58 protein-coding genes (2 of these 58 cut by a window edge) are annotated in these 57,671 nt (G+C 34.8%); 12 read left to right on the top strand and 46 right to left on the bottom strand.

The features are described 5' to 3' along the window. Together ABYK18_RS05850 and ABYK18_RS05855 are read right to left on the bottom strand one after the other, a co-directional pair. A protein-coding gene (locus ABYK18_RS05850) for a DNA-binding protein (protein ID WP_373035713.1) crosses the window boundary here: on the bottom strand, positions 1–601 show its 5' portion. The gene continues 56 nt to the left of window position 1, outside the view; the window shows 601 of its 657 coding nt (coding positions 1–601); its start codon is at positions 599–601; its stop codon lies off the left edge, out of view. A 13-nt stretch (positions 602–614) separates the two neighbouring features. Beyond that, complete coding sequence (locus ABYK18_RS05855) at positions 615–1,112, bottom strand: YajQ family cyclic di-GMP-binding protein (protein WP_373035714.1); 498 nt, start codon at positions 1,110–1,112, stop codon at positions 615–617. Between the two features lie 73 nt (positions 1,113–1,185). Here ABYK18_RS05855 and ABYK18_RS05860 point away from each other — a divergent pair, with 73 nt between their 5' ends. Next, positions 1,186–2,661, top strand: a complete 1,476-nt coding sequence (locus tag ABYK18_RS05860) for a diguanylate cyclase domain-containing protein (protein ID WP_373035715.1) — start codon at positions 1,186–1,188, stop codon at positions 2,659–2,661. On the opposite strand, the gene ABYK18_RS05865 is transcribed toward ABYK18_RS05860, so the two are convergent. From ABYK18_RS05865 to ABYK18_RS05910, 10 genes are all read right to left on the bottom strand, one after another. Then, the gene (locus ABYK18_RS05865) at positions 2,658–3,395 is read right to left on the bottom strand and encodes a succinate dehydrogenase/fumarate reductase iron-sulfur subunit (RefSeq protein WP_373035716.1); all 738 of its coding nucleotides are present in this window, start codon (positions 3,393–3,395) and stop codon (positions 2,658–2,660) included. The two genes, ABYK18_RS05860 and ABYK18_RS05865, sit on opposite strands and share 4 nt — an antisense overlap. A 3-nt stretch (positions 3,396–3,398) precedes the next feature. Continuing rightward, a complete protein-coding gene (locus tag ABYK18_RS05870) occupies positions 3,399–5,018 on the bottom strand; it encodes an FAD-dependent oxidoreductase (RefSeq protein ID WP_373035717.1) in 1,620 nt (539 codons plus the stop codon). Positions 5,019–5,062: 44 nt separating this feature from the next. Continuing rightward, a complete protein-coding gene (locus tag ABYK18_RS05875; protein ID WP_373035718.1) occupies positions 5,063–7,657 on the bottom strand; it encodes an ABC transporter substrate-binding protein in 2,595 nt (864 codons plus the stop codon). An 8-nt stretch (positions 7,658–7,665) separates the two neighbouring features. After that, positions 7,666–8,037: a YqaA family protein gene (locus tag ABYK18_RS05880; RefSeq protein WP_373035719.1), complete on the bottom strand. Its 372-nt coding sequence runs from the start codon at positions 8,035–8,037 to the stop codon at positions 7,666–7,668. Between the two features lie 64 nt (positions 8,038–8,101). Then, on the bottom strand, positions 8,102–9,028 hold the full coding sequence (locus ABYK18_RS05885) for a D-2-hydroxyacid dehydrogenase (protein ID WP_373035720.1): 927 nt from the start codon (positions 9,026–9,028) through the stop codon (positions 8,102–8,104). Next, complete coding sequence (gene purT / locus ABYK18_RS05890; RefSeq protein WP_373035721.1) at positions 9,029–10,192, bottom strand: formate-dependent phosphoribosylglycinamide formyltransferase; 1,164 nt, start codon at positions 10,190–10,192, stop codon at positions 9,029–9,031. It abuts the gene before it with no gap. Positions 10,193–10,244: 52 nt separating this feature from the next. Then, positions 10,245–12,359 (bottom strand): flagellar hook protein FlgE, encoded by a 2,115-nt coding sequence (flgE, locus tag ABYK18_RS05895; RefSeq protein ID WP_373035722.1) that lies wholly within the window; start codon positions 12,357–12,359, stop codon positions 10,245–10,247. A 223-nt stretch (positions 12,360–12,582) separates the two neighbouring features. After that, complete coding sequence (locus ABYK18_RS05900; RefSeq protein WP_373035723.1) at positions 12,583–13,845, bottom strand: flagellar hook-basal body complex protein; 1,263 nt, start codon at positions 13,843–13,845, stop codon at positions 12,583–12,585. Positions 13,846–13,883: 38 nt separating this feature from the next. Next, entirely contained in the window at positions 13,884–14,549 is a 666-nt protein-coding gene (locus tag ABYK18_RS05905) for a flagellar hook capping FlgD N-terminal domain-containing protein (RefSeq protein WP_373035724.1), read from the bottom strand. A 78-nt stretch (positions 14,550–14,627) separates the two neighbouring features. Further along, complete coding sequence (locus tag ABYK18_RS05910) at positions 14,628–16,037, bottom strand: flagellar hook-length control protein FliK (protein ID WP_373035725.1); 1,410 nt, start codon at positions 16,035–16,037, stop codon at positions 14,628–14,630. A gap of 115 nt (positions 16,038–16,152) precedes the next feature. Between ABYK18_RS05910 and ABYK18_RS05915 the strand changes: the two genes are divergently transcribed. Next, entirely contained in the window at positions 16,153–16,398 is a 246-nt protein-coding gene (locus tag ABYK18_RS05915) for a hypothetical protein (protein WP_373035726.1), read from the top strand. A gap of 6 nt (positions 16,399–16,404) precedes the next feature. Here ABYK18_RS05915 and ABYK18_RS05920 read toward each other — a convergent pair whose 3' ends face one another. The 5 genes from ABYK18_RS05920 to ABYK18_RS05940 all read right to left on the bottom strand — a co-directional run bounded on the left by ABYK18_RS05920 (position 16,405) and on the right by ABYK18_RS05940 (position 20,146). Further along, the gene (locus ABYK18_RS05920) at positions 16,405–16,815 is read right to left on the bottom strand and encodes a hypothetical protein (RefSeq protein ID WP_373035727.1); all 411 of its coding nucleotides are present in this window, start codon (positions 16,813–16,815) and stop codon (positions 16,405–16,407) included. A 106-nt stretch (positions 16,816–16,921) separates the two neighbouring features. Beyond that, a complete protein-coding gene (locus ABYK18_RS05925) occupies positions 16,922–17,899 on the bottom strand; it encodes an argininosuccinate synthase domain-containing protein (protein ID WP_373035728.1) in 978 nt (325 codons plus the stop codon). 93 nt (positions 17,900–17,992) lie between these two features. Next, positions 17,993–19,651, bottom strand: coding sequence for a DNA primase (gene dnaG / locus ABYK18_RS05930; protein WP_373035729.1), 1,659 nt, complete (start codon positions 19,649–19,651; stop codon positions 17,993–17,995). A 24-nt stretch (positions 19,652–19,675) separates the two neighbouring features. Beyond that, positions 19,676–19,822, bottom strand: a complete 147-nt coding sequence (locus ABYK18_RS05935; protein WP_373035730.1) for a hypothetical protein — start codon at positions 19,820–19,822, stop codon at positions 19,676–19,678. A gap of 192 nt (positions 19,823–20,014) precedes the next feature. After that, on the bottom strand, positions 20,015–20,146 hold the full coding sequence (locus ABYK18_RS05940; protein WP_373035731.1) for a hypothetical protein: 132 nt from the start codon (positions 20,144–20,146) through the stop codon (positions 20,015–20,017). 227 nt (positions 20,147–20,373) lie between these two features. Between ABYK18_RS05940 and rpsU the strand changes: the two genes are divergently transcribed. Continuing rightward, on the top strand, positions 20,374–20,586 hold the full coding sequence (gene rpsU, locus ABYK18_RS05945; protein ID WP_008340937.1) for a 30S ribosomal protein S21: 213 nt from the start codon (positions 20,374–20,376) through the stop codon (positions 20,584–20,586). Positions 20,587–20,705: 119 nt separating this feature from the next. Beyond that, on the top strand, positions 20,706–21,839 hold the full coding sequence (locus tag ABYK18_RS05950) for a methyl-accepting chemotaxis protein (protein ID WP_373035732.1): 1,134 nt from the start codon (positions 20,706–20,708) through the stop codon (positions 21,837–21,839). 52 nt (positions 21,840–21,891) lie between these two features. Here the strand turns inward: ABYK18_RS05950 and ABYK18_RS05955 are convergent, their stop codons facing one another. Together ABYK18_RS05955 and ABYK18_RS05960 are read right to left on the bottom strand one after the other, a co-directional pair. Further along, positions 21,892–22,989: a deoxyguanosinetriphosphate triphosphohydrolase family protein gene (locus ABYK18_RS05955; protein ID WP_373035733.1), complete on the bottom strand. Its 1,098-nt coding sequence runs from the start codon at positions 22,987–22,989 to the stop codon at positions 21,892–21,894. A 46-nt stretch (positions 22,990–23,035) separates the two neighbouring features. Continuing rightward, positions 23,036–23,590: a PhnA domain-containing protein gene (locus tag ABYK18_RS05960; RefSeq protein WP_373035734.1), complete on the bottom strand. Its 555-nt coding sequence runs from the start codon at positions 23,588–23,590 to the stop codon at positions 23,036–23,038. Positions 23,591–23,710: 120 nt separating this feature from the next. Between ABYK18_RS05960 and ABYK18_RS05965 the strand changes: the two genes are divergently transcribed. Continuing rightward, positions 23,711–24,841 (top strand): multiheme c-type cytochrome, encoded by a 1,131-nt coding sequence (locus ABYK18_RS05965; RefSeq protein ID WP_373035735.1) that lies wholly within the window; start codon positions 23,711–23,713, stop codon positions 24,839–24,841. Here ABYK18_RS05965 and ABYK18_RS05970 read toward each other — a convergent pair. From ABYK18_RS05970 to ABYK18_RS06015, 10 genes are all read right to left on the bottom strand, one after another. Beyond that, a complete protein-coding gene (locus tag ABYK18_RS05970; protein ID WP_373035736.1) occupies positions 24,838–26,001 on the bottom strand; it encodes a diguanylate cyclase in 1,164 nt (387 codons plus the stop codon). The two genes, ABYK18_RS05965 and ABYK18_RS05970, sit on opposite strands and share 4 nt — an antisense overlap. Positions 26,002–26,003: 2 nt before the next feature. Continuing rightward, a complete protein-coding gene (locus tag ABYK18_RS05975) occupies positions 26,004–26,219 on the bottom strand; it encodes a hypothetical protein (RefSeq protein WP_373035737.1) in 216 nt (71 codons plus the stop codon). A gap of 2 nt (positions 26,220–26,221) precedes the next feature. Further along, positions 26,222–27,049 carry an FAD-dependent thymidylate synthase gene (locus ABYK18_RS05980; protein WP_373035738.1) on the bottom strand — a complete coding sequence of 276 codons (828 nt, stop codon included), beginning with the start codon at positions 27,047–27,049 and terminating at the stop codon, positions 26,222–26,224. Positions 27,050–27,138: 89 nt separating this feature from the next. Then, on the bottom strand, positions 27,139–28,893 hold the full coding sequence (locus ABYK18_RS05985; RefSeq protein WP_373035799.1) for a cation:proton antiporter: 1,755 nt from the start codon (positions 28,891–28,893) through the stop codon (positions 27,139–27,141). A 33-nt stretch (positions 28,894–28,926) separates the two neighbouring features. Beyond that, complete coding sequence (locus tag ABYK18_RS05990; RefSeq protein ID WP_373035739.1) at positions 28,927–29,664, bottom strand: hypothetical protein; 738 nt, start codon at positions 29,662–29,664, stop codon at positions 28,927–28,929. Positions 29,665–29,691: 27 nt separating this feature from the next. Continuing rightward, on the bottom strand, positions 29,692–30,330 hold the full coding sequence (locus ABYK18_RS05995; protein ID WP_373035740.1) for a protein-L-isoaspartate(D-aspartate) O-methyltransferase: 639 nt from the start codon (positions 30,328–30,330) through the stop codon (positions 29,692–29,694). Next, entirely contained in the window at positions 30,331–31,095 is a 765-nt protein-coding gene (locus tag ABYK18_RS06000) for a carbon-nitrogen hydrolase family protein (RefSeq protein WP_373035741.1), read from the bottom strand. 32 nt (positions 31,096–31,127) lie between these two features. Next, on the bottom strand, positions 31,128–31,931 hold the full coding sequence (locus ABYK18_RS06005; protein WP_373035742.1) for a peptide deformylase: 804 nt from the start codon (positions 31,929–31,931) through the stop codon (positions 31,128–31,130). A 21-nt stretch (positions 31,932–31,952) separates the two neighbouring features. Further along, positions 31,953–32,399 carry a DsrE family protein gene (locus ABYK18_RS06010; RefSeq protein WP_373035743.1) on the bottom strand — a complete coding sequence of 149 codons (447 nt, stop codon included), beginning with the start codon at positions 32,397–32,399 and terminating at the stop codon, positions 31,953–31,955. Between the two features lie 3 nt (positions 32,400–32,402). Then, positions 32,403–32,933 carry a carboxymuconolactone decarboxylase family protein gene (locus ABYK18_RS06015; protein ID WP_373035744.1) on the bottom strand — a complete coding sequence of 177 codons (531 nt, stop codon included), beginning with the start codon at positions 32,931–32,933 and terminating at the stop codon, positions 32,403–32,405. 108 nt (positions 32,934–33,041) lie between these two features. Here ABYK18_RS06015 and ABYK18_RS06020 point away from each other — a divergent pair, with 108 nt between their 5' ends. Beyond that, positions 33,042–33,725, top strand: a complete 684-nt coding sequence (locus ABYK18_RS06020; RefSeq protein ID WP_373035745.1) for a MerR family transcriptional regulator — start codon at positions 33,042–33,044, stop codon at positions 33,723–33,725. On the opposite strand, the gene ABYK18_RS06025 is transcribed toward ABYK18_RS06020, so the two are convergent. Beyond that, entirely contained in the window at positions 33,722–34,744 is a 1,023-nt protein-coding gene (locus ABYK18_RS06025; RefSeq protein ID WP_373035800.1) for a ribonucleotide-diphosphate reductase subunit beta, read from the bottom strand. The two genes, ABYK18_RS06020 and ABYK18_RS06025, sit on opposite strands and share 4 nt — an antisense overlap. 251 nt (positions 34,745–34,995) lie before the next feature. Between ABYK18_RS06025 and ABYK18_RS06030 the strand changes: the two genes are divergently transcribed. Further along, on the top strand, positions 34,996–35,847 hold the full coding sequence (locus ABYK18_RS06030; RefSeq protein ID WP_373035801.1) for a bifunctional methionine sulfoxide reductase B/A protein: 852 nt from the start codon (positions 34,996–34,998) through the stop codon (positions 35,845–35,847). 1 nt (position 35,848) lies between these two features. Here ABYK18_RS06030 and ABYK18_RS06035 read toward each other — a convergent pair whose 3' ends face one another. Beyond that, complete coding sequence (locus tag ABYK18_RS06035; protein ID WP_373035746.1) at positions 35,849–36,190, bottom strand: DsrE family protein; 342 nt, start codon at positions 36,188–36,190, stop codon at positions 35,849–35,851. Between the two features lie 206 nt (positions 36,191–36,396). On the opposite strand from ABYK18_RS06035, the gene ABYK18_RS06040 reads away from it, so the two are divergent. Continuing rightward, on the top strand, positions 36,397–37,491 hold the full coding sequence (locus ABYK18_RS06040; protein ID WP_373035747.1) for a methyl-accepting chemotaxis protein: 1,095 nt from the start codon (positions 36,397–36,399) through the stop codon (positions 37,489–37,491). 41 nt (positions 37,492–37,532) lie between these two features. Here the strand turns inward: ABYK18_RS06040 and ABYK18_RS06045 are convergent, their stop codons facing one another. Then, positions 37,533–37,781 (bottom strand): hypothetical protein, encoded by a 249-nt coding sequence (locus ABYK18_RS06045; protein ID WP_373035748.1) that lies wholly within the window; start codon positions 37,779–37,781, stop codon positions 37,533–37,535. Between the two features lie 123 nt (positions 37,782–37,904). Next, positions 37,905–39,713, bottom strand: a complete 1,809-nt coding sequence (gene typA, locus ABYK18_RS06050) for a translational GTPase TypA (RefSeq protein WP_373035749.1) — start codon at positions 39,711–39,713, stop codon at positions 37,905–37,907. Positions 39,714–39,932: 219 nt separating this feature from the next. On the opposite strand from typA, the gene ABYK18_RS06055 reads away from it, so the two are divergent. Beyond that, complete coding sequence (locus ABYK18_RS06055) at positions 39,933–41,180, top strand: CCA tRNA nucleotidyltransferase (protein ID WP_373035750.1); 1,248 nt, start codon at positions 39,933–39,935, stop codon at positions 41,178–41,180. Here ABYK18_RS06055 and ABYK18_RS06060 read toward each other — a convergent pair. The 6 genes from ABYK18_RS06060 to dnaA all read right to left on the bottom strand — a co-directional run bounded on the left by ABYK18_RS06060 (position 41,167) and on the right by dnaA (position 48,508). After that, positions 41,167–41,640: a hypothetical protein gene (locus ABYK18_RS06060; protein ID WP_373035751.1), complete on the bottom strand. Its 474-nt coding sequence runs from the start codon at positions 41,638–41,640 to the stop codon at positions 41,167–41,169. The genes ABYK18_RS06055 and ABYK18_RS06060 overlap by 14 nt on opposite strands. Before the next feature lie 38 nt (positions 41,641–41,678). After that, positions 41,679–42,056: a preQ(1) synthase gene (gene queF, locus ABYK18_RS06065; RefSeq protein ID WP_373035752.1), complete on the bottom strand. Its 378-nt coding sequence runs from the start codon at positions 42,054–42,056 to the stop codon at positions 41,679–41,681. Positions 42,057–42,071: 15 nt separating this feature from the next. Continuing rightward, entirely contained in the window at positions 42,072–43,481 is a 1,410-nt protein-coding gene (locus ABYK18_RS06070) for a GGDEF domain-containing protein (RefSeq protein ID WP_373035753.1), read from the bottom strand. Positions 43,482–43,508: 27 nt separating this feature from the next. Continuing rightward, a complete protein-coding gene (gyrB, locus tag ABYK18_RS06075) occupies positions 43,509–45,821 on the bottom strand; it encodes a DNA topoisomerase (ATP-hydrolyzing) subunit B (protein ID WP_373035754.1) in 2,313 nt (770 codons plus the stop codon). Between the two features lie 136 nt (positions 45,822–45,957). After that, positions 45,958–47,025 carry a DNA polymerase III subunit beta gene (dnaN, locus tag ABYK18_RS06080; protein WP_373035755.1) on the bottom strand — a complete coding sequence of 356 codons (1,068 nt, stop codon included), beginning with the start codon at positions 47,023–47,025 and terminating at the stop codon, positions 45,958–45,960. A gap of 178 nt (positions 47,026–47,203) precedes the next feature. Beyond that, entirely contained in the window at positions 47,204–48,508 is a 1,305-nt protein-coding gene (dnaA, locus tag ABYK18_RS06085) for a chromosomal replication initiator protein DnaA (RefSeq protein WP_373035756.1), read from the bottom strand. A gap of 258 nt (positions 48,509–48,766) precedes the next feature. On the opposite strand from dnaA, the gene ruvC reads away from it, so the two are divergent. From ruvC to ABYK18_RS06100, 3 genes are all read left to right on the top strand, one after another. Continuing rightward, positions 48,767–49,243, top strand: coding sequence for a crossover junction endodeoxyribonuclease RuvC (gene ruvC, locus ABYK18_RS06090; protein WP_373035757.1), 477 nt, complete (start codon positions 48,767–48,769; stop codon positions 49,241–49,243). 88 nt (positions 49,244–49,331) lie between these two features. Further along, positions 49,332–50,297: a DUF438 domain-containing protein gene (locus tag ABYK18_RS06095; RefSeq protein ID WP_373035758.1), complete on the top strand. Its 966-nt coding sequence runs from the start codon at positions 49,332–49,334 to the stop codon at positions 50,295–50,297. A 42-nt stretch (positions 50,298–50,339) separates the two neighbouring features. After that, the gene (locus tag ABYK18_RS06100; protein ID WP_373035759.1) at positions 50,340–50,654 is read left to right on the top strand and encodes a pyrimidine/purine nucleoside phosphorylase; all 315 of its coding nucleotides are present in this window, start codon (positions 50,340–50,342) and stop codon (positions 50,652–50,654) included. Between the two features lie 69 nt (positions 50,655–50,723). Here ABYK18_RS06100 and ABYK18_RS06105 read toward each other — a convergent pair whose 3' ends face one another. The 7 genes from ABYK18_RS06105 to purB form a co-directional block, all read right to left on the bottom strand. Next, complete coding sequence (locus tag ABYK18_RS06105; protein ID WP_373035760.1) at positions 50,724–52,004, bottom strand: citrate synthase; 1,281 nt, start codon at positions 52,002–52,004, stop codon at positions 50,724–50,726. A gap of 34 nt (positions 52,005–52,038) precedes the next feature. Further along, positions 52,039–52,461 carry a thioredoxin TrxC gene (gene trxC / locus ABYK18_RS06110; RefSeq protein ID WP_373035761.1) on the bottom strand — a complete coding sequence of 141 codons (423 nt, stop codon included), beginning with the start codon at positions 52,459–52,461 and terminating at the stop codon, positions 52,039–52,041. 9 nt (positions 52,462–52,470) lie between these two features. Further along, entirely contained in the window at positions 52,471–53,826 is a 1,356-nt protein-coding gene (locus ABYK18_RS06115) for a trypsin-like peptidase domain-containing protein (RefSeq protein WP_373035762.1), read from the bottom strand. 65 nt (positions 53,827–53,891) lie between these two features. After that, positions 53,892–54,278 (bottom strand): flagellar assembly protein FliW, encoded by a 387-nt coding sequence (gene fliW, locus ABYK18_RS06120; protein ID WP_373035763.1) that lies wholly within the window; start codon positions 54,276–54,278, stop codon positions 53,892–53,894. Positions 54,279–54,289: 11 nt separating this feature from the next. Continuing rightward, entirely contained in the window at positions 54,290–54,655 is a 366-nt protein-coding gene (locus tag ABYK18_RS06125) for a hypothetical protein (protein ID WP_373035764.1), read from the bottom strand. 1 nt (position 54,656) lies between these two features. Further along, the gene (locus tag ABYK18_RS06130; RefSeq protein ID WP_373035765.1) at positions 54,657–57,023 is read right to left on the bottom strand and encodes a ribonucleoside-diphosphate reductase subunit alpha; all 2,367 of its coding nucleotides are present in this window, start codon (positions 57,021–57,023) and stop codon (positions 54,657–54,659) included. 117 nt (positions 57,024–57,140) lie between these two features. Next, on the bottom strand, positions 57,141–57,671 hold the end of the coding sequence (gene purB, locus ABYK18_RS06135; RefSeq protein ID WP_373035766.1) for an adenylosuccinate lyase. The gene runs 798 nt beyond the window's last position; only the last 531 of its 1,329 coding nucleotides appear in the window; its start codon lies off the right edge, out of view; it ends in the stop codon at positions 57,141–57,143.

Raw genomic sequence — 57,671 nt, forward strand, 5'->3', positions numbered from 1 at the left:
TACCTACCGTGATAATCCTGCTGTCTTTTTTTGCTGCTTTTTTGAATCTCTCTTTTATCTTTTGAGCTTTTTTTTCTGAGTAATTTTCATCTTTTAAATACTTTTTCAAAGAGATAAGCTCATTTGGAGCTTTTTCTTCGGCATCTATTTCTGCTTCAACAAGCTCTTCGCTCTCTATAACCAGCTCTTCATCTGGAGCATTTAACATAAACTTCGAAGATATGGCATTTAGTATATTTTTTAACTGTTCATCTTTATCTTTATATATCTGCTCTATTTTATTTCTCTCTGTAACCAGCATCTCTTCTTTTTGCTCTCTAAGCGTTCTTGTTTCACTTTCAAGTTTTTCAACTTTAAGTTGCAGTTTTTCATTTTGCTCTTCTAAAAGTTTATAATATTTAGAATCTGTTTGGGATGACACTTTAGTGTTAGTTCGTTTTGTAGTTTGTTTGTTTGCCACCGATGAACCTTGCGGCAGAAGAACATACTTAATACCATCTTCCATAACACTCTGCAATGAGCCTCTTCTTATACGATTATGTATCGCCTCTTTTGAGACTCCCAGTTTCAATGCTGCATCTGCTATACTTACTTTAGACATTTTTCTAACTCCCTTATCTCATATTTTCAAAAACTAAAGGAGCTTCCCACTCACCTGAACGAATCTCTTTCATAACTTTTTGCAGATCATCGAGATTTTTCCCTTTGACTCTTATGGCATCACCCTCTATCTGAGCATTTACCTTAAGTTTCATTTTCTTTATCTCTGCTGTTATTTTTTTAGCCTCTTTTGATTCTATGTAATCAACGACTTTAAACGTCATCTTTCGATTGTTACCCGAAGAATCTTCTACTTTTAGTTCATCCAACACCTTGGACGAAAGACCTTGTTTTAAAAACTTTGAGACTACTATGTCTTTTAAGGCATCTAACTTATTGTCACTTGAAGCAATCAAAACTAAAAGTTTTTCTTTTTCCTTATAAGAGACTTCATAAGTAGTTCCTTTAAAATCATAACGATTAGCTACTTCTTTATCTACCATATTTATAGCATTTTTGAAGTTTTGCATATCTATCTTCGCAGTAATATCAAACGAGTGTTCTTTTGCCATATTAAAACCTTTTAAAATAATAACAACGATTATAACATATTTATAAGCTTGTTATTATGCTATACTTTTCTTAATGAATATAACAAACACAAATAATTTGAAAAGAAAATACCTGCTTCTTCTGGGTATTATTTTTTTTATTGCTTTTATTGTTAGAGTCTATTACGATATACAACATCATGAGTTTATGATAAACACTAAAATGAGTAGACTTCACAAAAATGCCCTCTTACATTATGAAAATATTATCACTAGTTTAGAAGACAAGTACGTATCTGTGAGTGCTCAATTTACAAATATGCACGAGACTTATGATTTGATAAAAAACAGAGATAGACAAAAACTTTATAACTACCTACTTAGTGACTACAAAAAACTTGTAGAATATAATCCAAATCTCTATGTAATGCATTTTTTTGACACCAAAAACACTACAATATTACGTATGCATAAACCAACAAGTTATGATGATGACTTAACCGTCATCCGTCCGATAGTATCAAAAGCAAATAAAAGTAAAACAGCTTATTTTGGGTTTGAAACAGGCAAAAACGGTATGACATATCGTATTACTGCTCCATTTATAAGCAGAAAAAACGAACACTTAGGTCTTCTAGAATTTGGAATCAAACCTCAATATTTTGCAGATAAACTTGATAATCTTCTTCACGTAAAATCGGAGATATTGGTAAAAACATCCACCATAAAGAACTTATCACATAAAACAGATTTTGAAAACATCGGAGATTTTTCCGTAATTTCAAAAGATCCTATCTATACTGAGATTATAAATAAAATAGATCTAAATAAAAAAGAGCAAATCATACAAAACAAAGATAAGACATATATTTTGTTTAACGATTTATGTCTAAGAGATCATACGGGTAAGACTGTCGGTAAGGTTATAATAGCTAAAGACATAACAAAAGCCGTACTTGAGAACAGAAACTCTCTTTTAGTTCTAAACATTGCAAGCTTTATTATCTTGCTAATATGTTATGTCCTGCTTTATATCATATTTACGCGCTACTCGAACGATCTAATAAATGCGCATCAAAACATACATCAACTTAAAAAAGAAGTTGACACAGATGCTCTTACAGGCATTAATAACAGAAGTTCCTTAAACAGTTATTTGCAAAATAGTGTTGAAAATGAGAATGAATATGCAGTTTTATTTTTTGATATAGATAATTTTAAAAACATCAATGACTCATACGGACATGACGTCGGTGATATTATTTTAAAAGAGTTTACAAAAGTTGTAACCAACTCAATAAGGACTGATGATTTTTTTGCAAGATGGGGTGGAGAAGAGTTTATAATAGTTTTAAAAATCAGCTCTCTTCAAAAGGCTCTCAAACTAACGCAAAAAATAAGGGAGAATATAAACTCCAACCTATTTCATAGCAGTATAAAAGTTACATGTAGTTTTGGTGTAACGATGATTGATTTACCAAATGATTTTGACTCAGTTATTAAACGAGCAGATAAACTGCTCTACGAAGCAAAAAATGCAGGTAAAAACTGCATAAAAGCCGGCTCTTAAAAACTCGGACTTCCATCAAACATAGTTCCGCCAAATCCACCGCCGAACATATTAGCAAAGTTAGGATCACTGTATCCGTTCATTGCAGATTTAGAACGCAGCTTTTCTATGTCTGACTTGCTGGAAATGCTTTGTGGACAAACAAGAGTACACTCATTGCACAAAGTACAATCCCAAATACCGTTAGTCTGAATAGAGTCTATTTTATCACTAGGGTCTTTTTCTCTGGCATCACTTACATATCTCCAGACTCTAGTTAGCGAAAACGGTCCTAAAAACTCTTCATTTACCGCGTAAACAGGACATGCACTGTAACATGACCCACAAAGAATGCAATCACTCTGAATCTCATTAACTTTCTCATTTTCTTGAGTCAGGCTTACTGATGAAGCGGGGGATTTTTGCCAAGCTTTTGCTTTTGCGTTAAATGCATAGGCCCTATCCATATCAACCACCAAGTCACGAATAACAGGAGAGTTCTTCATAGGTTCTACCAAGTCACCGTTTTGTGCTTTGTATGCACATGCCAAAACTTCCCGTCCGTTTACTCTCACTGAGCAGCTTCCGCAAACACTGCTTCTGCATCCGCTGGCATATGTTACTGAAGGGTCTTGTTTGGTTTTTATCTCATTTAGCATTTCAAGAAGTGTTGCATCTTTCATCTCTGCTTCATACTCCAAAACAGTTTCTGTAACTTCTGGTTCTGTTGTATATCTTGCTACTTTAATTTTCATCTTTTACTCCATAAAGTCCGAAAAAAGAAGACTTTCCTCTTTCCAAGTTATAGTATGGGCTTTGTATGCCGTATCATTTTCTTTTGGCATATCACTTCTAAAGTGGGCACCTCTGCTCTCATTTCTGCTTATTGCACAAACTAAAATAATTTCACTTAGCTCTAACATATTCCCAAATTCTATGAACTCTACCAAGTTCGTGTTATATATTTTTGACTTATCTTTTAAACCCATAAGAGAGACTTCTCTTTGAATCTGACGAATATCTTCTAAAACACTTTGAAGTCCACTCTCATCTCTTGAAATACCTACGTTGTTATAAAAAATATCTCCTATGAACGAGCGTTTTTCATAAAAGTCTATCTCATTTGTAAAGTCTTTTACTCCTGCAATAAAATCCTGAGCTTTTTTAGTTTGCTTGGATGCATCTATGGTTTTATCAAAATTTTTAGCATAAAGAGCAGCATTTTTGCCTGCTTCACGCCCAAAGACTACCAGTTCCAAAAGAGAGTTCCCGCCAAGGCGGTTTGCTCCGTGAACTTTGTGATTAGCACACTCACCGACGCCATAGAGACCTTTTATCTTTGTCATAGAATTTTCATCTACCTCTATTCCTCCCATCGTATAATGAGCGACCGGCTTGATAGGGATAAGTTCATGTGCTGGGTCTACATTTTCATAAAGCTTTGCGAGTTTCCTTTCTTGAGGAAGTTCTTCATCTATAAACTCTTCACCCAAGTGGCGAATATCCAAAAAGATATTTTCACCCTTTTGAATCTCATCGTTTATGGCGCGGGCGACTTCATCACGCGGAGCCAACTCATTTGTGAATCTCTCACTTTTTGAGTTTAAGAGATGCCCACCTGCTCCTCTGGCACTCTCAGAGATCAAAATAGATGAGTTTTTAAGTGCCGTCGGATGAAACTGTACAAACTCCATATCACTGAGTCTTGCACCTGCTCTCATCGCTGCGGCTATGCCATCACCTGTTGAAGCGGTTGAGTTAGTCGAGTGTTTGTCATAGATGCGTGCATAACCGCCTGTCGCGACTATAACAGCCGGAGCTTCATAACTCTCTACTTCTCCTGTGCGTATATTTAAAACCGTAGCACCGCCGATGTATACATCTGTTTTGTCAGTTTCTTGCGTTATAAAATCTAAAAGACACCTCTCGTTTAGTATCTCGATGCCAAGGCTGAGGCATCTGTCATATAGAGTATGAAGGATTTTAAGACCGGTGTAGTCTTGAGCATAACATGCACGCGGTGCAGATGCGCCGCCCAAAGTTCTTTGAGCTATTTTTGCATCTTTGGTGCGAGAGAAACATACGCCTATAGTGTCTAGCCACTCTACCGCATCCGGTGCGCTCTCACATAAAAGTTTTACCGCTTTTTCATCTGCGATTCCGTGCGCAGACTTCAAAGTGTTTTTTATATGTGCTTCTACACTATCTTCACTCACATTGCCAAAAGCCGCATTTATACCGCCTTGAGCCATGCTTGTCTGGCTTCTTGTAGGATATTCTTTTGTTATTAATCTAACTTTAGCACCGCTCTCATTAGCATTTATGGCAGCAACCAAACCTGCACCGCCTGCTCCAATAATTAAAACATCACTTCTCATTCATGCACACCATTTAAAAAATTTCCAAATTCTACTCTAAAGTATTAATTTTCTTCTATATTCTCTGACTTAATCTTTATTGTAAAGACTGCTCCATCATTATCATTTTTAGCAGATATCCTACCATCATGATAGTCTTCTATAATATTTTTCGACATATAAAGACCTAATCCTGTACCGTTTTTCTCTAATTTGGTAGAAAAATAAGGGTCAAACACATTATCTATGATATCTTCACTGATTCCGCCTGCATTATCACTTATCTCCAAAACAGCATATTCATCTTCATCATAACTTTTAATCTTAATCTTTGCATTTACTATATTTTTATTTATTAACTGCTCTTTTGCATTACTTAATATATTTAAAATAACCTGCATAAACTCATTTTCATGCAGTTTTACAAAAAGCTCTGAATGCAAATCCAAATCTAAAATAATATAGTGAAAATCAATATTGTCTTCTATAAGATTACATGCTTTTATTATTACATTATCTAAAGGCATAATTTCTGATTTTTTATTTGGCTTATAAAAATCACTGAAATCTGAGATTATTTGACTCAAGTTTTGAGTGTTTGCTCCTATCTTATCTAATTTTTGATGTAAAAATTCTAAAAAATCTTCCCTGCCTTTTTCATTGCCCAGATCATACTTTTCAAGCTCTATCGCCATTCTTATAGCTATTTGCATTGCGGAAATCGAACTAAGCGGCTGCTTCCACTGGTGGGCTATCATGCTGAGCATCTCACCCATCTGCGCCAATCGTGACTGATGCACAAGATAAGCATCTTTTTTTACAATTTCACTCACTGCATCCGCAACTTTAGATTCCAGAGATTTGTTCAAATCCAAAAGCTCAATCTGTAATTTTTCAAGCTCTTTGTTTTTTTTATTTAAAATATATTGCCTATATAAAAAAATAGCTGCCAGCACAAGCATAAAAGCAAAAACTCTTTTTATATACCCAAAATCACTATTATTTACATAGTTTATGGATACCCACTCGTTTAAAACTTCTTGTATATCTTTAGGCTTTAGGCTTAGTGCTATTTTTTCAAATATACCAAAAAGGATCTCATCGTCATTCCTGACACCGAAATTTACTTTTACATTATCTTCAAACTGTCCTGAGATTTTGAGATCCATCCCGGAGTAGCGTTGCATATAGTATGCCGCAGCCATCATAATATCTATATGACCATAATATTTACCACTTCGCACACCTAAAAACCCTTCTTTACGAGAAGAGACGATTTTTAGTTTTATCTCAGGGTATTTTTTCTGAAGAGTCTCTATGTATGAGTTTCCTGCGACTACTGAAAATGTTTTATCTAAGACTGTATTGATATCCAATATATAATTTTTTGATTTATCTGTTATTACAACCATCGGTTCATCATAATATGATGTTGTAAATTTAAAGTACTTTTGCCTTGAAGGTGTTGCTTCAACTATCGGAAGAACATCACATTCTCTTTTTATAGCCTTATCTATGGACTCCTTCCAAGAACTTGTCTCTACAAGTTTAAATGGTGTTGATATATGCTCACTGACGATGTTCAGTATGCCCGCACCAATCCCGACAAACTTACCGTTTTCTATTCCGCTGTATGGAAGAGACGCTGGAGGTACACATATTTTTATCTCTTTTTTAGATCTTAAATAATTTTGTTCTTCTGTTGTTATTAGACTTGAATAACTGTCAAAAACAAGCTCTTGAATATCTAAATTATGTTTTGATATCCCCATGATTTTATATACATCAAATATTCTGAGTATCTTTTTTTCATCAATATTTCCTAATTTAATGTCATCTACATAAGCCAGTTTTTTTAACTCTTTTGCCTCATAAGTCAGAGCTTCTATAGTTTTGTTTTGGGAATTGTATTTTTCATATATAATTTTGACGGCTTCATCTATATTGTCAAATGCATATTTCCAACCTTTTAGTGAAGCTTTTTTAAAATCCTCTACTCTTGATGGTTTTTTTTGGACTTCTTTTTGGGAAGTAAATAATATATCACTGTAAAAGTCAAAACCCTCATCCTTTGGAGAAAAAATCTTGTAAGAGAGTCCTCTTTTTTCTAAAATATATGGCTCATTTGATGTGTATCCGGCATAGAGATCAATTCTTCCGTCCAAAAGCTCTTTAAAGTTAAAATTATGTTCTTTATATATTATCTTATTTTCATCAACCCCGTTTGACATAATCATGGCACGGATAGATGCTGATTCAACTGCGTCTTGTGTTAGCATCAGCTTTTTATTGACAAAATCCTTTACACTGTTGATATTTGAAGATGCCAGACCAATTAGAACGAAAGGAGAGGATTGAAAAATAGCAGAGAGCAAAACCACTTTTTTGCCCTCTGAATGCGATTTTATAAGACCTGATCTACCTACGCCAAAAGTAGCTCTGCCACTGGTCACTTCTTCAACAGTATTCATCTTATATTTAAACTTTTTTATCTCTACATCCAAACCTGAATCTTTATAAAATCCTTTCTCTTTTGCCATGTAGTAACCGGCAAACTGAAATTGATCCAGCCACATAAGTTGCAGGGATACTTTATCTAGAGGTTTTTGAGATGCAACAAGGGTAGATAAAAAAATCAGCAATAAAAAAAGCGTTTTCATGATATCTATTATACCACAAGACCAAGGAAGTAATACCTCGCGACCCTAAGAGTGCCGGCGACTATAACAAACCAAACAAACTTAAGTCTTAAAACACCTGCAACTAGCGTTAGCGGATCACCTATGACTGGCAGCCAGGTAAAGAGAAGTATAAAGTAGCCGTGTTTATGTCCATATTCTAAACTTTTGATTCCGCTTTTGGAACGTCCTAGTTTTGTCTTTGTTTTTTCGTACAGCCAATATCCTAGCCAGTAATTTAATATTATGGCTAAAACATTTCCGCAGGATGCAAAAATCATTGCATTTAAAAAAGACATATCATTTTTAAGAGCAGCGACAAATGCTACCTCAGATGAAAAAGGCAAGATTGTAGCTGCCAAAAAGGCAGAAAAGAAGAGAGTAAATTCTATATCATCTCCTTTTTAAAAATAGACTCTTATGTAATTAAGAGTTCAAAGACTTTATATTTTCTACTACAGATGCGATTAGAGTATCTCTTGCTTCAACAGATGCCCAAGCGATGTGCGGAGTAATATATATGTTTTCTTTGTTCTTTACGTTTAAAAGTGGATGATTAACAATCATCGGTTCACGTGTTAATACATCTAAGCCGAAAAAGATGTTTTTCTCATCAATAATTCTTGCAACGGCTTCTTCATTGATGATACCGCCACGCCCAAGGTTCAAAACAACGACTCCGTCTTTACAAGTTAACAACTGTTCATAGTCTAAAAGATTGTTTGTTTTATCGTTTAAGGGTGCATGAATAGATATAATGTCACAAGTTTGCAAAAGTGTCTCTAGCTCTACATGTAAAAAATCTCTACTGACATTTTTACCGCTTGTTGAGTTGTAACAGACCTTTGCTCCAAATGCAGATGCAATATTTGCGACACCACGACCGATAGAACCTAAGCCGATGATGCCCCATTTTTTTCCCTTTATCTCAAAAAACGGTTTTGATATATCTGTAAATATCGGGCTATTTGAATAAGTGCCGTTTTTTACATAATCATCATAATATCTTGAGTGACCCATAAGATAAAAAAGCATCGAAAAAGTGTGTTGGATAACTGAGTCGGTAGAGTAACCTGCTACATTTTTAACTTCTATAGCTCTTTGTGCTGCAGCTTCCAAGTCAACATTGTTCATCCCAGTTGCTGCTACACAGATAAGTTTTAAATTAGTTGCGCAAGCCATCAACTCATCACTTATAACGACTTTGTTAGTTACTATTACATCGGCGTTTGTTATGCGCTCTTTTGTCTCGCTTGAAGATGTGGTTTGATAGACTTCAACATTACCCAAAGCATCAAATGCGCTTAAATCCGTATCGCCAAAAGTAAGAGCATCTAATAGAACTATCTCCATTTATGCATCACTTACTTTTTCTATAAGTTCACGTGACTTCTCTAATGCTTTTTCAACTTCATCAAAAACAAGTGCAACAGCAAGTCTTCTACCTTCATGAGCTTCAGGCTTTGAGAAAACTCTAACAAAGCTGTTATCACTAAATAGAGAATCATCTACATCTACCACAGGAGCAAAGTTGTGCTTAGTTGATTTAAAAGCAGCAGATGCACCATCTCCATAAAACGTGAATCCTAGAGGAAGACCAAGAACAGCACGAAGATGCAGTGCAAACTCACTCTGAGACTGAGTTATTAGAGTTACCATTCCCGTATCGTGTGGGCGAGGACTCACTTCCGAGAAATAGACCTCATCACCCTTAATAAAAAGCTCAACTCCAAAAAGACCGCGACCGCCAAGGCCGTCAGTTATAGTCTTAGCCATATCTTGTGCTTTTTGTTTTGCAATATCACTCATTTGCATCGGCTGCCATGAGAAAACATAATCACCATCTCTTTGCTCGTGACCTATAGGCTCACAATAAACTGTTTCTTTTCCGTTTCTTGCTGTAAGCATTGTAATCTCATAATCAAAATCAACAAATGCTTCAACAATTAGCTCACTAGCATCTCCACGAGCCTCTTTGGCAATCTCCCAAGATTTAGAAACATCTTCTTCACATTTCAATACACTTTGACCGTGACCCGATGAACTCATAACAGGCTTAACAACACAAGGATAACCCATACGACCAGATGCTTCTCTTAGTCCATCTTCAGTAGTTACAAACTCGTACGGACCTGTATGCAGCCCAAGAACTTCTGCTGCAAATGTACGGATGTTTTTACGGTTCATTGTCTTACTGACTGCAGATGCATTCGGTATTACGTTATACCCTTTATCTTCCGCTGCAAAAAGGGCATCTATTGAGAGAGCTTCTATCTCAGGTAAGATATAATCAGGTTTTTCACGGTAAATAATCTCTAAAAGAGCATCTTTGTCTTGCATATTTACAACGTAAGAGCGGTGAGCAACATGATGAGCCGGTGCATTTTGATATCTATCGACAGCAACAACTTCAAGACCTAATCTTTGAGCTTCAATAGCTACTTCTTTACCCAGTTCGCCAGAACCCAGTAACATTACTTTTTTTGAATTTGATTTTAGTGGAGCGGAGAATTGCATGCATAATTCCTTCATTTTATTGAAAGAATTATATCAAAATAGGATTAAAAACTTATTGTTTTAATCCTATGAGTGTTTGAAGAAGTTGGTCAGACGTTGTAATGGTTTTACCATTTGCTTGGAAACCTCTTTGAATGATGATTAACTGAGTCAATGCTCTAGAGAGGTCAACATTTGATGCTTCAAGAGCCGCAGCTTGAATGAAACCACGACCAGCCGTTGCAGCCGTACCGATAATCGGATCACCTGAGTTAGCAGTTTGAATAAAGATATTCCCACCTTCAGTTGATAGACCTTCATTATTTGTAAATTTAGCCATAGCAATTTGCGCTAAACCAAATGAACGACCGTTAGAAAATGAACCAACTAAAGTACCACTTTGATCGATTCTAATCCCTACTAAATCCCCACCGGTATAACCGTCTTGAGAGATACCTGAAGTTGATGAAACTGAATCAAAACTTGTCATACCGTCAAATGCATTCGCAGTACCAAAACTAAGTGTTACCTGCTGATCCGGTGCTGATCCGTTGTTTCCGGAAAATGAAATATTCGGCGGATTATAAGTTGAAAGTGAACCGTCATTATTAAAACGGATAGAACCTGCTTTTTCATTATAAGGTGCAGTTGTATCAATTGTAGCTGGATCAGGTACAGTTATTAACATAGACCATGTACTACCTGTTGACGTATCAAGTGCAGTTTTTCTAAACTCCATTCTCAGTGTATGTTTAGACCCGAGTGAATCAAAAACATCGATTGAACTTGAGTGTGTAGCAGCATTAAAACTTTGTGAAAAAGCTTGACCGCCACTAGCCTGAGGAAGAACAGAGTTTAGTGCTTCCATATTTCTAGTAAAACGAGTATTTTCAGTTACAACAGAACCTGCTACTTTATTTGTATATGCCGTAACTTTAAGATTCATATCGTAATCATCTACGCCACTATTTGGATTTTGTACAACAAACTTTCCTGCATCATTAACTGCTATTGTAATACCATTAGTTGCACCACCTTGATTATTAGCTTCATCTTCCATCCATTTTCTCAAATCTGCCATAGTTGTAAAAGTTTTATCTCCACCTGCAACACTTGCAGCCGAAGATGTATTGTACTGATATCTGTGTGCTGTTGTACTTGAACCGGTTGCTAGTCCAGAACCTGTGGTAACTACAAAATCGATATTGTGAGAAGCTGAAGCAGAGCCATTATCATTTAGCAGTGTTATTTGATTAGCTGCATCTACTGCTGCTGTAACACCTGTTATAGAGCTTTGAGCATTAATGGCAGCTACATAATTGTTTGCTGTCTCAGCTACAGTTGCACCTGCAACTGCTGTAATATTTACAGCATTACCTGCAATTCCAAGCTCCGGATCTACGTTAAACGTTACATCTAAAGCCGTATTAGCTACAACAGTACCCGCTGTCAAACTTGAACTTAAAAATGAAACCCATACACCCTGGTCTTGTTGAATAGAAAAAGCCTCTCCTATTTCATTGAACATAACACCAATATCACCTGAAGCAATTGCGTTTCCGTTAGCATCAACTGCAGCAGGCTGTACATTACTGGACCCGGTTGCTATTGCATAAGCAGGGGAGAAACTCTCAACAAGCGGCCCGGAGTTAAGATTTGCTTTTAACACAACATCTTCTGTAGCACTTGCCGGTGTTGTAAGTCCAGGAGGAATATTAATATCCGTAATCGGTGCAGTTGAATCAACTTTTCCTGTTACTGAATCTCTAAGCCAGCCTTGAGTAACAAAACCATTATTATCTACAAAGTTTCCGCCTGCATCAAACTTAAAGTCACCTGCACGTGTATATTTGTATGTATTACCACCATCCGGAGAAACGATGTAAAAACCATCTCCTTGAATCGCAACATCCGTATTTTTATCAGAGTTTTGAACTGAACCTTGTGAAAAAATACGAGTCATAGAACTTACAGTAGAACCAAGTCCGACTTGAACAGGGTTTTTACCGCCTAAAGCACCTTGGGGAGCTGTAGCTATGGCTTTTGTTTGAGCTAAAAGGTCTGAAAAGTTTGCACGAGAATATTTAAATCCCGTTGTGTTAACATTTGCAATATTATTTGACTCTACATCCATCGCAACCTGGTGCGATTGTAGTCCGGATACACCGGAGAAAAGTGACTTTAACATAATTTGTCCTTTTTATCTATTAGTGTAGATAAATAGCATTTAGTGTTCCAACTTTTGAAAGTATTAATGAGATTTTTTTGTTAGTTTATAATGGTTAACTCTCACCGAAGGTGTAGCTTTAGTGATTGAGTATAATCTGTACTTCTGGCACTAAATGCCGACACTAGTGTCACTAAAGTGTAAGTGTAGTGCGTTCAGATTATACGAGATTTAATAGTATGCCTTACGCATCCATTTGTAGAGCTTTTTGCATCATCTGATCTGCAGTAGTTATAGACTTTGAATTTGCATCGTATGACCTTTGCAAAATTATAAGGTCAGTTAGTCCAACCGTCATCTGAACATTTGAGCCTTCAAGATTAAAGTTCATAATATCTGCACCTATGATGTTTTCTCCGCTGGCATCTGTGTAAAAAAGAGGGCTACCACTGTTTGTGCCCTCTAAAAATCTAGATCCGCTTGCACGATCAAGTCCTTGTTCATTTCTAAAGTGATAGACAGCTATTTTTCCAACACTGCTTTGCAAGCCGTTTGTAAATGTAGCTATGACTTCTGCATTTTTGTTTACGCTGTAACCTTCAAGGTCGCCTCCAATAGTTCCATCGGCCATACTTGATGCAGTTATTGGAATGTTATTAATTGCTACTACACCGTCGTAACCGTTTCCTAAATCGATTTCTACTGAAGCTCCATTATTATCTATAGTGCTCAAAGTACTAGAGACCAAGGCTCCTGTTGCATCAAAACTCGCGACACCTGTTTTTGTATCATATATTGTAGTGCCGTCAAGAGTTTGCGTAGTTGCCACTACATCCCATTGGCTTCCGGGCAAGACTTGCGGAACTGCCATTGTAAAAGATAGTCTTAGATGATTTTTACTATTTTGAGGGTCTACTACGGTTGCACCTATAGTTCTTACCTCAGCATCTGTACCTATGTTACCGATAAATTTAGCAGTTGTTGAAGGCTCTGGCGGATAAGTCAAAGTTTTCGGAAAACGAAGCTTCTGCTGAGATCCAACGTCCCCTAATTTAACTTCTGGCAAGATACCGTTAAGTAAACCGTCATCAGTTATATTACCGCCCATTGTACCAAGTACATAATATCCATCAGGAGTAACAAGGTCACTCTCTCTGTCAAAAGTAAAATTACCTGCACGCGTATACATTGTGTCAGTCTCACCCTGAATACCGAACCATCCATTTCCAAGAATTGCCAAGTCCGTACTTTGGTCTGAGAGCTGAATGACACCTTGGTCTCTGTTCATCGTAGATGATTGCATCTGTACACCTGCACCGATACTACTAGAGGTACTAGAGCCACTTGTAGCCGTATTTAAAGAGTCTTCAAACATAGATGCAAACTCTGTGTTATAGCCCCTAAACCCTACAGTTGAGATATTTGCCAGATTATTTGTTAAAATATCTATACCCGTCTGATTGGATTTAAGACCTGATATTCCGGTATAAAAAGCTTGAGTCATCATAACATGCTCCTTAATTTTATTTCATAAAACTCTTTTTTTTAATATACTTCTTTTATATTTTCAAGAGGTACGTAGGCAGAACCTACTTTTACAAGAGCTTTACCATCTTCAAATCTAACTGACTCTATAGGATAAGCTCCCATTCTTGTAGTTAAATCATCACCGGCTGCATTTTTGTAACTAGCTGTTACATAGTATACACCGCTCTCTGCTGCATTTTCATTACTGAGCATACCATCCCAGTCATACTGATAAACACCGGAAGAATTTGGCTCAGCAGCTATAGTACTGACTATCTCTCCATTGCTATCAAGTATTTCAACTACACCTGAAGCAATATCTTGTGGAAAATAAACTTCAAATGAAGTGCTACTACCCTCATCATGTCCTATAGCATTACTGCCTATGTCTGCAGTCTTTCCTATAGCAGCTATAGTAGAAAACTGTTGCGAACTACCTAAAGAAGCAGCTAAATCTTCTAATGCTTTATTAGTATTTTCCGCAGACTCTAAAGAAGCCAATTGAGATGTTTGAGTCAGAATTTTTTCACTATCCATAGGCTCTGTCGGATCTTGATGCTGAAGTTCAACTAACAAAAGCGTCATAAAGTCATCTTTACCTAATGCTGTTTTATTTTCTACTGTTGTAGTATTTTGTACTGTACCACTTGTTGCAAGGTTTTCACCTAATGAATTGATTGCCATAACATACTCCTTAATTTATTTGTCCGACAAAGGAATAAAGCTCCTTTATCTTAGCTTGCGCCGCTGAGGCGACTAAAGTTATGCGTAGTGCGGAACTACGATTTCTAAAGAGCTTAAAATCTCTTCACTTTGTTCTTCATTATTAAAATAGTTATATTCTTCATCCGCTCTTCGCTCATTTTGGCGATTTTGCTGTTGATGAGCACTTGAATCACTATTTTGTGAAGAGTTGTTAAAGTTTAATGAAGCATTATTTATTCCATTATTACTTAGTTGTGCTTTTAGCTCATTCGCGTTCATTGAGAGAGTATTTATTGCCGTATTGTTTGAACTGATATTAACATGAAGGTTTTTACCTCTTTGAACTATTGTCAAATCTACTTCACCTAATTTTTGAGGGTTTAACTGAACCTTTAGTCTTGTAAATGGAGACTTATAATCTTCTATAGCAGTTTTAACATCCTGTGAGATGTACTTTATCATCTGTTTTGCTTCGTTTAGTTTTACCTCAAAGCTGTCAGATTTCAAAGTTGCCGACGTCTCCAGTTTTGCATTAGAGCCATTGTTTTGCTCGTGCGATGATTCACCGTGTAGAAGTTTTTCCAAAGATCTTGCTGCGTCTGAAGCTGCACTAGGAGCTATTACTCTTGCTGTTGCCACTGAAAAATCTGCTGTAAGTCTAGCGTCAGACGCTGATGATTTTTCACCGCGAAGAAGAAGTTTCAATGTTTCATCTGCTTTTTCTTTTGGTGTTTTTTCCTCGATCTTAAACTGTTTTGCGACAACTATCTGCTCTGTTGTATGCTCTTTTGCATCTTGGGCTTTAAAAAGAGGTGTGGATTTTATAGATTCAATATTTTTGCTTAACTCTGCTTTTTTATCTTCATTTTTTATCTGTATTTTACTGTTTTCTGTTTCATCAGCTACTTCTTGAACTGTAGCGCTCTTTTTAACATCTTTAGTCGATAAAGTCTTTGTTTGTGGCAATTCGACTTTAGCCTGAACTTCCTCTATACTGATTTTTGAGATATCAATGCCGTAATTTTTTGCTAAAGCAGCTAAGCCTTTAAGTGTTTTTGGAAGATCTTTAATTTGCGATTGTTTATACGCATCACTCTCTAAAATTTTTGATTTTAAATATTGTTTTGCATCTGAGACCAAGGCTTTTAACTCTTTTGGAGTCATCTCTTGCGTTATCTTAGGGTTTAATTCTATTGGTTCTAATTCTGATTTTACAAGAGTATCACTCTCTTTTGAATTCTTGCCTTTTAGTAATGAAAGCAGTGTCTCACTTTTTGAAGATGATTTTTCACTTATATCATTATTTGCTAAAGAAAGTACTAAAGTGCCGTTTTGAACAACTTTTGCATCCTTTTTTCCGGCTCCCCTTAGAAGCTCGGAGAATGAGAGCGTCGGCTCCTTATCAGGAGTTGACAGACTCAATGGCGAAGACGTAGATACATCAGTTTTTGATTCTAATGAAATCATCTTTAGCTCCTTTTACACCCTAAATATAGGCCGTTTTCATATTATAAAGCATAAATTATTCCAATATATAAGTGTCAATACTAAAACTATTACAAACTCTGCCGATATTGTGCCTATGAATAAAATAGTTTTTTCTTTTTTCCCTATGCTACTGTTTGCTCTGAGTCCATTTGAATCGGCGGGACAAAAAAGTTTTGAGATGTCTACTTATGAGACAAAAAAGAGTTCTGAAAATGAGCAGGCTTCTAACAATCCAAAAATAAAATGCAGGTTGGTATGCGATAAAAAAGTATATAAAGAGCAGAAGATATCCGAAGCTATAGAGTTTTACAAAAACTCTAAAGAATACGGATTTAAGTAGGTATTTTTATTTGAGCACATCCAGATAATCTAAATCTCTTTTACAAAAACGTTTGACGCTTGTTTGCAAAATTTCAGTTATTTCCTCCGCGCTCTCACCATCAGCAGGATAACTTATTAAAAATGTATTTAAAAACTTTTTAAAAAATTTATCAAATAATTTTTTTACGATATCTGCACCATATTTATCTGTGTATGGCAAGACAAAGAAGTAATCTTTCTTATAGTTGGCAATGGTATCAGAAGTTCTAAGTATCTTTTTTAGAGCTCTGTTTATGGTTTCATCTTCTATTTCACTAAAATCACAATACAATACGGTAAAACTTTCTGCACGATTTTCATCAAGTCTGTCAGCTATACCTATGTTTAAACGAAGAAGTTGTTTAAAATCTCCAAATTGAAAATGAATACCAGCCATAAAATACTCCTTTGCTATCTAATCAAATGACTTTTAGAAAGCCAATCTTTGAAAAATATTTTTTGTATGCTGCCAGTATAGCCAAAAACTAATAAATTAAAAAATATTATAAAACATTAAATTTATTGGCTTCTTCACGTGTCTCAAAAGGAGAACCTTTTTGTTCAACGCCGTCATAAGAGATAGTATAAACTTTTTTAGGGTCAGCCTTGGTGTAACTGAGTATTATCTTTGTAGCAAGTTCTCTGTCTGCATCGCCTGCATCTTTACTAAGCAGTGCGTGAGGTCCCGGTATACCTACTGTTTTTGCATGAAAAAACTTATCATTTTCTATATCTTGCAGGTAACCGTTTTCTTCTTTATTTCTACCTACGACAAGTTTAGCCCCGTCGCTCAGACGAAGATGACGGCCAAATTTCATAACAGGAATATCTTTTACCTCAAACTTATCATACTTTATAAAGTCAAACATCTTTTTACCAAAATTCTCATCAGTTAAAAGACAACCGCCTCCGGGAGATTCAAAATCGGCAAGACCTATCTCTTTTGCCAACTCCAACTGTCTGTCACGACTTCTTCCCGTAATGCCTTCCAGCTTTTCTCTATCTACCCAGCCCTCTATCTCTGCAATAGTAGGTTTAAGCATTTTTGCCGACATAGGACGAAGCAATAGTCCGTCGCAGTTACTCTCATTCAAAACCGTTTGAAGAGCTTCTTTGTTTTGACTCATGGGACGCTGACCCATAACTTCACCGCTTATTAAAAAGCTGGCACCCTCGGCTTCCATGATTCTTTTTGCAACAGCAAACATCTTGGCATGACAATCTATACAAGGATTGAAATTTTTTCCATAACCGTGTTTTGGGTCAAATAAAACATCTTGCAAAAATTCACTCTGAATATCTATGATTTTTAATTCAGCACCGACTTGATTACACATATTTTGCATATGCTCAAGTCTGTCTTTCGTACTTCCAAAACCTGTAGAGATATTTACTGCCAAGACATCTATGCCTTGATCTATTATTAGCTTCATTGCTAATGTCGAGTCTAATCCACCGCTAAAAAGTGCTATTGCTTTCATTTTTTTCCTTTGTTGGGGCACAGGAGTTTAGCCGAAGCTAAACCAGTTCACCTCATTTTAATTTTGGAATTTTACCATTAAATCAACTTATAATCAATCTTTAAAAGCTGCTAACTCGCCACGTTTTAATTTTGATATTTTTCCACGGATTTTACGAATATAAAAAGCTTTTTTTTCAAATGACATATCAGATTGCATATTTATCTTTTTAAGTTCTCTTTCGTAGTGTTTTGTCAAAAACGCAATAAGCTCGGCTTTTAAAGACTCTTCATCTTTGAGTGATTTTATCTGATTATCAACTGCTATTGCCATAAGCGAAGGTTCGTCATTTTTTCCTTGCAAAGACAATAAGAACTCTCTAGAGTGAAACTGCAGCAGTGAAGGATCAAGTGCGTCCAGCATCTGGTCTATCAACTCGGGATGTTCCAAAACTGTCTTAATGAGACTTAGTTCCCACATATCTTTATGTGTGTTTTTCTGAATGAGCGGTGTATTTTTATCTCTTGGTGATTGTCCCATTCTGACAAGAGACGGGCTAACTCCTAAGCCTCCCAGGCGGGATGCCAAGAAAGTCTTATACTCTTCTTGAAGAATAGGAGAAAGTGTCTTTAGGTAACCTACACCCTCTTGCATACAAGCTTCTTTGGCTTTTGGATCACGTAAATCATAAAGCGATAGCAGCTCTTCTAAAACAAACTCTATAAAAGGCTTGGCTTCTCTAAACATTGTCGCCAACTCTTCAACGGCTCCCTTATTCACCATATCAGCAGGGTCCAGTCCATCCCCAAAAATAACTACACCGCCGTTAAACCCACCGGCACTAAGCAGTCTGGAGGCTTTTAGAGCTGCCCCGCGTCCTGCTTTGTCCCCGTCATAAGCCATAATGACTCTGGGCTCTCCCTTTCTTAAAAGAGGCAGATGCTCAGGAGTAAGTGCTGTACCTAGTGTTGCAACTGCATTTGTAAATCCGGCTTGATGAAGCATGATAACATCAAGGTATCCCTCGGTAATTATTATCTCTTTTGTTTTATAGATGCTCTGTTTGGCATAATGATAGGCATACAAAAGACGCGACTTGTTAAAAAATGCAGTCTCTGGGGAGTTTACATATTTTGCCTGATGCCCCGTGATGGTCCTACCGCCAAAACCGACAATTGAGCCGTTTGCAGAGTGAATTGGAAAAGTTATACGCTCGATAAACCTTGCAAAGTTTCTTCCGCCGTCGTATCCTACAACACCCATATCGACAGCTTCATTCATGCTAAATAGCTGAGATTTTATGTAGTTGATGGTAGCATCCGACTCTGGTGCATAACCGATTCCAAACTTCTCTACACTGCTCTCATAGATGCCGCGTTCTTTGATGTAAGCCAAAGCCGTCTGTTTTGAAGTAAGAATATTTTGATACCACTCATTTAACTTATCCATAACTTGTGAACGAGGTTTGTTATGTTTGTTGTCTGTATAACTCAGAGTAAAGTTATAGTTGTCTGCCAACTTCTCCAGCGCTTCTGGATAGTTTAGCTTTTCATATTCCATTGTAAACTTAATACTGTCTCCACCCGCACCGCAGCCAAAACAGTGATAGATGCCTTTAGACGGGCTTACAACAAATGAGGGTGATTTTTCATCGTGAAACGGGCAAGGTGCTTTATAATTTACACCTGCTTTCTTCAGCTCCACGTACGAGCCTACAACATCAACAATATCAAGGCGTGCTTTTAGGGCTTCTATGGAGTCTTGGGTAATCATAATGTGATTATATCAATAATATACTTACTTCTTTTGTATAAACTTGCCGCAACCCTTTTTCTTTGTACCTTTAAATGTAGTAAAGTTCTTTTCACCTTTAAGCCAAGCTTCATGGCGGGCACACTCTGGGCTTTTTATGCATTTTACATTATTACATGCTTTCTTAGCCATCCTACCTCCTTTTTTTATTTTACGATGAGCAGGATATAAATAACTATTTTAACATAAGTGTATGTCATAGAAAAATATTTTAGCAAGAAAAATTTGAGCACTCTTAAAAATAATGAAGTTATTGAATGGGCGAATTAAAACAGACTCAAAAGAGTCTGTTTTTGGAGGAAGAATAAAATCAGACTAATGTGATTAGTATATGTCTGAACTCGGATGATTAGGTTTGCTTATTGGCTCTTTTATTTCTTTAGTATCATAATGAACTATATTTTCAGCTTGAAGAGCACCTAGTGTTAACGTGATAAGTAAAATGATCTTTTTCATTTTGTTTCCTTTGGCAAGAACGCATTACGCTCTAGTATTTTAAATCGGACAAATTTTATCCTATTTAAAAAAAGACCATCTTGACATGAATCAATATTCACCGTTAAATTTGAATATTTGCTACATTTCTTCAAGTTTAACATCTACAAAAAAGTAAAACTTTGTAAAGAACAAACATTATGTTATAATTCCAACTCGAAAATTTTAAAGAAAGTGGGTGATGTGATATGCCTGGTATCGTACTACGTAGTGATGATAATTTTGATGCATCTTACCGCCGTTTCAAGAAGCAGACTGACCGTAACTTAATAGTTACTGAAGCTCGTGCTCGCCGTTTCCATGAAACGGAAACTGAAAAGCGTAAGAAATTCAAAATTGCATCTCGTAAGAAAATGCTTAAACGTCTTTATATGATGAGACGTTACGAATCACGCCTGTAAGCTCAAGCCCTCGGGCTTGTTCTTTTTATTTCTCTTCCCTTACAACACTTCAAATTTTATCTACTCAATAATAAAAATTTCATGATATAATATCCACATTATTAATTTAGGAGGTTCTAATGAGTTCACTCTTTCTTCGTATGAGACTGGTACACTGGATTGGTATAGTCTTACTTATTATAAATGCTTTTGTATTTACAGACAACATAATCTCACAAATCGTACAATTAATCATAGCTGTGGTTATTGTTATTCATGATATAGATGAAAAAATAAACGGTGTTGATGTAGCTAAAAAGATTATAGATAGTCTTTCAAACTTTAAATCCGGAAAAAAAATAGAGTTAAAACTTTCATTTTCTAAAGAGTACCATCATATGGTTGAACTTATCAACGAATTTACAGATAAAGTTGGTGAAGCAACAAAACTAACTGCAGATTCAAATGAAATTTACTCAAAACTTCGCCAATTACAAGAGTCCATACAAATTTTGGAAAATGATTTTAATACCGGTGAAGAACTGGCGACTAAAGTATCCGGCAAGCTAAATATAATTACAAATGAATCAGAGAACAATTTAGAATTTTCAAAAGAAGTTTTAGAAAGTTTACATCATGTTTCTATGCAGATAAATGAATCTGTAAGTAAAATGGTTGCTCTTGAAGATCAGATAAGACATACTCACGAGGGGGAGATAGCTGTTAGTGAAAACTTAAAATCCTTAACAGTCAATGCAGAAGATATTAAAAATATACTAAATATTATCTCGGATATCTCGGATAAAACAAACCTGCTTGCTCTTAATGCAGCGATTGAAGCAGCAAGAGCAGGTGAACACGGTAGAGGCTTCTCTGTAGTTGCCGATGAAGTTAGAAAACTTGCTGAAAACACTCAGAAATCTCTAACAGAGATTAATGCAAGTGTAAATGTTATAGTTCAAAGCATCTCAGATGCAAGCACCAGTGTAGAGCAAAATGCCAAATCTGCACTTGAACTTGTCGATATTTCAGAGATTCTGCAAAAGAGTTTAACTCAATCTCGAGCCGAAATTGAAGATACACATCAAAAAGGTTTAAAAGATACTGAAAACTCTGAAGTTATTAAAAACGAAGCTCATACTTCTAGAGATCTTACAAAAACTCAAATCGATAAGATGCAAGAAACCAAACTATCTATAGAAGAAATCAAAAAAGATATCGTTATCATAGATGCTAGTACAAAAAAACTGGTTGATAAGGTTTCAAGCATATAACCGCTTTTAAAAGAATAACTCTAAATATAGCGTTGTTCTTTATCTGCCCATATTATATTTTTCCGTACATCTCATTGTAAAAACTCAGGGCATATCTATCACTCATATGAGCGATACAATCAGCTACGACTCTATGTTTTTTTCTTCTTCCAAGTTGCTCGTAATAAAATTTAGGCAACATCTTCTCTTCTTCCATCAAAGCATGGTAAAGCCCTTTAATAGCCTGTTTACCTGCATACATCTTTACAACTATGGCTTTATTTTGATAAAGCTTATTAAAGAGCAGTTTTTTAAGCTTTTTAATATTTGTCTCCAACTCAGGTGAAAACCCTACTGATATCCGCTTACTGCTGTGAAGCGTAGCACTCAATATAGAAGTAGTCTCTATCTTATCTTTTGAGTATGCCAAAAGTGAATAGACAAGATGATTTATCAGATGTGAGCTAAAACGGTAACGAAACATCTCATCTTCATCTTCTGATATTCCCTCAGCCTTTACCTTTTCGAGTATTTCTTGTATCAAGGCACTCTCTCTAAGGTCATCAAAACTGATTAATCCTGAGTTTATACCGTCATCTATATCATGACTCATATAAGCTATCTCATCGGCACGGTCAACAACCATAGCTTCTATTGATGGATGAGTTTCAAGGTTGAACTCTTCATCTATCCAAGTCGGCAAGAAACTCTTTTTATATGGATACGAATGTTTGAGTATACCTTCAAGTGTTGCAAAAGTAAGGTTCAGTCCGTCAAAGTCTTTATATCTTTTTTCAAGGGATGAGACAACTCTGAAACTTTGAAAATTATGTTCAAAACCATTTTTAAATCCATCGGCTTTTAAGCACTCATCCAATGTGTCTCCGCCTATGTGGCCAAATGGGGTATGTCCCAAGTCATGCGCCAGAGCTATCGCTTCTGCCAAAGACTCATTTAGTCCAAGATGCGAAGTGATAGAACGTGCGATTTGAGAAACTTCTATGGAGTGAGTCAAGCGGGTACGAAAGAAATCGCCTTCTTGATTTAAGAAGACTTGAGTTTTATACTCGAGCTTTCTGAAACTTCCTGAGTGAATAATACGGTCTCTGTCTCTTGCAAATGGGTTTCGAAAATCTTTATCTATTTTATAAAAGCGTTCTTGTGCCTGCATATAAGTCCTTCTTCTGCCTTAGTAAAATGTTTAACAGAAAAAGATGTTACGATTTTTTCAGAAATTTTGTAAGAATCTGAATTTTAACACCGTTAACACGGCCTTCAATCAACTCGGCATTACCATGAACAAGAGCGATATTTCTTACAGCCGTACCTCTTTTAGCTACAAATGTTGTACCTTTTACATCCAAATCTTTAGTGATTACCACAGTATCTCCGGCTTGAAGTGTTACACCGTTTGCATCTTTGTAAACAAGCGCATTTTCATCGGGTAAACCTGCATCTGCCCAAGTTTTAATATCTTCTTCCATATACATCATGTCTACTAAGTCTTGACGGCCCAAAGCATTTAAAAGACGATAAGACATAACTTGAACTGCCGGTGTCTCACTCCACATAGAATCATTCAAACAGTTAAAATGAGTCTCATCCATAGAGTCAGGATTTTGAATCTGTGATGAACATGTGGAACATACATATATAGCTTTATCGGCACTTCCATCTGAAGGTACAACGTCTAAAACACTTAAACCTTCGCTACTTCCACATAATTCACAAACACCGCCGCTTCTTGCTTCTAACTCTTTTTCTAAACTCATATATATTACCTTTAAAATTATTGATGAAATTATACCTCATCTTAATCTTGATACATATTAATAACTTATGTTTTGCTTTATGATAGACTTTTGAAAATCATCCATACTCAAGGTTATTTAATGAAAAACTTTTTATCCATAACTCTGCTGCTGCTTCTCTCTTCTTTGGTTTTTGCCAATGAGAGCAAAGTATGCCAAAAATGCCATCCTATAATTTACAAAGAGTATTATAAGTCTTCTCATCGTAATGCCTCAACTCAAAATAATCCGATTCATAAAGCAATGTGGGACAAACATCCAAAGGGAGCAGATGGATACAGCTGTGCAAAGTGTCACTCTCCAAGCGATAAGGAACTTATGAAAACAGGGCTTTTAAAGGATAACAAAATTCAAAGAGAAGAACCTATCTCTTGCGTTTACTGCCACACAATCAAAAATATTGAAGAGGGTTCCCTTTCAAACTCAAATATAACAACTAATAAAGATAGAGAGTTTTATACTCTAGAAAGTGACAAAAAAGGTTCTGCTAAAGCAGAATATAAAACAAAGACTTCGTGGTTTGGTCTCGTTAAAGAATCAAAAAATTCACCTTTTCACAAAATAGACTACAACAATGAAAACTACTATAGCGGAAACGTTTGCATGGGTTGTCACTCTCACACAAATAATGAACATAGTTTTGACATTACTATGCTGGATGCGATGATAGATAAAAATGATAAAAACACATGCGTAACCTGTCATATGCCTCAAGTAAGTGGAACCAAAGTAACCATCAATGAGACAAAAACTCACGCTTTTCACGGTATCGCCGGAATCTATCATATGAATAAATCTATGGGTCAATATATTGATTTTAAGATTGCTAAAAAAACCGAAGGCTTTAGTGTAAGTATTATAAACAAATCTAACCACGCCCTCTTTGGTCAATCATTTAGACAAGGTGTATTGAAAGTTGAGATAAACAGAGCAGGTAAAAATATTCACCTTGAACCGTTTATATTTACAAGAATTCCGGGGAAAGATGGAAAAGAGGTAATGCCTTGGAATGCGAATGAAACACTAAAAGACACTCTTATATATGCAAAAAGAGAAGTGACTTTTAAAGAGTCGTTAAAGTCCGGAGACAGGGTAATTCTCACTCTTGGAGTCAGAAGAATCTCTAAAGAGGCAGCTGCAAAACTTAATATTCAAAATAACAAAGAGGCTCTCAGATTTAGAACACTTAAAACTCAGTCATTTGAGTTTTAAGCTTTGACAACCTGATTTCTGCCGGCCTTTTTAGCCTTATACAGGGCATTGTCGGCTCTTTTCATAACGGCAAAAGAATCTTTGTCTTTAGATGAGTTTTGAGCGATGCCTGCCGAGATATTTATATATATCTTTTTAGTGCTTTTGTTGTTTCTAACGCTAAAAGGCGTAGTAGCTATGTTCTGTCTCAAAGCATCTGCGTGCTTAAATGACTCATCGGCATCTTTTGAAGGGAATAAAAGCACAAACTCTTCTCCGCCGTATCTATACGCTTTTCCGCCGCCGCTTACCTCGGCAAATTTTGAAGCAACCATTTTTAAGACCTCATCACCTGTGTCATGTCCGTAAGTGTCGTTAAACTTTTTAAAAAAGTCTATATCACACATTGCCAAAGAGTATTTTCTCCCGAGTTTTGCCATATCTTCCACCAAGGCTCTGCGTCCTGGAAGAGATGTGAGTTCATCATAAAAAGCCAGTCTGTATGACTCGCGAATTAAAAGTATAAAAATGATGATGGCAAAAGATAAAAGAGCGACTTCCGTGGCATGTGGAGTTTTTAGAAAATAAAGCCCGAGATAAAAAGTCAAAAGCAGACTTAAAAACGAAGTGCTGTACATAAGATAACGGCCAAACATAACCAAAGCACTCATAACAAACAAGACAAAGATCCCGATTGCAACTGATAAATCTTTTAAAGGGTAAAAATTAGCGGCAAAGAGTTTAATTTTCATATAACCATGCAACAACTCTTTTGGATAGTAGATAAGAAAGAGTACGACAGCTATCTCTATAACAAAAAAAGCAATCTTGAGTATTCCCCAAAAAGAGAAAAGTCCTCTCTCTTTTAAGATTAAAAAAATCAAAAGATGTACAGGATAAAGCATAGATGCATATAAAAACAGAAGCGTGGCTTTTTTTGCACTGAAATATTCAAAACCGAGATATATCAGGATAAGAGGAACAATAACAAAGATGAATCTGTTACGGTTAAAGTGCCAAGAAACCCAGATGATAAGAAGACTAAGCCCATAAAAAAGATACGGCACTATATCAAAAAGAATCTCAGGTATTTTATGCGTGTTATAAATAACGACGGCAAAAAGAGCTGAGATAAATAGCGGTATGGAGAGATTTAAAGAGATAGCCTTGATTGGATTCATGGCTACTCTTTATGGAACTCTACAATATCTTCTTTGCTCTCTACTTTATGTTTTGTCTTATCGAAGGCTTTTTGCGCTTCTTCTTCACTGTAGTTTCTACACTCCTCAGGCATAACCGCCTGAGGGTCAGATGCTATCTTGTCACACATAGCCGCGTTAAATGTAATGTTTGAACATCCGCTAAATATAAGCAGTGCTGCTAAATAATATTTGTACATTTTTACTTCTTTTTTACTATAAGATCTAGATATTTTGTAGGTGTGACTCTCATCATCTCTTGTGCCAGCCAGCGGATTTGAAAAAATGCCGCGCCGCTGTCTCTGAGACTAAAATAGTTCTTCAGACTTCTGAGATTGAAAGTCACTACCATATCTACTTTTACATTGTCGGTGATTATGTGCTTAAAAGCATCTCCGACATTACGTTTCTTTTTACCTGCTTGAAGGGCATCAAACATTGCCTGCGAATTACCTTTGAACTCTTCTAAAAAACCAAGTGAACTTTTTGCTACAGCAATCTCTTCAAAGTCCTGCACCTTTGTCTGCTGATAAGCTAATTTATCAAACATCCCTGAGATCTCAAGTCTGTTATAACCCTCATCGCAAGTCACAAACATATCAAAACCTAAAATCTTCTCTATAAAAAACTCTTTATCTCCCTCAGATGCCACAAAAGCATTGATAATAGAGCTCATGGTATATCGCGTACTTCTAACGCTTATGGCTTGGATGCGGTGGCGTGCATGTTCTTGTAAGACACCTCTTGAAGTTCCGCGAATCAAAAAAGAGAGATTTGCATGCTCCAAGATGCTGTGATGAAAATACGTCCAAGCCAAATCACCTAACAGATTTGACTCTTCTATAGCGTTTATATCATCACACATACCCTCGTCGGGCATATGATCTTCAATATAGTTAATAACTCCGTTTTCACTATTTGCAAACGAATCATAACAAGTTCTTGCCGCTGTTTCAGCTACACCGATTCCGGTATCTTGAAGTAAAACTACTTCAGGTTTAGAATATTCAATGCCGTACATATTTTCCATAGCTTTTTGCCCTGAGTTAAGTTAGTGTTATTTTACAATAATTAGCTTGTAAAGAGTTAATACTCTGCAGTGATATAATCATATAGACTCTAAACTTCTATCTCTATAGCATGAGTTGCACTTTGCATCGTGCGAGAAAGTGCTTCATATAACTTTTCTAAAACTGCTTCTATACTGTCCGTCTCATCAGCCTGCGTTGCACCAAAATAATAGTCCATATTCGAATATACTGCCTCTTCAGATGCAAACTGCTCAGAAATCTTTTCGGCTAAAATCACAACTCCGCCAAGGGAAGTGTTTGAAGCAACTATGACATACTCATCTTCACTTAATTTTCCAAAATAGTCATTTGTACGGATGTGTTCCGTAATTACATCTCCTACAACTTCAAGCGCATCTATGTTTTTCTCTTCTTTGTTTGATAACTTTAATATCAATAGTGAGAGATCTAGTTTATAACGGCTCGAACGTGCTAATTCGTTTGTTATGATATCTTCTATAAATGCTCTGTTGTAGGCTTGTGTATATGAATCTTTTTCGAGTATATCGACTACATTTTTAGTGTATTTAAGAATCCCGTCATCTGAGCCTTGCTTGTCTGATTGCATATCTTGCGCATACCCATTTTCGTTGAACTTAATATGAAACATTAGCACAAAGGTATAAAAAAATGTGCTTATTAAAACATTGCCGACAACAATCGCTTCAAACATGTCTTTATATATAAAACTCTCAGGAATGGAATGAGCCATAATGATGGCTAAAGCTCCTTTTGTTCCTGAAAGTGTTAATGTCTTTGCCCATCTAAAGGGAAGTCTCATGACCAGTACAAGTGATGAGACACCCATAAATCGAATCACTGTGGTGATGGCAAATACAACTAAAATCTCTTTGGTATATTGAAGCAAGATTTGCAGTTCAATTATATTTGCGATAATTACAAAAACTATGGCATTGGCAAAGATTCCTATAAACATCGCTTCTTTTTTATACTCTCTAAACTCTCTCTTTGTAATTGCAGGAACACTTTTAATCAACTCTAGCACGGAGTCTTTATCTTTGACACTGCTTATTTTTACACGACGCTGTGTCTCACCTTTTATCTCTTTTTGTACAAGATATTTAAAAGTCAGTACAGATGCGACTATAGAGAGTATCCCTGCGATATGAAAGTATTCCGCTAAAAGAAAGGAGATAATAACGACAAGGTAGATAACGACAAACTGATCAAACGGATTTTTGAGAACCTTTATGGATAAAAATCCTATATAAGCAACACCAAAGCCTATCACCGTAGATAAAATCAACACTTTTAACAAAATATAGTTTATAGAAAGCAGACTGACCTCACCTCCTGTTATAAGAGGCAGAGCTATAAAATAAAATATTATAAGAGCGGTGACATCGTTAAAAAGCGACTCTGATTCTGCATAAATCTTGAGTCTCTCCGGCAGTTTAAACTTTGACATGATAGATGTTACGGTAATGGCATCCGTAGCCATAAGCATTGTAAAAAGTGCTATTAGCATTCCGACTGTGAAGCTGTACTGAGGCAGAAGATAAGGAGTTATAAACGTTGCAACGGTAATAGATGCCACAACCGCCACAACCGCAAGATAAAATATCTCTTTGGCATGATTCTTTAACTCTTTGATGGATATGTTCAAAATATCCGGGAGTAAAATTACAGGAAGCATCAAATATAAAATCTCATCGAACTCTTGAGGGCTTATCTCAAATAGTTCAGGGAAGAATAACGAGACCGCAAACGAATAGATTATTACCGACAGTGTTGATGGAATCTTACTCATCTCTTCTGTCATGCGAGAGAGCAGGATTATCACTAACAAGAAGGTGACAAGGACTAACATGTTTTTTTAAAAAAAGCTTTTTAGCATGTTTATGGCTTCGCCGACATCTGTGTCTTGCTGGGCATCTGTATCTTGTGTGTTTTGTGATTTTTCCAATGTTTGCTTCGTAGGAATACTCTGTTTTTTGGCTTTGTTTGGAAGCTCATATTCACTCTTGGCAATTCTCACACTTTTGAATGATTTGAGTTCCATACCATCGCTTTTTATAGGTACATAACCTTTTTTAACTTCAAAAAGGTCTTCTGAGTCATTCATCGTGCTCATCGCACTAAAAAGAGAGAACATCGCACGAACTGACTTAACAACATCTTTGTTATTTGTCATAACAATCTCTTGTTTGTAAGGCTTACCTTCATGTGTACCTGTAACAACAAAAAGCTCACCCCTGACACCGCCTACACTGACTCTTTTTCCGGTTTTAGAAATCTTGTAGTTTTTTGCTTCTTCTTTTGCATCTTTGGCGTATGCAGATGCATCAAAACCCATAGACCTTGACATCGCTTTCATATCATCAACATCGATTATCTGTTTATCGCCATCAGAACCACTGACGATATATACTTTTTTACCTACACGGTAAATCTCGCTTTTCTCATCACCGCCGCGATTAACCATCTTTGAATGACTTGCATCCCTATACATAAACTTTTGTATTTCATCACCCATCTTATACTCGGTGATATAATCTGCTTGGAGCGAACTAAAAAATAAAAACAGGGAAAGAATCAGACTTTTGTAGAACATGGCACTTCCTTTTATTTGATAATATTGTTACTTTTGCACTCCATCGAGTACCGGCACGAAGTCACAAGCTTCAAGCTCTGTTGCTTGTATTGAGGAACCGTTCTTTTTAAAGCTGGTGATAACCTGTTTGTTGTTCACTTCCATCGGAGCTACGAGTATACCGCCGTCTGCAAGTTGGTCAAATAACTTTTGTGGAACTTTTTTTGTAGATGCCGAAAATAGTATTCTGTCGTATGGAGCATACTGAATCCAGCCGTTTTGTCCATCGTCGGTTCTAGTATGAATATTGTTTATCTTTAACTCTCTAAAACGAGATTTTGCTTCTAACATCAGTGACTCTATGCGCTCTATAGTAAATACACCGCGAAAGAGATGCGAAAGTACGGCTGCCTGATAACCGCTTCCACAACCGACTTCTAAAACCCTGTCGGCACCTTTTGGCTCTAAATACTGCGTCATCTTTGCAACTGTAAGCGGAGAGCTTATCCACTGTGCAGAACCCATAGGAAGGGCATCTAATTTGTAAGCATTATGTTTAAAACCGGTCGGGACAAACTTCTCTCTGTTAGTGTTTGCGATGGCCTGTTTTACTTCATCGTTTAGGTGAAACTTCTCATGGCATTCATTTGCCAGTCTTGCAGTTTTTGTCGCTGTTATTCTATCCAATTACTTTATACCCACATTCATATATTTTCTCATAACATCTATCTCTTTCTTGCTATATGGTACCTCTAAGCAAGGCTTATTCCCATTGCGCTCCACTTTTCCGTGTGGAGATATGATTCCGCTCATTTTAGTACACTCCGCATCTAAAGAGTCACTTGCAACTACAAAACACTGGTTCATTATGGCAAGTGCCTGAGTAAGGACTTCGAAATGTTCAGTTCTTATAACTCCCCACCAAGAGGGAACTACGATTACATCAGAGCCTTCAAGTTTTTGCCACAGCTCTTTAAAACGGAGTTCAAAGCAGATAAGAAGACCTATCTTTATGCCGTCAACTTCTACTATCTCTATAGGCTCATCCACTCCTTCACTCATGTATTTATGCTCATCTCCAAAACGAAAGAGTCTTGCTTTTGCTCTTTCATAAACCACTTCGCCGTTATGAAAGATCTTTGCGAAGTTAAATATCTCGCCGTCTCTTTGTTCTATCATAGTCAAAACAATTATCTTGTTAAAAGACGCTTCTTTTATAGCCTCGTTTGCAACAGATGCAAATTTAAGGACTTCATCATAGTTATCATAATCAAAGCCTGTCAGACAGACTTCAGGTGCAACTATTAGAGATTTTTCGGATGCTTGATTTACAAGATTTAAAAGTGTTTGCAGGTTAGTGTCATAATCGGGTGTTATTGTGTCAAAAAGAAGAGAGCAGAGTGTGTATCCGCTCTCGTTAATAGTATTATTTGCGTTAATAATGTTCTCCAAAAATAAATTTAGATTACAATTATATCTTAACTCTATAGTAAAAAATAGTTAGCTAAAAACAGCACCAAGAGTTTTATCAGTGAGACTATGCTTGTTCCTATGATATTTCCTATCTGACAGGAAGTACAATGCTTGTATTGCTTACCTTCATATTGTGCATAAAAGAAGTAGATAACAATAAGACCAAGCATAGCAGACATGATGTAGTTCTCAGCACTTACGAGTGTGCTAAGGTTGTCCGTGCCCATAAAAAAGCTGGCTGCAACTCCAAGAAGTCCAAAAACAAAAAGAAACTTAAAAACGTGCAATATTCTATCTCTTTTAAAGACTGTAGGACAGTCATTTTGAGTGATTGCATCTGTCCCAAACTCCAGTTTTGAGTCAAATAATTTTTGCTCATCTTTATTTAGTCTAAACCTAAAATGAGAACCGAATGTATAATCCACTTTTCTTTGAAGAGTAATCGCCAGCTCACCGTCAGCTTCAAGAAATTTCTGATTACCCTCCCTGTCTTCATACATCAAAGTTATTTTTTCATACCGTTTTGTCTTAGCACTCATTCCCGGAAAATAAGCAGTAGCCTCCACAGGTTCAACACTGCCTTCTCTCTTTAGGACTCTTGGATTTATGAGTTCTAAAAACTCTCCGTTGTCTTTTGCTACTATCACACAAAGAGGCGAACCTATCTGGAATGCTGCAAGTGCGTCTAGATTATTAGCTTCTATAGTATCTTTTAAATCCTCAAGCAATGTGAATAATTCATCATTGAAAAATCTGACATTTGCGCCAAACTCCAAACTTGGAGTTGTTGGATATCTTGTTATCTCTCTTACCATACTCTTACTCTTTTATAAAATTTATTTAAATGTCATTAACGCATATCCGTCGTTTTGAAAACCTATGGTATCAATGAAACTGTTATCGGAAATTTTAACGAACTCAACTACATCTTTTCTATTTATGGCATTAGAGGCCAAACTCATTGCACACGCGATTACCTTAACACCTCTTTTTGTCGCCAAATCTTTTAGATAATCATGTGCTTTTTGTATATCTGCTAAATCCTTATCAGGAACTATAAAATCAAACTCTTTAGATATCATAGGTACACAAGAACCGTGAAGAGTAATGGCAAAAGTTGCTTTATCTCCACGTTTTTCTATCATAGTCATAGTCTTGTCAATAAGCCACATACGAGTCTTTATATATTGGGCATCGCTTGAACTACAGTCAAATACAGCCTTATACTCCTTTGCCTGGAACACTCCAAAAAGCAATACTAATAATATAAAGACATTTTTCATTTGTTATTGACCTAATGCAAAAACGTTTGAAAGCGTGTTTATATAGTTGAAGTAACCAGTTATTGCCACAGCTTCTATTATCTGAACATCACTGTAACCCATATCTTTTAATGCATCTATCTCTTCTTTTAAAATTTTATAATTATCTTTTTTTGAAGCTCTGATACAGAAGTTCAGAAGTGCTTTTTCTTCATCACTCGTATGTATAGCATCTACACCTTGAAGGACTTCTTCTATTCTCTCATCTGAGAGTCCCAGCATCTTGGCGATGCTCTTATGTACGTCCACACACATCTTACAGCCGTTCTCTACAGATATAAGAAGTGCTATTGACTCTTTGATCTCATAAGACAAAGCAGTCTCATCAAGCAGATACTTTTGGATCATCCCGTCAGTTGCAAAATATACTTTCTCATCAATTGCCAAAAGTTTAAATATCTCTCCGAGTTTCCCCGTTTTTTCTAAAATAGGTCTTGCTTTATCCTGAATCGCAGGACTCATATCTTCAAACTCTGGTAATTTTATATGTGCCATCTTCTCCCCTTTTAATAATGGATAATTATATTGCTAAAAACGTTAAGTTAAACTTAACGTTTCAAATTATAGGGTATAATTCTTATATCAGTATTAATAGGATAATTATTGGAATATAAAATATCAGAACTTGTAGCTCTAACGGATGTACCAAAATCAACAATTTTATACTACATCAGAGAGGGTTTGCTTCCAGAAGCTAAAAAGCTCAAGTCTAACGTTCACCGTTACAATGATGAACACATAGAGCTAATAAAATATATAAAATACATGCAGCAAGAGATGGGCAGTTCAAACGAACAGATAAAAGCAGCCCTGCAGCAAAAGAACCAGTCTCTCTCTAGTTCATACTCAATGCTGGCACCTCTAATGCAGACACTAAGCGATATCCCTGCAGGTACGAAACACTATACAAAAGCGGAGTTTATTGAACACTACGGCTTTGAGAGTAAACTTTTGGAACAACTTTTAGAAGACGGTATTCTTGTGCCTATCGGGGATGATGATTTTACGGATAAAGAGGCTTCTATCATCAGACTTATAGAAAAATTTAAAGAAGTGGGTATTGAGTGCAGCATCATAAAGAACTATGTGCATCATGCCAAATCTCTAGCAGAGCTTGAGCATCAAATACAGTTGCAGCTATGCAGCGTAAGAAGTGATGAAAATTTTTCAACACTCTGGAAGATTATGCTTGAGACGCTTTTCAATGCCAAAAAATATATCTTTAGTCGTTACACACACAAGGTCTTATTTAAAGCTCTTAAAGATGAGATTTCCAGGAATTCCTAGAAGTCGTCATCAAAATTAAGACTACCTTTTGAGTAGTTAGTTACAGTTCCCTCGAAAAAGTTGGTTTTTTGATCATTAAATTTTGCGAAATCATCAACCCATTTGATAGGGTTTTCTACATTGTAGATTTTTTCATATCCCACAGAAGTAAGTCTGTCATCTGCCAAAAATTTTATATATTGCTCAACAATATCATCAGTCAGACCTAAAATCTGACCCTGAGTAATATATTTACCCCAATCGGCTTCGAGTTTTACCGCCTCTTCAAACATCGCTTTCACTTCTTCTTTTAACTTATCTGTAAATAGATCGGGTCTCTCTTTTCTAAGAGTGTTTATCAGATTTTTAAAAAGTACGAGGTGAGTAACTTCATCTCTTTGTATGAAACGAATCATCTGAGCAGATCCCAACATCTTACCTGAACGCGCAAGAGTGTAGATATAAGTAAAACCGCTGTAGAAGTAAATTCCCTCTAAGATTTGATTTGCAAAACATGCTTTTACAAAGTTATGTTCCGTCGGATTAGCTGCCAGTTCGAGATAGACTCTTGCTATCGCATCATTTTTACCTTTTAGCATCATATCACGACGCCAAAGTTCATAGATCTCAGCCGAATTTGTCGAGATGCTGTCGACCATAACGGCATAAGATTGAGAGTGTAGAGCTTCTTCAAATGATTGACGAACAAGAATAAGATTGATTTCGGGAGAAGTTATATAAGGATTTACATTATCGATTAGATTATTTGTTTGAAGTGAATCCATAAAAATCAACTGTGAAAGTGCTTTATCATACGCTGTTTTTTCATTCTCTGTCAGATTTTTGTAATCGTTCACATCACGAGTCATGTCAACTTCTTTTGGAAACCAAGTGTTGTTTAGCATCACTTCCCAAAGATTATATGCCCATTGATACTTAATGTTGTTTAACTCAAAAATACCTGTCGGATCTCCGCCAAATACTTTTCTGTCATTCACATTCTCTGTTGAGTCTGGATTATATATATTTTTTCTGTTCATAATGACCACCAATTTTATAAAGTCCATTATTATATCCATCTCAATATTTTGTTTTCATAAATTTTTTAAAAATTTTAAAACCTAAATGCTGGCTTGAAGAAAGAACGATAAATTATTTCCATGTGTTTGTTTAATCCTAAAATCTTTATAATATAAACAAATATTAAGGAGATAGTATGAAATATATATTATTATTCATACTTACTATATCAACCATGAATGCAATAGATTTAAAACCTTACGAGGGCAGAATAGAACAACTTAGCGACCAAGAGAAAAATGTGCTTCTTCACAAAGGTACAGAACCACCCTTTAGCGGGAAATATACTAATGAAAAGTCTAACGGTGTTTACACATGTAAGATATGTGATACACCACTTTACAGATCAAGCGACAAATTCAACTCAAACTGCGGCTGGCCGAGTTTTGACGATGCGATTCCCGGTGCTGTAAAAAGAGTGCCTGATGCCGACGGAAGACGTATTGAAATAGTGTGTGCGACATGCGGCGGGCACTTGGGTCATGTTTTTGAAGGAGAAGGTTTCACTGCTAAAAATACAAGACACTGTGTAAACTCCATCTCGATAAATCTAGATTCTACCCCGGATGCTAAAGAGAGCAATATGTCTTATGCTTACTTTGCAGGTGGATGTTTTTGGGGAGTTGAGTACTATCTTGAAAAACTAGAAGGTGTAAAAGAAGTTCATTCAGGGTTTATGGGCGGACATGTTAAAAATCCAGGTTACTACGAAGTTGTAGGCGGCAAAACAGGGCACTTGGAAGCCGTTGAAGTCATTTATGACAAAAGTAAAATATCGTATGAGCAGATAGCAAAAACTTTCTTTGAGATTCACGATCCTACTCAAGAAAACGGTCAGGGACCTGACATAGGATCACAATATCTATCAGCTGTGTTTGTAAACAATGATGATGAAAAAAATACTATCCGTAAACTTATAGCCAAGCTAAAGGCAAACGGTTTTAATGTCGTAACAAAGATACTGGACAAACAAGAGTTTTATAAAGCTGATGAAGGTCATCAAAACTATTACAAAAAGAAAGGTTCACTGCCATATTGTCACGGTTACAAAAAAAGATTTTAATTTAAAAAGTTATAACCTTTACATCGTCACTTTGGAGAGCTTCTGTTAGAAGTTCTCCTGTGTGAATAAGTTTCACACCAAGTTCCCTTAACTTCTCTGAAACACCGTAATCATCCGTACAAACCACACATGCGTTAAATGAAACACCTGTCTTTTGTACAGTTTTCATCTGCTCTTGAATCTCTTCATCTTCTGCTAAAAGTTTTGCTGATGGTCCCCAAACCATAATTGTCGCTTCATCCCAATATGAACGAGGTAACATTACCGAACCATAAAGCAAAATTAATTTTTTTGCAACTTCTTTTTCACCACTGGACCATACTATCAAAAGTTCGTTTTTCATTTTTTATTTTCCTTTGCATATTATATTAATTAACTTATCACTTTATTATTAAATGCCTTATAGTTTAAAGAATCTTAAATTTAATATTTTCTTGATACTTAATAAAATTATCTTATAGTTATTTAATATTTCTTTTATCAATTATGAGATAAAATCTTTAATAGACGATTTTATTTTTTAATTATACAGACTAAAAAGGGATTAATATGGGATTATTTTCAAACTCTGGTGTGCCGCTTGATGAGTTCAATAAACTGAAAGAGGCAAACGAGACACTACAAAACGACAACTCTTCTTTGCATGAAAAAATAAGAGAGCTTGAGAATGAGTTGAAAGCTCATAATCCTCAAACAGTACAAAGCACAGCTGATAGTCTCATGGAGATGCAAAACGAGCATCTTAGACTAAATCTTATAGACATTCAAGGGAATATGGCTGAATCTGTGACTGCTTCTAAAACATCTCTAAGCAGAACTGATGACTTGGTTGACAGCATCGCTAATATCAGTGAAAAAACAAACAATGTTGTAACTACACTTGAAGGATTAAATCAACTTTCAGATACATCAATGCATACCGTACACGGACTAGCAGAGAGAACAGATGATATAGCAACGATTTTAACTCTTATAAAAGACATCTCAGACCAGACAAACCTTCTTGCTTTAAATGCTGCTATTGAAGCTGCACGTGCAGGTGAGCATGGACGAGGGTTCGCTGTTGTTGCAGATGAAGTAAGAAAACTTGCAGACAGAACAGATAAAGCAGTAAGTGAGATAAATATATCTTTACAAAGTATGAAACAAGATGTTGATAGCATGTCTGAACAATTTACAGAGATACAGACAGGTATTAGCGGCTCAAATGATATGATAACAGAGCTAAACTCATGTCTTGAACACGATGCGTCACTTATGAAAGAATCATTTAAAACCATAGGCTTTACAACCGACCGCATCTTTATGTCTTTGGCAAAACTTGACCATATATTATGGAAAACAAATACTTACTACTCTGCGGCTACCAAAGAAGAGAAGTTTAAATTTGTTGATCATCATAACTGCCGCTTAGGTAAATGGTATTATGAAGGTGAAGGTAAAGAAGTATTCTCTGAAACTCCGTCATATTCAAAACTAGAGACTCCTCACGCAACGGTACATAACGGTACACATAAAGTTTTTGATTTGATTGTTCAAGAAAAAGTTGACTTAGAAGCTTTAGCAGCTGCATTTGCCGAGATGGAAAAAGGGAGTGATGAAGTATTTGCTATCTTAGACAAAATACTTCATGATAAAGACTAAATATCTTAACAACAAAGAAGAGATGCAAATTACATTGCTCTCTACTTCGTCATATTGATATCGTGCCCTTTTAGCCCCCTCTTTTCACTGAAACCTTGTGCCTCTTCATCTATAGACTTTACTATATTATTCTTCCAATCTGTTGCCGTCTCTCCAGTCTCATGGGAATAAACAATATAAATGCCGACTATTATCATAATCAGCGCTAAAACCGTATTATTACTCTGGTTAAATGTAAAGGCTAATAAAATAAGCAGTACTAAAGATGCCGGATATAATATTCCATCCATATTTATCCTTTATGTTGTTTAATAAAAGTATAACACAGTTGGAATAATTTAAATATATTTTAAATATTTAAGTGGGAGAAGGCAATTTCTACATGTATGGTTACATGTAGAAATTATTTATAATTATTTAGTTTTTCTAGAATGTCTTTTTCTTTCATTCTCAGTTAAATATCTTTTACGAATACGGATACTTTTAGGAGTAACCTCTAAAAGTTCATCATCTTCTATCCACTCTAAAGCACGTTCCAGTGACATATCACGAGGTGGAATAAGTTTAATTGCTTCATCTGCACCAGAAGAACGGACATTTGATTGTGCTTTACCTTTAATAGGATTAACAACTAAATCGTTTGAACGAGAGTGCTCACCGATAATCATACCTTCGTACACTTTTGTCTGTGGCCCTATGAAAAGAACTCCACGATCTTGAATATTAAATAGTGAGAATGCTAGTGTCTCCCCATTTTCCATTGATGTTAGCGCACCATAGCTTCTAGACTCAACACTACCGCTGTATGGACGGAATTCTAAGAAAGAGTGATTCATAACACCCTCACCTTTAGTATCTGTCAGGAATTGACCACGGAATCCGATTAATGCACGAGCAGGAATCTCAAACTCGATTCTTTGGAAACCCTGACCCATTGGAAGCATTGATTTCATCTCAGCTTTTCTCTTACCAAGACGCTCGATTACTGAACCACTCAACTCTTCAGGTACATCAATTACCAGATGCTCGAACGGTTCACATTTAACGCCTTCGATTTCTCTAACGATTACTTCCGGACGAGAAACACCAAATTCAAAATCTTCACGACGCATATTTTCAGCAAGTACGGTAATCTGAAGCTCTCCACGACCTGAAACTTTAAATTTACCCTCACCCACAACTTCAAGCTTCATTGCAACGTTTGTATTCATCTCAGCTTCAAGACGGTCGCGAAGTTTATTTGATGTAACATGTTTACCCTCTTGACCTGCAAGTGGAGAATCATTTACAGAAAATACAACCGTTAAAGTAGGCTCTTCGATGTGCATTGGGTCAAGTGGCATTGGATTGGCAGGATCACATACGGTATCTCCAACATCAACAGTCTCTAAACCCGCGAATGCGACAATATCACCGGCTTCTGCTTGTTCAATTTCCATACGGTTAAGACCAAGAAAACCGATAAGTTTAGTAATTCTACCTTTAACCAACTCACCGTCAGCTTTTGCAAGCATAACTTGGTCACCCTTGTTGATAACACCGTTAAAGATACGAGAAATACCTATTTTACCGACATAGTTGTCATAATCAAGTGTAAATACTTGTGCTTGAGTATGATTTTCTCTATCACCTTCCGGTTCAGGAACGTGTTCTAAAATAGTTTCGAAGATGCACTGAAAATCTCCACCTTCAGTTTCCATATCTAATTTAGCTATACCGTCTCTTGCAGCTGCATAAATAATAGGAAAGTCTTGTTGCTCATCTGTAGCACCCATATCTGCAAACAGGTCAAACATCTCATCAACAACACGGTCTGGATCAGCAGAAGGTTTGTCAATCTTGTTTATAACAACAATAGGTTTTTTACCTAACGCTAACATCTTTTTAACAACAAATTTTGTTTGTGGCATAACACCTTCGTAAGCATCAACAAGAACTAAAACACCATCTACCATTTTAAGTACACGCTCAACTTCACCACCGAAATCGGCGTGACCAGGAGTATCTATAATATTGATTTTATGGTCTTTATATCTGATAGCTGTATTTTTTGAAAGAATCGTAATTCCACGCTCTCTTTCTAAATCGTTACTATCCATAGCTCTTTCATCATGATGCTCATGAGAACCAAATGTACCAGATTGTTCTAGTAATCCATCAACCAATGTAGTTTTACCATGGTCAACGTGTGCAATTACTGCAATATTTCTAATTTTTTGCATTAGTGGGGTTTCCTTTTATATGGAAAATTTTCGCGATTATACCAAAATTAATGTTATATCTTACAAAAAGTATTGATATACTTACATAAATACGAATATCCAATAGTAAATATACCCATATAAATTGATATAATATATTTATTATATATTATAAGCCAAACAAAACCTAAAATATGTTTTTAGCATATATATGGTAAAAAATAGATAATTGAGTTAAATATGATTGAATATCCAAATTTTTTAAATAAAATATTTGATAAACTAACGAATAACAATGCAAAAGTAATTATTATTGGCGGTTTTGTTCGTGATTATTTACTAAATATTAAGTCTGATGACATAGATATTGAAGTTTACAATATCTCGTCTTTTGAAAAACTAAAAAATATTTTAGAAGAATTTGGAACTATTAGCAATGTAGGAAAAAGTTTTGGAGTGTGTAAACTTAATATAGAAAATTATATTTTAGACTTTACTTTACCTCGAGTTGATTCTAAAATAGCATCCGGTCACGCCGGTTTTAATGTAAAAATCACAAAGGACTTAGATTTTGCAACCGCTGCAAGAAGAAGAGACTTTAGTATGAATGCTATTGGCTATGATGTAGTCTCTGAAACGATTATAGATCCATTTAACGGTATTAAAGATTTAAATGACAAAACCCTAAAAATGGTAGATGCAGAGACTTTTATAGATGACCCGTTAAGAGTTTTAAGAGCCGTACAATTTTGTTCTAGGTTTAATTTAACGATGGATAAAGAGCTATCTTTACTATGCAAAAGCATGATTGAGAAAAATATGCTTTTAGAATTGCCAAAAGAGAGAATTTATGAAGAAATAAAGAAAATTTTATTGAAATCAGAAAAACCTTCAATTGGTTTTGAACTCTTAAAAGAACTTGGTGCTTTAAAATATTTTCCAACTCTTGAAGCATTAAAAGAAAAAGAGTGGTATTTTTCAATTAGTGCCATTGATAAAATAGCTAACTTGAATATTACTAACAAAAAGACAAACGAAGTTTTGATGTTAGCTGCACTATGTCATAAACTTAATTATAATCAGGTTCAAGACTTTATATCTAATCTTTGTGATGACAAAAAATTATTGAATCGTGTTTTATTGCTACTAAAAAACTTAAATACCGTATCTAATATATGTCAAAAGAATATAAATAATTATGATATTTATAAACTGTCAACTAAAGTAAATATTGAAGAACTTACTACTTTGTCAAAAGCTGTTTATAAAATTGGAGATGCTCTGGCTATAAGAGCAAAAGAGTTGAATGTTTTCAACTCCAAGTTGCCTGCTATTATTATGGGAAGAGATTTAGTTTTATTAGGAATGAAGCCTTCTGTCGAATTTTCAAATATACTGGATGCAGCATACGAAGCTCAAATGCATGCCAAATTTAATTCTCATGATGAAGCTGTAATATGGCTAAAAAATTATCTTAATCACCTATAACATCCATCTTTCTTTGTAATTCAGCCTTTGCATTCATATACTCAATTGCCAAATCTATGGCATCTTTAAACTTTGTATAATAAATCTGCTTATTTTCTTTGTCATATTTTTGAACAATATCTTTTGATTTATCTAAAAATTCATTTACCAATTCTATTGTTGTGACTGTAACTTTTTTATTTGTTAATATGCTCAGTACTAAATCAAAACCTTTTTTGATTTTACTATCCATATCATCAATATCAATATATCTTTTAGATGTATTTTCATTTATTTCTAACAGTTTGTGTAAAACTTCATTCAAGCCGTCTTCATCTACAGAAAAATCAGGTATCCTATTGTTTATATAGGCTCTCATGTCTGTTAAATTCATCTTAGATATTTTATCGGTCAACTCTTTATTTTCCTGGTTTTTATCTAATGAAAAATTTTTCATCCTACCAAGCATATTCGAAAACATTTTTTCTTCTTTACCATATAAAAGGAGGAACTACACTCCTACAATTTAGAACTATCTATTTCTATGACAGTGTGGACATTTCCACGGGGATTATAATCGGCTATAATCTTCATATATTTAGGTTTAATTTTATTTTCTAATGTTTCATATATCTCATTTGCGCTGTTTTCATGAGATACATGTTTATCTCTGAATGAATTAATATACAGCTTCATTGCCTTTAACTCTACTACCCACTCATTAGGTGTATATTCAAGGTATATGGTTGCATAATCAGGATATCCGCTTCTTGGGCAAAGACAGGAAAACTCCGGTAAAGTCATCTTTATCAAATAATCTCTTTTATACTGGTTTGGCCATATTTCCAAATCTTTTTCTACATCAAACTCATTAACTATTTTTTCGCCGTACTTCATACTTTTTCCTTACTGTTAACTTTCATATTTTTTTACAACAGGGGCTAAATATTTACCCTGTAAATAATCAATTTTTAGCTTATTAGCCTTTATTTTTGTTTCCTCGGATTCAACCATTTTAATCCATGTTTTAACACCTTTTTCATGTGCCATCACATTAAAACCATCAATAATATTTTTATATTTTTCATCTTCTATATCTTTTGTATATGATGAGTCAAATCTAACTATATCGATATCTAGATCCCTAAGATATAAAAAGCTTGTATGAATGGCTCCTAATCTTTCTATAGCTATTAAAACACCCATATCTCTAAATATTTTTAAAGTGGAATTATATCTATTAATTTGTGAATAATAGTGTGTTTCATTTAACAAAAATATAAGTCTGTTTTTTATATCTGTTTTTCTGCTTATGAGTTCTTTCGCTTTTGCTAAAAAATTCGGATTTCTGAGTGAATTTGGTGATATATTCATTGCAAATATTTCTTTGGAATTATTACAACATTTAGTAATATTTTCTTCTAAAATCATTAAATCAAAATCAATCATTAAACCAAGTTTATCTAAAATTTTCATATATGTTTTTTGATGAATAATATTTGCATCCGGTGTCTTTAATTTTACAAAACACTCTTTTATAGCACATTTATTATCTTCAAAAACATCTTGTGTCATAACTAAAAAGGATCTGTTTTTAATAGCATTTATAACAAAAGATTCCAATTTATCGGGGTTTATATCATAACTGTTTTTATTAAGAAGTTTTTGATTTCTATTTAATTCTCGAACTTCAAAAAGATTTTCTATCAAATAATCAAGTTCATTGGAAAATGCTGTGTCAGTTATGCCTCCTGTTATTTTAACTTCTATCTCATCAACCATAAAATCATCACTTTTAAGACACATTAACTCTAAAATAGTCGCGTATTGATTCTTAGTACCTTTTAGTCCAACAATAAAATCTCCACCTTTTATGTGTCCCATCGGAAAATTGTATATATCTTTATTTTGAAGATATTCACCTACCCAAAGAGCAACCTTTTTTAAAACTTTATCACCGTTTTTTATACCGTAACGATTGTTTATATCACCCAGATTATCTACACTAATCAATAATAAAGTATATTCATCATTTTTTTCTATCTCTTTTTTAAGATACTTATATAGAAATTCTCTTGTAAATGTTTTGGTTACGGCTTCTGTAATCCTTATGTCAAAACTTTTATAAATAATATAAAAAATAAAATATATACTAAATAGAATAAGAAGAATAGCTTCTATATAAAAAAGTGTATCTAGGCTTTGGTAGTTTGTAATTAAAGTATTAGAGATTAGAATAATAACTAGAGCAAAGATAGGAAGTCCTATTCTAAGTGCTAGTTTAAAACGGTACTCTCTTTCTTTTGTTTCTGGTAGCAGCATTTTTGAGTACCTATTTTCTTTTATATGTTAAACATCCAAATGTTTAACATCTTTAGCATGTGTCTCTATATAGTTTCTGCGAGGTTCTACTTCATCGCCCATAAATAGAGTAAATGCATCAGATGCTACCTCTGCATCTTCTATTGTTACTTGAAGTAAAACACGATTTTCAGGTGTCATTGTTGTTTCCCAAAGTTGATCAGGATTCATCTCACCAAGACCTTTGTAACGTTGAATATATGCACCTTTTTTAGCATATTCTTTAATATTTTCAAGGACTTGGATTATATCTTCTTCAAAATTTATATCCCATTCTTCTATCTTTTTGAAAACAAAACTTGCTTCATTAAAATGAGGAGCTCCAAAAAGATCTTCATCTATAAGCAGTTCTTCCATTCCGTCTTTTGTTTGAACAAAAATGTGAATAGAATCATCACTTATACTCTTAGTTAAAATATTATTTCCGTTATCTATCAAAAATTTCTCAACTTCTGTATACATTTTGTTTATATCCAATCCTATTAAATCTGGATTTTCTATAAAGTGGCGAATCAAATCAACAAGTGCATATCTACGCTCTAACGCTTCAAGTGAACCTCTATAATGATCAACCATTCTAAAGTATGAAACCAAGTCATTTTGTCCTACACCTTCAACATCTAAAGATTCTATACCATTTTCAATCAAATAATCATTCATTTGGCGGTCATCTTTAAAATAAATTTCTTTTTTACCTTTTTTATAACGATAGAGTGGTGGTTGCGCCAAATATAAATAACCTTTTTCAACTACATCACGGAAATGTCTAAAGAAAAAAGTGAGAAGCAATGTTTGAATATGAGAACCGTCAACATCCGCATCGGTCATAATAATAAGTTTATGATAACGAAGTTTATCTTCATTATATTCTTCACCGATACCGCATCCCATAGCTGTAATCATATTAGTAATTTCATCGGATTTTAGAATTTTTTCCAGTCTTGCTTTTTCAACATTTAATATTTTACCTTTAAGTGGTAAAATCGCTTGAAAAACACGGTCACGACCCATTTTAGCCGAACCACCTGCAGAATCCCCTTCCACCAGATAAAGTTCACAGATGCTTGCATCTTTACTTTGACAATCAGCTAATTTACCAGGAAGTGTTCCAACACTCATTGAATCTTTTCTTCTTGTAAGTTCTCTTGCTTTTTTAGCGGCTTCACGTCCACGGGCTGCCATAAGAGATTTTGAAACAATAGCTTTAGCTTCTAACGGATTTTCTTCAAAATATTTTGAAAGTAATTCGTAAGTCTGCTTTTGTACTAATGGTCTTACATACGTGTTTCCTAGTTTACCTTTTGTTTGACCCTCAAATTGCGGTTCGGGCACACGAGCGGAAACTATTGCAATTAAACCTTCACTTGTATCATCACCTGAAATTTTTACATCTTTTTCTTTTGCTGCACCATTTTGAGAATTATAATTTGATATGACACGAGTAAGTCCTGCTCTAAAACCGGCTTCATGTGTACCACCGTTTGGAGTACGAATATTATTTACAAAAGATGCTAATTTTTCTTCATAAGAATCATTGTACATAAGTGCAATATCAAACTCTATATCTTCTATTTTTGCTGAAAATGAATAAACTTGAGCAACTACTTGCTTTTTATTCATATCGTTTACATATTGAGCAATACCGCCTTCAAAATGATACTTTTCTTCTACATTAGAACGTTCATCTTTAAATATAATTGTAATAAATGGATTTAGATATGCTAACTCTTTAAATCTTTTAGACAAATATTCATACTCAAAAGTCACTGTTTCCGTAAAAATACTTGGATCTGCAGAAAATTCTATAGTGGTTCCGGTTTTTCTAGTTTTTCCGGTTACTGCTAAAGCCTCTTGAGGAATACCCTTTTTAAAAGTTTGCTCATGAATCTCTCCATTTCTGTTAATAGTCATTTTAAGATCTGAAGAGAGTGCATTTACAACTGATACACCAACACCGTGAAGACCACCTGAAACTTTATAAGTGTCTTTGTCAAATTTACCACCGGCATGTAATACTGTTAAAACAACAGTAGCAGCACTCATACCTTCAGTAGGGTGCATATCTGTTGGTATACCACGACCGTTATCACTAACAATACATGTATTTTCTTTAGTAAGTGTTACTGATATAGTATCACAATGTCCAGCCATTGCTTCATCGATAGAGTTATCGATAACTTCATACACTAAATGATGTAAACCTCTATGACCTGTATCACCGATATACATACCAGGTCTTTTACGAACAGCCTCTAAACCCTTGAGGACTTTAATATTGCTAGCACCGTAATTTTGTTCCATTTAATACTCCATTGCCATTTTGACATAATAATAGATATTTTATCCAATGTTTACTAAAAGAAAGTTTTATGATAAGTTTTTAGAAGAAAGAGGATAAATTACTTCACTAATAGTGAAGTAATTAAGTATATTTAATTTATATAACTATAGGCATTACAACAGTTTTAAAATTGTCATCCATTAAAATAAAAGGTAAATTACCTTCATTTAATCCTATACTAAATTCGGAAGAATTTATACTGTTTAAAAAGTCTAAAAGATATTTAGAATTAATTGCTATTACAAATTCTTCTGTAAAATTTGTGTTATAACTTATTTCTGTTTTTGCTTCTATATTGTCATCACTTAAAGATTCAAAAGTTATAAAATTATTTAAAAAAGTAATTTTAACATCAGAAGATATTGTAGTTATCTGCTTTATTGAATCTATCATAATAGCTTTTGGTAAGATTAATGTGTTTGTTATCTCTTTAGGTATTATTCTTGAGTATTCAGGAAATTTTCCATTTATTAGTTTCGTAAAAAATGTATATTGATCTGAATGAATTATTAAATTAGTGTCATCATAATAGAGCTCAATATTATCAAAGAAAAGTTTTTGAATTTCTATTATTGCTTTTTTAGGAATTATAATAGATAGTTCACTAGCACTTTGATTAGGAATATTAACTATTGCCAATCTTCTTGTATCAGTAGATGCAAAATTGATACTGTCTTTTTTTATATCTATAAGAGCTCCGTTTAGTTCAAACTTAGGATTATTTGTATCAATTGCAGGAGTTATTTTTTTAAGTGATTCAATTAAAGAGTGAGAATCGATAGTAATACGAGATTTTCCTTCATAACTTGGAAACTCAGGAAATTCATTATAAGAAAAGGTCGGTAATTTAAAATTAGAATGAGATTGAGAAATATATAACATTTCATTTTTTACTTCTAAGTTGATTTCACCGTCTTTTAAAATTCTAATAATATCTAAGAATTTTTTACCGTTAGCAGTAATACTGCCTTGAGATATTATATTTACTTTATCAGTTGATACTTCAAAACCTATTTCATAGTCAGTAGCTTTTATTGTTAATTGGGAATTACTTACGTTAATATAAACGTGAGAAGTGATTTGAGAAGTATCTTTTTTTTCTAAAAATGGTTGTGCATAAACTAATATGTTTTCAATGATTGATTTTGAAACAATTATTTTCATATGAATCCCTATATTTATATATAATTTTAGTATGTAGTAGTAGGAGCTTGTGATTATGTGAATATCACCGTTTCCTTCCTATTTCAAGAGCTTTTTGGATGTGATAAACCAAACCGACTCTTTTCACATCTATTCACTTTTATGATTATATCTTTTTTTTTACTAACTTTGTTATATTTTAAGAAGCTGAAGTTATTTTATTTGTTAATTCTTCAATTTTAACTTTAAAATCTTCATCATTTTTCATTAATTCATTAATTTTTTTAAGAGTATGACTTATGGCAGTATGGTCTTTCATTCCAAAATATTGAGCTAGTTGAGGCATTGTGTTTTGAGTAAGTTCACGACATAGATAAATAGAGATTCTTCTAGCATAAACAAGATTTTTACTTCTACCTTTTGAACGAATTTCCGTTGGTTTGATATTTAGATCTTTTGCAACGTTATTTGTAATAGTGTCAAGAGTTAAGTTAGCACGATTTTCTTGAAGTTGATCTTTTAATACATTTTTAGTAAAAGCTAAATCAATATCAATATGCATCAGTTGTGAATAAGCATGAAGTTTAGAAAGGATACCTTCTATCTCACGAACATTACTCTCTATAACAGTGGCTATATAATTAATAATATCATTAGAGAGCTTTACTTTATTAATTTCACATTTTTTCTTGATAATAGCTATTTTAGTTTCAAGTTCAGGTGGTTGAATGTCTGCTACAAGACCCCATTCAAATCTGCTTTGAAGTCTTTTTTCTAAACCGCCTATTTTTTTAGGATGTTTATCTGCAGTAAGAATAATTTGTTTTCCATTACCCTTTAGCGCTTCAAATGTATGAAAAAATTCTTCTTGAATACCTTCTTTGTTGCTTAAAAATTGAATATCATCAATAAGCAGTACATCACATTTACGGTATTTTTCTTGAAATGAAGGCATTGTTTTGTTTCTTACATGACGAATAAAATCATTTAAAAATTGTTCTACTGATGTATATATAACACTTTTACCTTGATTTTGAAAAACATTTCCTGCAGCTTGCATAAGATGAGTCTTTCCCAGACCTACACCACCGTAAATAAAAAGAGGATTATAAACCTGTCCCGCAGCTTCACTTACACTCTTAACGGCAGCATATGCAAACTGATTAGACCCGCCTACCATAAAATTATCAAAGGTGTGAGAAGGATTAAGTAAAGAGTGTTGTTTTTGTTCATTTTTTTGCTTTTTGCTTTTAGAGTCTGTAGAATTTTTAAGTGTTATTTTTACACTTACTTTAGAACCGCTTTTAATTTCAAAAAGATGTGCTATCTTTTCACTGTATTTACTTTTTATCCAATTACTTATAAGGGCATTAGGAGCATAAAAAATTGCCAAATCACCACCAGATTTTTTGGCATCATAAGTAAGCTGCTTTATGTATCTGTTATATTGCACATCAGTTATCTCTTCTTTTAGTAGTTCTAGAACTTCTTGACCTATATTCACATAAAACCTTATTTAATTATTTAGATGTGAATAATACACTTTTTATTTATAAATTATGTTTAAGTCATTGGTGGTCACTTTGTGACAACACCTGTGGTTCCGAAGTTATAGACAATAATAAATTTATTGTTTATTTTACACTTCTCATGTGAATAACTAAAAAACAGTAGTGTGAATACTATTAATTATAATTTTATTTGAAGTATATATTACACAGCTTTTATATATAATGATAAAAATTAAAACAAATGGTTAATAATGATAATATTAGGGATTGATCCGGGAACAAGAAATATGGGATATGCACTTATATCTTTAGAGAGTGGAAAAATTTCTCTTGTAGAAGCCGGATTAATAAAAATGAAGGCTGAAGATTTACAATTTCAAATTCCTCAAATGGTAGAAGCGATTGATATTATATTTAAAAAACATGATATAGATGAAGTTGCAATGGAAGATATCTTTTATGCGCACAATCCGGCAACAACTATAAAACTGGCTCAATTTCGCGGGGCAATAATGCTAAAACTTTTAGAAGTGCACGGACAATTTTATGAATATACAGCACTTCAAGTCAAAAAAGCCCTTACAGGCAAAGCAAAGGCAGGTAAAGAACAAGTGGCTTTTATGGTTAAAAGACTTTTAAATATAAAAAAAGAGATTAAACCACTTGATATCTCAGACGCTATGGCAGTTGCTATAACACATTCACAAAGAGTCAGCTTTCGTAAATAAAAATACTTTACCCCCATCTTGTTATATATCAAAAAAGAAAAAAAGCAAAAAGAGTATACTTTCGCATTATATAGTCCAAGGAAATAATATGAACCAATTTACAAATTTACCTGAGGGTCATCCGGTTAAAGTATATTTAGAAGAAAATCAACTAATTCGCGGTCTGATAGCAAGTATAAATAGTATAAACATAGTAGAAAATAATGAAGAGTTTAAAGAAAAATTTGCAAGATTATGTTTAGTAGAAAAACATTTTGCCAGAAAAGAAAATCAGCTTTTTCCATATTTAGAACAGTATGGATGGACATCACCTTCTCAAAATATGTGGGCATTTCATGATGATATTCGTGCCATAATCAAACAGGCAAGAAACCTGGTTGAGAATGGTGAGATGCAGTCGCTGATGATGGTTTTACAAAATCTTTTTTATAACTTAGAACATATTATGCAGGTTGAAGAGGGAAGACTTCTTCCAAATGCATTTCAGATGCTACAAGAAGATGACTGGAAAGAGATGCGTGATGGAGACGAAGAGATAGGCTGGATGTTTGATGAGGCACCTACTCCGTATCCTCCACATATAAAAGATGAATATATTCACCCTTCACAAGATACAAAAAAAAGAAAATTGCCTTTTTCACTAGAGGGTAGAATAGATTTGGAACAGGGTCATATGTTACCGGAGCAGATTAACTGGCTGTTAAAGTTTATGCCTGTTGATATTACATATGTAGATGAAAACGATATTGTTATTTTTTATAATCGCGGTGAAGATAGAGTCTTTCCTAGAAGTGCAGGTATCATAGGTCGTGAAGTTAAGTTTTGCCATCCTCCAAAGTCTGTTGATCAGGTATTGTTGATACTTCGTGAATTTAAAGCAGGTCGTAAAGATGAAGCGGAATTTTGGATTACGTTTAAAGGTAAATTTATTCACATCCGTTATTTTGCAATTCGTGATGATGAAGGTAATTATAAAGGTGTTATAGAAGTTTCCCAAGATGTTACTCATATACGTGAGCTTGAAGGTCAGCAAAGATTGCTTGATTGGGAATAAAATTAGTTATAATTTTAATAATTCATAAAATTAAGGAATATAATGAGTAAATTAGAAAATGTTAGTGTTGTAAAAGAAGCGAATATCTATTATGATGGGAAAGTTACAAGTCGTACAGTAGAGTTGGCAGACGGTTCTATTCAGTCACTAGGTATTATGTTGCCGGGTGAATATACTTTTAAAACTAACGAAGCTGAGATTATGGAGATGCAAAGCGGTGACTTAGAAATTAGATTGCCGGGTGAAGATTGGAAAACTTTAAATACACCGGAGAGTTTTAACGTTCCGGCAAACTCTTCTTTTGATGTAAAAATTAAAACAGTTACAGATTACTGTTGTTCATATATCAAGGACTAAAGACCAGCTTAGAAAACAACTAAATTGTTTTCTGCAAGGATTAAAATTTATAATTTAAAATCCGGAGAGTTAATACTCCGGAGTTCTATCATCAGGACCCATATATAATTGACGAGGACGAGCAATTTTTATGTTGTCTTGTTCTTGTAATTCTATCCATTGAGCTATCCAACCAGGTGTTCTACCTATAACAAATATAACTGCAAACATATCTTTCGGAATTTTGAGAGCCTGAAGAATCAGACCGGAATAAAAATCTATATTAGGATATAAGTTTCTGCTAATAAAATATTCATCGCTCAGTGCTATGTGTTCTATTTTATTTGCTACTTCTATAAGTTCGCTATTGATACCCAATTCATGAATTAGTTCATTTCTGATTGCTTTGAGTATTTTTGCACGTGGGTCAAAATTTTTATAAACACGATGTCCAAATCCCATAAGTCTAAATGGATCATTTTTATCTTTTGCACGGGCAATAAACTCATCGACTCTATCGACTGTACCTATCATCTCAAGTTGACGAATAACTGATTCATTAGCACCACCGTGAGCACGCCCCCAAAGGGCACTGATTCCAGCACTGATAGCGGCATACGGATGAGCATGAGTGGAACCAACATTTCTAACTGCTGTTGTTGAAGCATTTTGTTCATGATCCGCATGAAGGGTAAAGATGGTATCTAAAGCTTTTATTTCTATTGGGCGAAGATCAACATGGTTATGAGGATAGGCTCTCATCATATATAAGAAGTTTTCAGTAAAACCTTTTTCTATGTCAGGATAAATAATAGGCAGACCATTTGAATATCTGTATGAAAGCGCAGCAACCGTAGGAATCTTAGCAATAATCCGGTTAGCCATCTCCATATATTCTTGCGTAGTATCAATATCTAAGTGGTGAAAATAAAATGTTGAAAGAGCCGATACACCTGCTGAGAGTATTGCCATAGGATGAGCTTGATCCGGAAAAGAATCAAAAAGCTTTTTCATTCCCTCGTGTATGAACGATCGTTTTTTAATCTCCTCAGTGAAATTTTCAAGTTCTTCTTGAGTAGGAAGGTCTTTGTGCAAAAGCAGGTAAGTTGTGTCCAAAAATGTTTTTTTATTTGCAAGATATGATATATCATATCCTCTATACATCAGCTGACCCTTTCCTCCATCAATATAAGTAATTTCAGAGCGGCAAGATGCAGTTGACGTATATCCTTTGTCAAAGGTAAACATCCCGGTTTCTTGATAAAAAGTAGAGATATCAACAACAGAAGGCCCGACTGTGGCGTCTAAGATTGGAAGTTCATATGTCTTTCCACTTCTGTTATCTGTTAGTGTCATGGTGTTCTTACCCATAATAATCCTTTTTACTTTATGATGAATTATTATATCATATAAATTGTGATGCTAGATTGCTTAAACTAGCTTCGTCTAAGGCACCGGATACCCTATGAACTTCTTTACCGTTTTTAAAAACAATAAGGGTAGGGATACTTCTTATACCGAATCTAGCTCCTATATTTTGCTCATTTTCTGTATTGACTTTTGTAAAGAGCATTTTAAGCGGAAACTTCTTAGCACTTTGTTCAAAGTTTGGACCCATCATCTTACAAGGTCCACACCAAGGTGCCCAAAAATCTACAATAACCGGAATATCACTATTTACTAAAACTTCATCGAAGTTAGAATCTGTTAGTTCTATAGGTTTTGTCTCAAGAAGTGAATTTTTACACTTTCCGCAGTTAGCCTTTTTATAAGACTCCTTTTGCGGGACGTTATTCACATTTTTACAATGCGGACATATTACTCTCATTTTTCTCTCCTATAACACTATAGCAAATATATTGCCTCTTCTAAATATATAAATTCTTTTCTTGTCTTGAGTGCTTATTGCTGATTTAAATTCAGCTATATTAGTTATTTCGCTATTTTCAATCTGTACTACGATATCATCTTTCATAATTCCAATAGAATATGCTTCGCTGTTTAATTCAACATCTTTAACTAACACTCCTCCATCTACATTAAAATTTATCTTCAATAGTTTTTGTAAGTCTAATGGTAGAGGTATTATATTCATACCTTTATAGTTTAAAGTTCCCGAAGCTATCTGTTTGTCCAGAGAACCAAGTTTTACATTTACAATATCTATTTTCTTGTCTCTTAAAAATTTTATATTTACAACTTTTGACGGTGAATATGATCCGATGATATTTTTAAGTGAACTTGCATTTTTAACAGCTCTGCCGTCTATTGAAATAATAAGATCACCTCTTTTTAGACCTGCTTTTGCTGCTGGAGAATCATCTTCTATACTTATGATGAGTGCTCCTGAACTATTGTCATAAAAACTTCTCATATCTTCATTTATATCCGAAATACCTACCCCCAAGTATGCACGGACATATTTTCCGGTGTCAATAAGTTGAGTTGCAATAGTAGTAACCATATTTGATGGAATTGCTAGTCCTATTCCATCATTACCGCCGCTTCTTGATATAATAGCAGAGTTGATTCCTATTAGATGCCCTGCAGAGTTTATAAGTGCACCTCCCGAATTTCCGGGATTTATAGATGCATCTGTTTGTATAAAGTCTTCATACTCTACGATTCCTACACGGTTTCTCCCGGTAGCAGAGACAATACCCTGTGTTATCGTTTCACCGACACCAAACGGGTTTCCAAGTGCAAATACTATATCTCCTACCTTTACCTCGTCAGAGTTGAAAAATGTAACTGCATTTAGGTTTTTAGCTTCTATCTTTATGATTGCTATATCACTTTTTGCATCTCTGCCTATAAGTTTTGCTCCATACTCTTTTTTGTCATCGGCAATACTTACTTTGATTTGATCAGCTCCGGCAACTACATGGTTGTTAGTAACTATATAACCATTTTTAGAGATTATAACACCACTGCCAGATGCTCCTTGAGGTACTTGTTGTTGATTATTGTAATATGGACTTCCATAGACTCTGGCATTGTTAGTAGTTTTAAAGGCTGATATATTTACAACACTTGTTCTAACATTTTTAATGATATTGTTGTAGGACAAAATGAAGTTTTGGCTAGTTGGATTCTTGCGCTGAATATCTTTATCTGCATATTTGAACTCTACGCTATCTTTTGCATTTAACATAGACAGCGTAAGTAAACATATTAAAAGTATCTTTTTCATGTTTTTTCCTTGTTAGTGATTACCAAAGTTTATAACTAATTGGTTTACAAAGAATTAATGAAGTGTTATTTTTTAAAAGATTTAATACTCTCTGCCATTCCATAATCAGGGTGTTTTTTTGCATCAAGAACAGCTTGAGCCATTTTATTGTTATCGTTGTTGATTATGATAGGCGCTAAAAAGTTTATAGTAGAATTTTCCAAAGGTTTTTGTATTACAACTATGTTGTAAACACTAATATTAGATTTTTCATTTATATCCAATAATACTTTGATGTTAGATGCCAGGTCAAATGAATATTCTCTTAGTGAATATGGATTTACTATTGTAAAAGATATGTCTTTGTTATCTGCATCTTGTATTGTTGAAAATAACTCATCTATTTCATATAGTTCTACATTAGTAGTTTTTTCAAAACCTAAAATATTCCCTTTAACTTCATATGTTTTCATCTACTTTCTCCTTAGAATGATTCCTCTTCATATTTTATATTAGAAGATATTATATAGCTTATAGCATTTTTTATGCCAGATAGATTATGATACTCACCGATACCAAAAGCAAAGGAATTCTCTTCACATATAAAAGAGAAGCCATCACTCGTATTTATGAGAGATAGTTTTGAGTTCTCTACAAGTTTCGCATCTGTAATACCGCTGAATTCTAAGTTCAATGTCAACCAGTCGAAGCCTCTGGCACTGTCTTGACAAGCCAGAACAATTTGCATAACAGTTGGAGATATAATTTTTTGAGAGCGAATCTCGGCATCTACAAAGTTACCGAATCTTGAAACAAAATTTGGTATATCTTTTGCAAGTAACGGCTTCATCTTATTGACAACCTACACACTCCATACTTCTATCTTCTACGTCATTTGCAACTTCCGGAGATTGTGAGCGTAGATAGTAAGTAGATTTAAGACCCAGTTTCCAAGCAAGCATATATATCTCATTTAAGTATCTGCCACTCGCTTTATCTAATGTTATAAAGATATTCAGACTCTGACCTTGATCTAGCCATTTTTGTCTAATTGCCGCAGCTTTAATAAGTGCAGTCTGGTTTAAATCATATGCAGGTGTATAATAAGCCCAAGTCTCCGGAGATAGCTTTGGAACAACTACCGGGATAAGACCGCTTAGATTTTCTTCAAACCATTTTCTTTTAAACACAGGTTCAATGGCTTGAGTTGTACCTGTTAGTATAGATATAGAACTTGTAGGTGCTATTGCCATAAGATAACCGTTTCTCATTCCCTGTTTTTTAACCTTAGCACGTAAATCGTCCCATTCATATTTGGATGCAAATAAACCACCGCGATCAACGAGGTTGATAACTTCTGCATTAGCATGGTCCATAGGCATGATACCTCTGCTCCACTGTGAACCCTCAAAATCCGGATAAGTCCCTTTTTCAGCTGCTAAGTCTGAAGAGGCAGAGATTGCGTTAAAACTAACAGCTTCCATTACTTCGTCTATTTTATCAAAGTGCTCTTGGCTTCCCCATGCGATGCCTTGTTCAGCTAGCATCTGAGCTTCACCCATAACGCCTAAACCGATTGAACGGCTTTTCATGTTAGTACGCTTTACTTTTTCTATAGGGTAGAAGTTAAGATCTATAACGTTATCTAAACAACGAATCGCAGTCGGTACTATTCTGTCTATATCCTCTTTTGTATTGATGCGAGAAAGGTTTACAGATGCTAAGTTACAAACGGCTGTGTCACCGTTTATCTTTTCTTTTTCCACAACATAGATAGGAAGTCCTCCAAGAGAATCAAGTGCAGTTACTTTCTTGGCAGGTTTTTCCATCCCGCTGTCTACTTTTACAATCTCATCTTCTTCATAAGAGACGCTATCACCATTTTCAAAGATAAATTTTATTTTATAGTGGTTAGGGTTAGTGTTTTGGAAAATTTCAGTACAAAGGTTTGAGCTTCTGATAACACCGACATGGTTGTTAGGGTTTGCTCTATTTGCATTGTCTTTAAAACAAAGGAAAGGTGAACCTGTCTCAAAGTAAGATGTTAATATCTTTTTCCAAAGGTTTTTAGCTTTTATTTTTTCTTTTATGATGCTCTCATCTTCTTCAAACTCTTTATAACGTTTGTTAAAGTCTTCACCGTAAAGTGTAGCGAGTTCTCCACAATCGTAAGGGTCAAACAGTGTCCAGATGCCATCTTCTTGAACACGCTGCATAAAAAGATCATTCAACCACATAGCAGGGAAAAGATCATGAGCACGACGACGTTCTTCACCCGAGTTTTTCTTCAGGTCTAAAAAGTCATTTATGTCTATGTGCCACGGCTCCATATAAACAGCAATAGCACCTTTTCTAGTCCCTAATTGGTCTACGGCTATTGCAATGTCATTTGTTATCTTTAAAAATGGAACTGTTCCGCCGGCTGCATTTTTATGTCCATCTATAAATGAGCCCATAGAACGGATGCCAGTCCAATCCCAACCTATACCTCCGCCAAATTTAGATAGCATTGCCATCTCAGCGTATGAGTCAAAAATACCTTCAATATTATCGGGAGTAGAACCGATGTAACAAGAACTTAGCTGATGTCTTGTTGTTCTTGCATTTGATAGAGTAGGAGTTGCAAGCATTACTTCAAACTGAGATATCATGTCATAGAACTTTATAGCCCATTCATGTTTATCTTCTTCTCTTTGAGCTAAGAACATAGCTATAGCCATAAACATGTGCTGAGGAAGCTCTATGGGGTTATTATCTCTATCTTTGATAAGATATCTGTCATATAGAGTTTTTACGCCAAGATAGTTAAAAAGCATATCTCTTTCAGGTTTGATATGTTTATCTAATCTTTCAAGATCATACATATCTCCAAGACCCATAAGAAGTCTGCCTTCTTTGTTGCCTTTTTCAAAATATTTTTTTAGTGAACAGTAACCTGTAAAACCGTTTACTTGATGATAAAGATTAAACATAAAGAGTCTAGATGCAACAAATGTCCAGTTAGGAGCATCTATGTCTATCTTGTCAACAGCAGTTTTGATTAAAGTCTTTTGTATCTCTGCTGATGTTATTCCATCGCGAAAGTGAATCTGTGCATCAACTTCAAGTTCACTCTGAGACACATTGCTCAAGTCTTTAACCGCAGCGGAAGTGTATTTTTGAATCTTGGTAATGTCCAGCGGCTCTGTTCTACCATTTCTTTTTATAATTGTTATCATATTTTGTCCTAAAATATAAACTATTGATGCTTTTAAAAGAGCATCAATAATAGTATTGATGTTTATGCTAAATGAATCTTAGCAAGTTTAATATAAATCGAATATTATTATTTATTATTATTTAAAAACTCTTTTAAAAATAGCATCTACGTTTTTCGTGTAGTAATCATAATTGAAACATTCACGAATCTGTTCTTCACTTAATGAAGCTCTTAACTCTTCATCAGCAAGTAAATGGTTTAGGTATAGACTCTCGCCTTTTTCATTTGTAGTAGCTTTGCCTTGTTGAATCTCTTCCCAAACTTTCATAGCGTTTCTCTGAACAATACGATAAGCATCTTCACGACTTACTCCCTGAATCGGAAGTTCTAGAAGAACGCGTTGTGAAAATACAAGTCCACCGGTCAGGTTTAAGTTTCTCATCATATTCTCAGGATAAACAGTCAGGTTGGCTATAACGTTATTCATACGGTGAAGCATAAAGTCAGATGTAATAAATGCATCCGGAAGCCAGAATCTCTCAGTAGAAGAGTGAGAGATATCTCTCTCGTGCCATAGAGCAACATTTTCCATTGCAGGCATCGCATAAGCTCTTATCATTCTTGCAAGTCCGGTAATGTTTTCTGTAAGAATAGGATTACGCTTATG

It is taken from the genome of Sulfurimonas sp. (assembly GCF_041563495.1).
Classification (GTDB): domain Bacteria; phylum Campylobacterota; class Campylobacteria; order Campylobacterales; family Sulfurimonadaceae; genus Sulfurimonas.

What these genes read in the sequence shown, in the direction of transcription:
- ABYK18_RS06025 (WP_373035800.1), bottom strand. Translation starts at nt 34,744, where the DNA reads ATGAACAGAAAAAATATATATAATCCAGACTCAACAGAGAATGTGAAT.
- ABYK18_RS05910 (WP_373035725.1), bottom strand. Translation starts at nt 16,037, where the DNA reads ATGATTTCATTAGAATCAAAAACTGATGTATCTACGTCTTCGCCATTG.
- ABYK18_RS06045 (WP_373035748.1), bottom strand. Translation starts at nt 37,781, where the DNA reads ATGGATGGAATATTATATCCGGCATCTTTAGTACTGCTTATTTTATTA.
- trxC (WP_373035761.1), bottom strand. Translation starts at nt 52,461, where the DNA reads ATGAGAGTAATATGTCCGCATTGTAAAAATGTGAATAACGTCCCGCAA.
- gyrB (WP_373035754.1), bottom strand. Translation starts at nt 45,821, where the DNA reads ATGGAACAAAATTACGGTGCTAGCAATATTAAAGTCCTCAAGGGTTTA.
- ABYK18_RS06060 (WP_373035751.1), bottom strand. Translation starts at nt 41,640, where the DNA reads ATGTTTTCGAATATGCTTGGTAGGATGAAAAATTTTTCATTAGATAAA.
- ABYK18_RS06005 (WP_373035742.1), bottom strand. Translation starts at nt 31,931, where the DNA reads ATGGTAAGAGAGATAACAAGATATCCAACAACTCCAAGTTTGGAGTTT.
- ABYK18_RS06100 (WP_373035759.1), top strand. Translation starts at nt 50,340, where the DNA reads ATGAGTAAATTAGAAAATGTTAGTGTTGTAAAAGAAGCGAATATCTAT.
- dnaG (WP_373035729.1), bottom strand. Translation starts at nt 19,651, where the DNA reads ATGATTACCCAAGACTCCATAGAAGCCCTAAAAGCACGCCTTGATATT.
- ABYK18_RS05960 (WP_373035734.1), bottom strand. Translation starts at nt 23,590, where the DNA reads ATGAGTTTAGAAAAAGAGTTAGAAGCAAGAAGCGGCGGTGTTTGTGAA.
- ABYK18_RS05970 (WP_373035736.1), bottom strand. Translation starts at nt 26,001, where the DNA reads ATGAATCCAATCAAGGCTATCTCTTTAAATCTCTCCATACCGCTATTT.
- ABYK18_RS05905 (WP_373035724.1), bottom strand. Translation starts at nt 14,549, where the DNA reads ATGGCAATCAATTCATTAGGTGAAAACCTTGCAACAAGTGGTACAGTA.
- ABYK18_RS06125 (WP_373035764.1), bottom strand. Translation starts at nt 54,655, where the DNA reads ATGAAGCCGTTACTTGCAAAAGATATACCAAATTTTGTTTCAAGATTC.
- ABYK18_RS06070 (WP_373035753.1), bottom strand. Translation starts at nt 43,481, where the DNA reads ATGCTGCTACCAGAAACAAAAGAAAGAGAGTACCGTTTTAAACTAGCA.
- ABYK18_RS05865 (WP_373035716.1), bottom strand. Translation starts at nt 3,395, where the DNA reads ATGAAAATTAAAGTAGCAAGATATACAACAGAACCAGAAGTTACAGAA.
- ABYK18_RS05990 (WP_373035739.1), bottom strand. Translation starts at nt 29,664, where the DNA reads ATGTTCTACAAAAGTCTGATTCTTTCCCTGTTTTTATTTTTTAGTTCG.
- typA (WP_373035749.1), bottom strand. Translation starts at nt 39,713, where the DNA reads ATGCAAAAAATTAGAAATATTGCAGTAATTGCACACGTTGACCATGGT.
- ABYK18_RS05875 (WP_373035718.1), bottom strand. Translation starts at nt 7,657, where the DNA reads ATGAAAACGCTTTTTTTATTGCTGATTTTTTTATCTACCCTTGTTGCA.
- ABYK18_RS06010 (WP_373035743.1), bottom strand. Translation starts at nt 32,399, where the DNA reads ATGAAAAATGTCTTTATATTATTAGTATTGCTTTTTGGAGTGTTCCAG.
- ABYK18_RS05980 (WP_373035738.1), bottom strand. Translation starts at nt 27,049, where the DNA reads ATGGAAAATATGTACGGCATTGAATATTCTAAACCTGAAGTAGTTTTA.
- ABYK18_RS05935 (WP_373035730.1), bottom strand. Translation starts at nt 19,822, where the DNA reads ATGGCTAAGAAAGCATGTAATAATGTAAAATGCATAAAAAGCCCAGAG.
- ABYK18_RS05940 (WP_373035731.1), bottom strand. Translation starts at nt 20,146, where the DNA reads ATGAAAAAGATCATTTTACTTATCACGTTAACACTAGGTGCTCTTCAA.
- ABYK18_RS05900 (WP_373035723.1), bottom strand. Translation starts at nt 13,845, where the DNA reads ATGATGACTCAAGCTTTTTATACCGGAATATCAGGTCTTAAATCCAAT.
- ABYK18_RS06130 (WP_373035765.1), bottom strand. Translation starts at nt 57,023, where the DNA reads ATGATAACAATTATAAAAAGAAATGGTAGAACAGAGCCGCTGGACATT.
- ABYK18_RS05860 (WP_373035715.1), top strand. Translation starts at nt 1,186, where the DNA reads ATGAATATAACAAACACAAATAATTTGAAAAGAAAATACCTGCTTCTT.
- ABYK18_RS05965 (WP_373035735.1), top strand. Translation starts at nt 23,711, where the DNA reads ATGAAAAACTTTTTATCCATAACTCTGCTGCTGCTTCTCTCTTCTTTG.
- queF (WP_373035752.1), bottom strand. Translation starts at nt 42,056, where the DNA reads ATGAAGTACGGCGAAAAAATAGTTAATGAGTTTGATGTAGAAAAAGAT.
- ABYK18_RS05975 (WP_373035737.1), bottom strand. Translation starts at nt 26,219, where the DNA reads ATGTACAAATATTATTTAGCAGCACTGCTTATATTTAGCGGATGTTCA.
- ABYK18_RS05920 (WP_373035727.1), bottom strand. Translation starts at nt 16,815, where the DNA reads ATGGCTGGTATTCATTTTCAATTTGGAGATTTTAAACAACTTCTTCGT.
- ABYK18_RS05955 (WP_373035733.1), bottom strand. Translation starts at nt 22,989, where the DNA reads ATGCAGGCACAAGAACGCTTTTATAAAATAGATAAAGATTTTCGAAAC.
- ABYK18_RS05915 (WP_373035726.1), top strand. Translation starts at nt 16,153, where the DNA reads ATGAATAAAATAGTTTTTTCTTTTTTCCCTATGCTACTGTTTGCTCTG.
- ABYK18_RS06035 (WP_373035746.1), bottom strand. Translation starts at nt 36,190, where the DNA reads ATGAAAAACGAACTTTTGATAGTATGGTCCAGTGGTGAAAAAGAAGTT.
- ABYK18_RS06115 (WP_373035762.1), bottom strand. Translation starts at nt 53,826, where the DNA reads ATGAAAAAGATACTTTTAATATGTTTACTTACGCTGTCTATGTTAAAT.
- purT (WP_373035721.1), bottom strand. Translation starts at nt 10,192, where the DNA reads ATGCAATTCTCCGCTCCACTAAAATCAAATTCAAAAAAAGTAATGTTA.
- dnaN (WP_373035755.1), bottom strand. Translation starts at nt 47,025, where the DNA reads ATGAAAATAATTGTTTCAAAATCAATCATTGAAAACATATTAGTTTAT.
- ABYK18_RS05925 (WP_373035728.1), bottom strand. Translation starts at nt 17,899, where the DNA reads ATGAAAGCAATAGCACTTTTTAGCGGTGGATTAGACTCGACATTAGCA.
- ABYK18_RS06105 (WP_373035760.1), bottom strand. Translation starts at nt 52,004, where the DNA reads ATGGGTAAGAACACCATGACACTAACAGATAACAGAAGTGGAAAGACA.
- rpsU (WP_008340937.1), top strand. Translation starts at nt 20,374, where the DNA reads ATGCCTGGTATCGTACTACGTAGTGATGATAATTTTGATGCATCTTAC.
- ABYK18_RS06055 (WP_373035750.1), top strand. Translation starts at nt 39,933, where the DNA reads ATGATTGAATATCCAAATTTTTTAAATAAAATATTTGATAAACTAACG.
- ABYK18_RS06015 (WP_373035744.1), bottom strand. Translation starts at nt 32,933, where the DNA reads ATGGCACATATAAAATTACCAGAGTTTGAAGATATGAGTCCTGCGATT.
- ABYK18_RS05950 (WP_373035732.1), top strand. Translation starts at nt 20,706, where the DNA reads ATGAGTTCACTCTTTCTTCGTATGAGACTGGTACACTGGATTGGTATA.
- ABYK18_RS06095 (WP_373035758.1), top strand. Translation starts at nt 49,332, where the DNA reads ATGAACCAATTTACAAATTTACCTGAGGGTCATCCGGTTAAAGTATAT.
- flgE (WP_373035722.1), bottom strand. Translation starts at nt 12,359, where the DNA reads ATGTTAAAGTCACTTTTCTCCGGTGTATCCGGACTACAATCGCACCAG.
- ABYK18_RS06040 (WP_373035747.1), top strand. Translation starts at nt 36,397, where the DNA reads ATGGGATTATTTTCAAACTCTGGTGTGCCGCTTGATGAGTTCAATAAA.
- ABYK18_RS05855 (WP_373035714.1), bottom strand. Translation starts at nt 1,112, where the DNA reads ATGGCAAAAGAACACTCGTTTGATATTACTGCGAAGATAGATATGCAA.
- ruvC (WP_373035757.1), top strand. Translation starts at nt 48,767, where the DNA reads ATGATAATATTAGGGATTGATCCGGGAACAAGAAATATGGGATATGCA.
- fliW (WP_373035763.1), bottom strand. Translation starts at nt 54,278, where the DNA reads ATGAAAACATATGAAGTTAAAGGGAATATTTTAGGTTTTGAAAAAACT.
- ABYK18_RS05870 (WP_373035717.1), bottom strand. Translation starts at nt 5,018, where the DNA reads ATGAGAAGTGATGTTTTAATTATTGGAGCAGGCGGTGCAGGTTTGGTT.
- ABYK18_RS05885 (WP_373035720.1), bottom strand. Translation starts at nt 9,028, where the DNA reads ATGGAGATAGTTCTATTAGATGCTCTTACTTTTGGCGATACGGATTTA.